Here is a 57,671-nt window from a genome sequence, read left to right on the forward strand (position 1 = left end):
GGGCGGGGGCGGCCGCCGCGGGGGGGGCGGGGGGGGGGGGCCCGGGGGGGGCGCCCCCAAACGCCGCAGGCGCTATCAATGCAGGGATGCACACGGGAGAGCAGGCAATGAGTACGCAGGTGCGCCACGGATGGTGGCGGGATCTATCGATGCCGGCGATCGTTGCCGGCTTCATCACCGTACTGGTGGGTTTCGCCAGTTCGGCGGTGATCGTGTTCCAGGCCGCGCAGGCGGTCGGTGCCGATCAGGCCCATATCGCATCCTGGATGTGGGCGCTGGGACTGGGCATGGGCGTGACCTGCATCGGGCTGTCACTTCGCTATCGGGTACCGGTGGTCACCGCGTGGTCGACGCCCGGTGCCGCGATGCTGGTGGTGGGCGCCGGCGGCGCTTCGCTCTCCGAGGCGACAGGCGCGTTCCTGCTTGCTGCGGCATTGGCAATGCTGGCCGGCTTCTCCGGCATCTTCGCCAGGCTCATGCAACGTGTGCCGATGGCGCTGGCGGCGGGCATGCTGGCCGGTGTGCTGTTGCGCTTCGGCCTGGATGTGTTCGTCGCAATGGACAGCCAGAGGGTACTTGCCCTGGCGATGTTCACGACCTGGCTGGCTGGCCGGCGCCTGTTCCCGCGTTACGCGGTGATCGCGACCCTGCTGGTTGGCATCTCGGTCGCAGCCAGCCGCGGTCTGCTGCACGTGCAGCAGCTGCAGTTGCAGCTGGCGGTCCCGCAGTGGGTGACCCCCTCCCTGTCCTGGACTGCCGTGGCAGGCATCGCCCTGCCCCTGTTCGTGGTGACCATGGCCTCGCAGAACATTCCCGGCGTCGCCGTGATGCGCGCCTCCGGCTACGACGCCCCGGTATCGCCGCTGATCGGCTGGATCGGCGTGGTCAACACGGTACTGGCCCCCTTCGGTGCCTATGCGCTGAACCTGGCCGCGATCACCGCAGCCATCTGCATGGGCCGCGATGCCCATGAGGATCCTTCCCGGCGCTATACCGCGGCGATGGCGGCAGGTGTGTTCTACATCGTCATCGGCCTGTTCGGCGCCACCGTGGCCGCACTGTTCGCCGCGTTCCCGCGGGAGCTGGTGGCCTGCGTGGCTGGCATCGCACTGTTCGGCACCATCGGCAACAGCCTGGCCAGCGCACTGGCGGTGGAGCGCGACCGCGAGGCGGCACTGGTCACCTTCCTGGTCACTGCGTCGGGGATGTCGCTGGCCGGTATCGGTTCCGCCTTCTGGGGGCTGGTCGCTGGCGCGCTGTGCCTGCTGGTCCTGCGGCCACGTGAGCCCCGCAGCTAGGCGCCGCCGAAGAGGTCCAACGCCTGCAGTGCGACGCTGAACGCGATGCCCAGGCCCAGGGCCAGCCGGCTGACGCCGCTGCGCCGGTCGATATAGGCCTCGACGCGTGCGCCGTCACCCGCGCCGGCGGCTTCGGCGCGGGCGATCACCGCCCTGCAGCGGCGCAGATACAGCGCATTGGCCGCCAGTGACACTGCGATCTTCAAGGCCAACGTCAACCCCCATATCGCCGCGTCGTCCATTCCGGCCAGCACGATGGCGGCACCCCCCACCATGCTGATCAGGACGTAGGCCACCGCCATGCCGTACATACGCCGGTACAGCAGCCACTTGAAATCGAACAGGAACGCGGCCCAGTTCCAGGGACGCGGCCAGCCCGGCGGATCCCGACGCAGCCGCCACAACTCGGCATAGACAGCGAAGTTGTCGGCCACCACGCGGGCGAGCCGTGGATGACGGTCATAGACCGCCATTGCGGCGTCCAGGCTCGACGGCGCATCGCCGGCAACCGGTGCAGCGTAGGGATTGCCATCCGTGGCGGGATGTCCACTCACAGTGGCGAGCTGGACAAGGTCTGTACCAGCACGTGGCGACCGGCCGGTGCGATGGTGATCACGTCGGGCCCGGCATTGGCCGCTTCCAGGCAGACGTAATCGCGCCAGCCGTCGCCCACGTCGGCCATCTTCGCTGCCGCTTCCGCGCCGGGATTCCAGGCCACCAGCGAGCGGCTGCCTTCGGTACGGATCGTGATGCGACGCTTCAGCACCGGATCGCGCAGGACGTAGTGGCCACCTGCCCCGGTATAGATGCGGTCACTGCGGCCCGGGTCGCGCGGATCGCGCAGGGACCACGGGCCCTGCTGGCGCCGCGCCTGTGCATAGTTCTCGAACTTGTCCAGATACTCCAGCCCGTCCACGCCATCGACTTCGACCTTGCTGGCATCGCCCACGCGGAAGTAGTTGTGCAGCGCCTGGGTGATCGTCACCGGCACGGTGCCGGGATTGTCGGTCACCAGCTGCTGCCGTAGTTCACGGCCGATGCGCACGGTCATGGCCAGGCGCAGAGCGAGGTTGTCCAATGCAGGGGGAGCCAATACGAGTTCGATGCTGCCGTCGTCCAGCCGGCGGGCCTCCTTCAGCTCCCACGGCAGGGTGCGCACGAAACCATGCGCGGGCACATCGTCGCCTTGCCCCTGTCGCCCGAAATACGGCCAGCACACCGGGCTGCCGCCGCGGATGGGGGTCGGCAATGCGGCACGGCGTGGCGAAAGCCACAGCAGATCGGGCTGCCCCTTGGGTACGAAGGAGAGCAGCTGGCCGCCGAACACACTGATGGCTGCGGTGGCCTGGGGGGTTTCCACCAGCCAGGCATCAAGCCCCTGGAACTGGCCACTGCGTACGCCCTGGATCTGTTGCACGTTGGATCGACTCCGTATGGCCGGCGACTGCACGGCACTGTAGTTGCTGGGAAGCGTGAAGCGGGTGGAGGCCACCGCAGGCGGCGGCGCGCTCTGCAGCGCGCGCAGGATGCGTTGGCCGGCTCGTCCATCGGCCGTGCTCCATCCCAGGCGGCGCTGTTCGGCCTGGATCGCCCGGCGGCTGGCTGTGCCGATCATGCCATCAGCGGTACCGATATCATGCCCCCGCGCCAGCAGCAGGGTCTGCAGCTGACGGCGCTCATCACGGCCCAGCCCGGGGTCATCGGTCGGCCAGGCGGTGGCCAGGCCGCTGCCGCCGCGCAGGCGATCAGCCAGCGTCGCGATCGCCAGCGCATAGCTTTCGGCGGCGTTGTAGCTGTAGATCGCATCGTAGTTGCGGAACACCAGCAGGGCCGGCCCCTTGATGCCGGCGGGCAGCAGCAGTGCCGCCCGCGCGCCGGCAGCCAGACCCGCCGGAGCCAGCGCGCTGCCGTCCAGCGCTGTCACGCCCTGCGTACGCCATTCAGCCAGTGACCGGCGTTGGGTACGGCCGGCCAGGCTGGTATTGAAGCCGTCGGCAACGCGCACCTCCATGCCCCACGGTTCTCCCGTGCGCCAGCCGGCGCGCTTGAGGTAGTTGGCGGTAGACGCCAGTGCGTCGGGAATGCTGCCGACCAGGTCACGGCGACCGTCGCCATCGCCGTCGACGGCGATGCGTGCGTAGGTGCTGGGCATGAACTGCGTATGGCCGAACGCGCCGGCCCAGGACCCGGTCAGACCTTGAGCCTGCAGATCACCGCGATCGATCAGCGTGAGCAGGGCCAGCAGTTCGCCACGGAAGAACGCCTGCCGCCGGCCGGCGCAGGACAGCGTCGCCAGCGACTGCAGCAGCGGACGCTTGCCGAATACACGGCCATAGTCGCTCTCCACGCCCCAGACGGCGACGATGGTGACCGGATCGACGCCATACTGCGCGGCGATGCGATCAAGCAGGTCGCGGTGCTGCTGCAGCATGGCCCGTCCATCGTCGACGCGCTGGCGGTCCACCAGTGCAGCCAGGTAGTCCCAGATCGGGGTGGAGAATTCGGGCTGCGCATCCAGCAAGCCGAGCACGCTGGGATCAGGACGCAGGTCGGCGGTGATCGCACCGAAGCGGTCTGCGGCAATGCCCTGGGTAGCTGCCGTTGCCTGCAGCTGTGCCAGACACCGGGTGAACGCGGGATCGGGCGGGGTCAGGTCGGGCGCCGTTGACGGCGCGGCCAGTGCCGCGGCCAGGCCGAGTGCGGTCAGGGTGGGCATGGCGTCCTCCGTGTTGCCGGTGCTGACACCATACTAGAGGCTGAGCGACCGGCGATGCTGAAGCAGTTGCCGGCCGTTGGCCTCTCTAGAGCGTACGCAGCAGCCGCAGGCCGTAAGCTGGACTGTCAGCGTCCCAGCGCTGCGCAACCTGCAGGCCGGCCTGCCGCACCAGCGCATCAAAGCCGTCATCGGTGTACTTGTGGCTGTACTCGACGCGGATCGCCTCACCGGCCTCGAAGTGGAAAGTGCGGCCATCGAGGTGGACGTCCTGTGCCCGCTGGCTGACCAGATCGGTCTCGATGCGCAGACGTTCGGTGCTGTAGCGGGCACGGTGGCGGAAGCCGTCCAGATCGAAGTCGCTGCCCACCTCACGGTTGAGGCGGACGAGCAGGTTGAGGGTGAATGCCGCGGTGATGCCTTCGGCGTCGTTGTAGGCGGCTTCGATCAGCGCGGGGTCCTTGTGCAGGTCGATGCCGATCAGGGCCAGGCCGTGGTCACCCATGGTCTGACGCATGGCCCGCAGCAGGGCGAGGGCGTCCTCGCCGGCAAAGTTGCCGAGCGTGGACCCCGGGAAGAACAGCAGGCGCCGCGCGGGCTCGCGCTCCGGTGCGGGCACGTCCACCGGACGGGTGAAGTCAGCGCAGACCGGCAGCATTTCCACGTCGGGAAGCGCGGGAGCGAGATGATCGATGCTCGACAGCAGCGCCGCCCGGGAGATCTCGATGGGGGTGTAGGCCACGGGATCCTGCAGCGCGGCCAGCAACAGCGCGGTCTTGCGACCACTGCCGCTGCCCAGCTCGACCACGTGCAGGCGCGGGCCCACCACGCGTGCGATATCCGGCAGTACCCGATTCAACAGGGCCAGCTCGGTGCGCGTGGGGTAGTACTCCGGCGTGTGGGTGATCTGTTCGAACAGGCGTGAACCGCGCGCATCATAGAAGTACTTCGACGGCAGCTGGCGCGCAGTGCGCGACAGTCCGGCCAGTGTGTCGGCGAGGATCTGCTCGCGGCTGGGCGTCAGATCGGTCAGCGCCTGCAGCGCATCCTGTACGGTGCTCACGGCAGATCCCTCGCCAGGCGCAGGCCGGAGAACTGCCAGCGCGCAGGTGGCATGAAGAAGTTGCGGTAGCTGGCGCGCACATGCCCGCGCGGGGTGGCACAGCTGCCGCCGCGCAGGACCCACTGCCCGCACATGAACTTGCCGTTGTACTCACCCAGGTTGCCGGCGAACGGACGGAAACCGGGGTACGCGCCATAGGCGCTGCCGGTCCATTCCCAGACGTCGCCGAACAGCTGCCGCAGTCCCCTGCCCTGTGCTGCAGCAGGATGCAGATGATCGTCCTCGGCGAAATGGCCGGCGACCGGCTGCGACGTCGCGGCGGCCTCCCACTCGAATTCGCTGGGCAGGCGCGCACCGGACCAGCGGGCATACGCATCGGCTTCGTAGTAGCTGAGATGGCACACCGGCGCATGCGCGTCGAGGTCACGCCAGCCGCCGAGCGTGTATTCGCGCTGGAGGGCGTCATCCCAATAGAGGGGATGCTGCCAGTCCTCGCTTTCGCGCAGAGCCCAGCCCTCACTGAGCCACCAGCGCGGATCGCGGTAACCGCCGGCTTCGACGAAGTCCCGGTACTCCGCGTTGCAGACCGGTCGATCAGCCAGCATGTGGGCCGGCAACAGCACGCGATGCGGTGGCGATTCGTTGTCGTAGGCGAAGGTAGCGTGCTGTGGCCATGCCGGTGCGCCGACGGTGACGATGCGCTCGAGAGATTCGATCCAGCCCAGCGGACTGGCTGCGCTGACGGCGGCGCGCAGGTCCTGGCGGTAGGGCGGATGCAGCGGATTGCACCAGAGCGCGTGCTTGATGTCGGTCAGCAGCAGCTCCTGGTGCTGCTGCTCGTGCTGCAGGCCCAGCTGGAGATGCTGCAGGGCTTCATCGTCAAGATCGCCATCGCGGAGACGCGTCAGGAGGTGTGCATCGACCTGCTGCCGGTAATCGAGTACCTGCTGAAGCGACGGGCGCGAGAGCAGGCCACGCTGCGGCCTGGCATGCGCCGGTCCAATACTCTTGTAGTAGCTGTTGAACAGGTAGTCCCACGCGGGGTCACGTGCCGGTGCGCCGGATAGGCCGGCCAGCACGAAGCGGTCGAAGAACCACGTGGTGTGCGCCAGATGCCATTTGCTCGGGCTGGCGTCCGCCATGCTCTGCAGCATGGCATCTTCGGCACTGAGCGGTTCGGCCAGCAGCACGCTGCGGGCGCGCGTCTGCGCATAGCGGTGGGCGAGTTCACGCTGCGGAGCAGCGACGGCGACGGTAGCGCTGTCCATACAGCCAGCATCCAGCGGTGCGGGTGAGCGCAACGTCATGGCGTGACATCGCGCCGTTCACATCGATGCCGTCGCGTAACCGGTTCAGATCGCGTCGAGGTAGTACCAGCGTCCGTCGATGCGCTCGAACCGGCTGCGCTCGTTCATTTTCACCGCACTGCCGCCGCCCACCCGGTAGCGGGCGGTGAATCGCACTTCGGCATGGTCGGGCCCATTCACCTGGTGCTCGTGGACGGTCAGGCCAAGCCAGTGCGTCCGCTGGCCGGGCGCCTCGTCCAGTGACAGTTCGGCGGGACGGGTGGCCGGATGCCAGGTGGCCCGCAGGTAGTCGGCCAGACCACGTACGTACGCGCTGTAACGCGAGCGCATCAGGCGCTCGGCGTCCGGTGCGGGCTCGCCGGCATGGAGGCGGCCGCAGCAGTCGGCGTAGTCCGTGGCGAGGCCACAGGGGCAGGAATCGGCAGGGTTTCGGCTCATGGGGGTATTGTCGCTCGAGTCACGTCGGGCATCCATCGGCGATAGGCGTATGCTGTCGCGCCCCCACATTGAATGATCCCCGTGCTGGAACTGGTTCCCCCCGAGTTGTGGTGGCTGGTGGTGATCGCCTTCATTGCCGGCCTGGTCGATGCTGCCGTGGGTGGAGGGGGACTGGTACAGCTGCCCGGCCTGTTCACCGTGCTGCCCCAGCAGACGCCGGCAATGCTGTTCGGTACCAACAAGTTCAGTTCGATGTTCGGTACGGCGGCGGCGGCGTGGCGCTATGCACGCAACGTGCGGTTCCCCTGGAAGCCGGTACTGTTCGCCGCGGGCACGGCATTCGTGTTCTCGTTCGCCGGGGCCACGGCGGTGAGCCTGCTGCCCAAAGATGCCGTGCGGCCACTGGTGCTGGTGCTGCTGGTGGCGATGCTGGCCTACACCCTGTGGAAGAAGGATTTCGGCGCGCTGCACCGGCCACAGGAGATCGGCCGGCGCGAGCTGACCATCGCGCTGGTGATCGGCGCTGCGATCGGCTTCTACGATGGATTCTTCGGGCCGGGCACCGGCAGCTTCCTGATCTTCCTGTTCGTGCGCTTCTTCGGCCTGGACTTCCTGCGTGCGTCGGCCGCATCGAAGGTCGTCAACCTGGCGACGAACATGGCGGCGATCTCGTTCTTCGTGCCGACCGGCAACATCCTGTGGTTGTTCGCGCTGCCGATGGCCACGGCCAACATCATCGGTTCGGTGGTCGGCACGCGGCTGGCACTGAAAGGTGGCACGCCGTTCATCCGCAAACTGTTCGTGGGCCTGGTGGTGGTGCTGATCGCGCGGATGGCGTGGGATACGTTCCGCGGTTCGTGAGGGACGTTATGAAATGGTAGGTGCCAACCTTGGTTGGCACGTTGTTTCAGGTCGCGAAGAGCAGCCGAGCATGGCTCGGCTCTACAGGTGGATTGCCCGAGGCGGTCAGGCTTCGGCTTCCTCCGGTTCATTGGCCTGCTGGCGGCTGCGCTCGGGCAGCTTCAGGCGCCTTCCTTCTTCGTCGTACTCGATCAGCAGCACGCCCGAATCGTGGCGGCCACTGATCTCGACGAAGCAGGCACCACCGATGAAGGGCTCCAGGGTCATCACCGACTTCAGCGGCGTGGCGACCACCATCTGGAAACCGAAGTTGTCGAAGATGTTCATCGCCAGCGCGGTGAACTCGTTGTCGGCCTTGTCGAAGGCCTCGTCGAGCACGACCGCCGCGTAACTGGGCAGCTGGCTGTCAGCGCCGCCGAGCTGGTAACGCAGCGCTGCGGCCAGGCAGGTGGTGGCGAGCTTCTGCCGCTGGCCACCGGACTTGCCGGCGCCGCTGCGGTAGATCTCGACCTGCTGGCGCGTTTCCGCATCGAGTTCGACGCCGATGAACTCCACGTGCATGCGCACGTCCAGGACCAGCTCGCGCCAGCGCTTGTCCTCACCTTCCTGCGAACCCAGGCGGTTGACCAGCTGGCGCAGCACGGTGAACTGTGACTCCGCCAGTTCACGCTGCTCGGTCTGCTGCTGCGACAGCACTTCGCGCAGCTGCAGCTGGAACTCCAGCACTTCCGGCAGCCGGCGGTCGCTCAATTCGATGGTCAGCAGGGTGCCCCGGTTGAACGGCACCTGCTCCAGGCTGGCGTTGACTTCGTCCAGGCGCTGGCCGATCGACTTGCGGGCCTCGGCGCTGTGGCGCTGCAGGGCCAGCAGGTTGTTCTTGCTCTGGTTCTGCAGCAGATCGAAGAAGCGTTCCTCATGCTGCGGCAGGCCATCGCGTTCGAGACGGTCGAGGCGGGCGAGGAAGTCCTCGGCAGACGCCACCGATGCGGTGAAGTCGCCGGATTCTTCCGGCCACTGCTGGATGAAGCGGCGGAAGCAGCCGACCAGCTGGTTTTCGATACGGTTGAGGTCCTGCTGCGAGGACGACAACTGTTCGTTCAGCGCGTTGCTGACCTGGCGCATGTGCGCTTCCAGCGTTTCCAGGCTGAGCGGGCCCTGTTGCTGCAACCGCTCTGCCAGGCCGCTCTCCTGCGCTTCGGCCAGCGTTGGCAGCACCAGCGCGCGGCTCTGCTGGCGCGCGCGGTCGAGGCGGTCACGTTCCCGGACCAGCTGGCCGCGCTCGACGCGGACATCCTCATAGGTGCGGCGGGCCTGCTCGATGTCGGCGCGCACGGCGTCGATCTGCTGTGCCAGCCTGGCCAGGTCGGCATTCCCTTCGCGCAGGTCGCGCAGGCTGGCTTCGATGTCGGTCAGGCGCTGCTGGGGCGCGGCGACGTCGATCTCGTTCCATTGGATACCCGCGAGCTCGTGGCAGGCCAGGCGGCGCTCGTTGTCACGATCGCGCTGGCCACGCAGGCTCGCGATATCGGTCTCGCAGCTGGCGATGCGCTTGGCCAGTTCCTGCGCCTCACGTTCGAACGCACCGACCTTGTCGTGATTGTTGAAACCGAGAATCCAGCGACGGCGGTCGCCCACGGCACTGCGGTCGTCCTTCTCGAAGCGGTCGCCCGGATGCTTCACCTGGCCTTCGCGGGTGATGCCGCGGTCGACGTTGCGCAGCTGTCTGGCATCCACGCATTCGTAGTCGAATCGCTTGCCCAGCTCACGCCGCAGCCAGCTCTCGAACACGTGGTCGCGCAGCTCCAGCTTGTGCAGCAGCGACTTCGCCGATGGTTCGCGGGCGAACGCCTCGTCGTTGCGGCGCACGCGGTAGTAGGTGAAGCGCATGCCGAGGTGGGTGCGGTTCACCCAGTCGGCAACCGCGTTGTAGTGCTTGTCGTCAACCAGCAGCGACAGCGCGAAGCCACCCAGCACGCGTTCGATCGCACCCTGCCAGCCCTGTTCCTCGGAGCGGACCTGGATCAGCTCGCCGACGAACGGCAACGCCACTTCGGAAATGCCGGTCTCTTCCGCCAACCGTGCACGCAGCTTCTGCATCGGCGCCGGGATGTTGGAGGGCGTGCGCTGCATCGCGTCAAGTTCGAGGCGAACTTCAGCGAAGCGACGCTCGTCATCGCGCTTGCCACCAAGGCGCTCGCTGATGGCATCGTCCAGCGAGGCCGAAGCGCGCTGGCGATCCTGCAGTTCGTTCTGCGCACGCTCGACCAGTTCGGCGAAGCCATGGGCGTCGTCGGGCAGTTCGGCCTGCAGTTTCCGTGCGGCTTCCTGCGCCTGGTCGCGCTTGGCCTTGCGGCGGTCGCGCTCGGCTTCGGCGCGGCCCTGCTCGCGCTCCAGCTCTTCGATGCGCTCGCCGCCCTGCTGACGCCGCTGCAGTTCCAGCTCGGCCAGGCGTTCGCTGTGGTTGTCCAGCGCAGCGCGGCGCTGCGCCTCTTCCCCGAGCAGGCCACGGTCACGCACGTCCATTTCGCGCAGGCGCGCTTCGATCAGCGCCTGACGGCGGCTCTCGCGGAAACTGTCGACGCCCAGCTTGAGCGCCTCGTCGTCACCGCGCTGCCGGTGCATTTCCTTCAGATCGGCGTAATAGGCGCGCGCCGGCAACAGCGTCTCCACCTGGCGACGGGCGGTGACCACCGCCTGATGGGCCCCGTCAAGCTCGGCGAAATCACTCACCAGGCGCTCGGCGGCGTCGAACGTCTTCGGCGTGTCGAGCATGAAGTCGCGCAGGAAGACGTTGAGATCACCCAGGTTCTTCGCTGATTGCGTCTTGTGCAGCAGGCGCAGCGCCATCTCGTTGTCGATGCCGAGCAGGTCGCGGAAGCGCTCGGCATAGCCGGAGAAGGTGTCGAAGTGGTGGACGTCGGCCAGCTTCTGCTTGAGCTTGCGCAGGTCCAGATCGAAGCCGCCCAGATCCTTGGCGATGTCGAACGGACGCTCGGCGATCATGTAGTGCTTGCGCACGTCGCCGGCCGAGGTGCCGTTGCCGGAGATCCACAACAGGCGCACCAGGCTGACCACGCGGCCGTCGCCGGCCCGGTACTCCAGCACCAGTGCGGTCCAGGTCGCACCCTTGCGCAGGTACTGGGTGGCAATCTCGCCGGTGCCACTGTCCTGCTGGTCGGCCCACGCGCCACGCACGTAGGACACCAGGTTGCGGTCGCGGCCACTGCGCTCGGCTTCGCGTGCAGCCGCGTTGAAGTCGACGATGGCCGGCGGCGTCAGCAGCGCGGACATGGCATCGAGCAGGGTCGACTTGCCCGAGCCGGAACGGCCGACGAACAGGAAGCCACGCTCGGCGATCGGTACTTCGGTCAGGCCGTTGAAGGTGCCCCAGTTGTGCACCTGCAGGCGGCGCATGCGGAACTGCTGCAGGCGCGGGTCCGGCAGGCCTTCATTGAACAGGGCGGGGGTGTGCTTGGAAATGGCCATGCGGTGTTCGGGTCTCTCAGGCTTCGGCGGCCGGGGTTTCGCGCAGCTGGCGGTACACCGCCGAAAGCTGGGACACGTCTTCGGCGGAGAACAGCAGCTTCAGCGCCGGCGAGACTTCGTGGCGGTCGTCCTGGCCGCTCAGGCGGGTCAGGATGTGGTTGTCCTTCATCTTCTGCACGGCCGATGCAACGCGGCGATTGAAGCCGGCGCGGTCGGTGGACAGGTTCTTCTCGTAGATGGCCAGTGCTTCGGCCATCTCGGCGTCGGCGACCACCGCGCGGTTGCCGCGCGCGTCGGCCTCAGCCAGCTGCTGGCGCAGGAACAACAACAGCACCGAGTCAATGAAGGTCAGCGGCGAGGTCCGCAGCAGTACCGGTGCATCGACGTCTTCGGTGTCAGCCTGCCGGGTGAATGCCACACCGCTTTCGCGGTCGAGCACCAGTTCCAGGAACAGGTCGGACAGCGCTGAACGGATGCCCGCCTCGCTGCGCACCAGCGCCGGCCACAGCTTGGCGTGGCGCAGCTGGTCGATGCTGGGGCCGATCAGCAGCTGGCACAGCGCGCGCCGGGCATCCAGCGGCAGGCGGCCGGTATCACCCAGGTAGTACACGCTGTTGCCACGCCGTGGCTGCGCCTCGAGCATCGCCGGCTCGGCCTCGTAGGCGTCCTCGGCCTGGTCGGCAGACGGTGCTTCGATGGGGTCTTCATGCCAGCTCATGGCGTCTCTCCTGGGTGAACCAAACCAGCGGGATGCGTGCGCGGCGCAGTTGGCCGTCGCCGCCACGCCATTCGGCGAGCTCCTGCTCGCCAGCGACCACGCTGCCGAAGCGCGTGCCCAGCGACAGGTAGCCGATGACGCTGCCCAGGCCCTGCGGCGCTTCGCGCTGCGACAGCGCCTGGGCGATGCTGAGCCGCGGCTGTGCATCGAGCAGGTCGTGCAGGTCGCGGCGCAGGGTGCGGAAGTCGATTTCGGACGAGGCGACCAGATCGCCGACGCTCTCCAGGCTGATGCTGGCCGCGTCGTTGTACTCGACATTGCCGTCGACCTGGGCGCTGCGGGGATCGTGCAGTTTCCACTGCGACCACGAACGCAGCCGGCTGGTCGTCAACTGCAGGTCACGGCCGATCGTGCGCTGGGCCGGGAACTCGTCGCGCAGGGCCAGCGCTTCGGACTGGGCCTGCTTCAGCAGCTGATTGAGGCGACGCTGTTCAAGATAGCCGCGGCTCTGCACGAAGCCGCGCAGGCTGCGCGCGAAATTCTGCAGGACATCGTGTACCTGGCCGCCGCGTTCAAGCATGGTGCTGGTGAAGCTGCGCAGGAAGTTGCGCTCGTTGCGATCCAGGCGGCGTGCAAAGCCCCGTGCCAGCACGGCTTCCAGCGCGGCATCAAGCTGCGCACTCTGCTCGGCATCATTGAGCAGGCGCCAGAATGCCTGGAAGCTGCGGCCGGCATCGCTTTCGCCGATCACGTCCACACCCTCGAACAGCTGCGACAGCACATCGCCACGTTCGCCTTCGTCGTCGATGATGCGCTCGCGGAACTCGCGGTTGAGCTGCTCGAAGCCGTCACGCACCCGGCGGAAGTCTTCGGTCAGCTCGTCGGCGAGACCGATGATCTGGCGGGCGCGCTCCAGTGCACGCTTGCCGTCCAGGGCAACCACACGACCGGCGCTGACCCGCGCGATCTCGGCGTCAATGCGGTCGCGCTCGTCGCGCAACGCAGACAGGCGTGCGTCGGGATCGGATTCGGTCTGTGCAGCCAGCTGCGAGAGCTGTTCGATGACCAGTGCCAGGCGGCTCTCGGTGGCAGCCACGCGCGCCTGTTCGAGGCTGTCGGCGAAGCGGATCGCCTGCAGGGCCTGGGTCGACAGTTCGTACTGCTCCTGGTCGGCGCCCTCGGGCAACCGCCGCTCCAGCCAGCCCTGGGACAGCCAGTGTGCGATGTAGGCCTGCGCCGTGCGCGGCAGGTCACGGGCCAGTTCGTCCCCATTGAGCTGGTCCAGCGCGCGCTGCAGGCGCTCGTTGAGCACCGAGGACGGCAAGGTGCGTTCGCCGTCCATCAGCAGGCTCTGCAGCAGACCGATGATTTCGGGCGCATGGTCGGCGGCAAGCAGCTTCCATTGGGGCTGTTCGCGCAGGTGACGGTAGCGGGAGATGCGTTCGCGATGCTTCATGCAGCGAGGGGATCGGGAAAGACAGGCGGCTGCGGGCAGCCACGCACGGCCGTCGCGGGGACAGCCGTGGGCAGGCCGGCCACCATGGGCCGGCGGTGCGGGGAGAAGCGGCTCAGCGCTTGCCGCCCACTTCGATGAAGCGCAGGAACTCGGCGCGGGTACGCGCATCGTCGCGGAAGCTGCCGAGCATCTTGGAGGTGACCATGCTGACGCCACGCTTGTGGATGCCGCGGGTGGTCATGCACTCGTGGGCCCCTTCGACGACCACGCCGACGCCGATCGGCTGCAGCACATCCTGGATGCACTGGGCGATCTGCGCGGTCATCTTTTCCTGCACCTGGAAACGGCGGGCATAGGCCTCGACGACGCGCGCCAGCTTGCTGATGCCCACCACCTTGCCGGCCGGCAGGTAGCCGACATGCACGCGGCCGATGATCGGCGCCATGTGGTGCTCGCAGTGGCTTTCGTACTCGATGTCACGCAGGACGATCAGTTCGTCGTAACCGGCGACTTCCTCGAAGGTCCGCTCCATGTAGGCGCGCGGGTCATCGCGGTAACCGCTGAACCAGTCGCCGTAGGCTTCGGCGACGCGGCGGGGGGTGTCCAGAAGGCCTTCGCGGGACGGGTCCTCTCCGGCCCAGCGCAGCAGGGTGCGTACGGCATCCTCGGCCTGGTCCTGGGTCACGTCGCCCTGCGGGGCGGCCTTTTCGTTGTTCTTGTTCATTGCGTACAGCGTCCCGAACGGGGGGCGAGCATCGTACCTGACCGGGGGGTGGGTCGTCCTGTGGGGATGGTTCATCGGGGGTTCTTCCGGCGCCTCGTGGCTGCTGAGCGAGAGGGGAAAGGGCAGGCCGGGCAGGACACGCCGCAGGTACGTCCCTGTAGGCTCGGCCACGGCATCCATGCCGTGGACGGTCCTGCCCGGCCTGCCCCTCCCCTCTCCGACAATGTCCTGCTGGCGCGGTCGGCCCCCCGAAAGCGGTGTCAAAAGCGGGGGTTCATGGCTTCGGAAGCGGCGCGCCGCTGCCCTGGTGGGTGCGGACCGTTGGTCCGCACTGCTTCTGCTCTTGCCTTTAAGGAGCCCACCCACCGCGTTCGCGGGATGTGGGGCGGGTGGCGGAGGACCGGGGGTGGGTCGTCCCGTGGGGATGGTTCATCGCGCGCCGGCAGTCGGGGTCGAGGGCCGACGTTCGTGGCTCGGGAACGTGCCGTGGTAGCGCCGGGCCATGCCCGGCGGGCTCTATGGACGGGCCCCATGCCGCTCGCCGGGCATGGCCCGGCGCTACCGCAATGGGGCGCCCATTCAGAAAACCTATTGATAGGAATGAAATTAGTAGTATCCTATCTATCTATGGACCGCCCCCTCGACGAGCGCACCGTGCTGCAGATGCAGCTCAGCTCCGGCCTGCTGTATGCAGGGCGGCAGTGGCAGCGCCTGGCCGACAGCCGGTTGGGCAGCTACGGGATCTCCACCGCGTGCACCATGCCCCTGCTGATGATCGGCCGCTCCGGCGGCGGCATCCGCCAGGTCGCCCTGGCCCAGCAGCTGGGCATGGAGGGCCCGTCGCTGGTACGCCTGCTGGACAAGCTCTGTGCCAGCGACCTGGTCCGCCGTGAAAGTGATGCAAGCGACCGTCGCGCCAACCTGCTGTGGCTGACCGAGGCCGGCCACGCGCTGGTGCAGGAACTTGAAGATCAGTTGATCGACCTGCGTCAGGACGTGTTCGGCGCGCTTTCCATGGATGAACTGCACGCCGTGCTGAAGGCATGGCGCCTGCTGGCCGAGGCCGCCGACCGCATCACGTGAGACCGATGTCCCCGGATGCCGCCGCTGCCGTTGCCACGCCAGCGGCAGTCACCCGTTGTTGTTGTGCCGTTGTTCCTCCCCTCCCCCATCTGCCCTGCCCTACCGATGCCTGGTGAATTCAGTCTCCACGGAGTGTTCGTCCCGACCCTGCTCGGGTTGATGCTGCTGGCCTATCTGCTCAACAGCGGTCTGCACGCGCTGCTGCAACGCGCCGGTGCCTACCGCCATGTCTGGCACCCGGCGCTGTTCAACCTGGCGCTGTACGGGATCGTGCTGGGCCTGCTTTTCCACCTTCTGCGCTGGATGCAATCGTGAACAAGATCGTGAAGAAGTCCCTGCCGGTGCTGCTCACCGGTGCCGCCGTGATCGTCGCGCTGCTGGTGCTGCGCCAGCTGTGGGTCTATTACATGGACGAGCCCTGGACCCGTGACGCCCATGTCGGCGCGGACGTGGTGCAGATGGCGCCGGATGTGTCCGGCCTGGTGGAGACGGTGAACGTCGCCGACAACCAGGCGGTGAAGAAGGGCGACCTGCTGTTCGTGGTCGACCGTGCGCGCTACCGCATCGCACTGGAGCAGGCACAGGCCAGCCTGGCCGAGCGCCAGGCGTCGGTGGCCCAGCTGAAGCGCGAGATCGGTCGTGATCGCAGCCTGCAGGACCTCGTCGCTGCCGAGGACGCCGAAGTGCGCCGGGCCAAGCTGCAGGCCGCACAGGCCGCGCTGGCCACGGCACAGGCCGCAGTCGATCTGGCCGAACTCAATCTGGGCCGCACCGAAGTGCGCGCACCGGCAGACGGCCGGGTCAACGACCGTACGCTGCGCGTCGGAGACTACGTGGTGGCCGGCAAACCGGTACTGGCGTTGCTGGATACCGGCTCATTCCGCATCGATGGCTATTTCGAGGAGACCCGCCTGCAGGGTGTGGTGCCCGGGCAGCGCGTGGACATCCGCCTGATGGGTGAATCCAGGCCATTGCAGGGACATGTGGAGAGCATCGCCGCCGGCATCGAGGACCGCTACCGCAGCAACGGCAGCAGCCTGTTGCCGAACGTCACACCCGCATTCGACTGGGTGCGGCTGGCGCAGCGCATTCCCGTGCGGATTGCCATCGATGATCTTCCCGCGGGTGTTGAGTTGATCGCCGGCCGCACTGCCACCGTGACGGTGGATACCGGCGGCCGCGCGGATGACAGCAAGGCCGGCCCCACGCCGACGCGGGGCCGCCTGTGAATACCGCACTGTCCCGCCTCGGCCTGATCGTCGCACTGGCCAGCCTGGCCGCGTGCAGGACCGTTGGTCCCGACTATGCACTACCGGAAGGCTCGGCATTCAAGCGCCCGGAGGCGAATGCGGCGTTCATCGATACGCAGAACCCGCAGATCGCCGCCAACCAGCCGCTGCCGGCGCGCTGGTGGTCGCTGTACGACGATCCGGTGCTGGACGGCCTGATCAGCCAGGCGCTGCGCGACAACGTTGAGTTGAAAGCCGCTGATGCCCACCTGCGCCGCGCGGCGGCCGTGTACGAACAGGCACTGGACGCCGGTGGCTTCGAGTACGAGGCCGAGGCCGGCGTCAGCCGCGCGCAGTTGTCGGCCGAATCGTTCCTGCAGGAACACGAACTGCCGGTGATCAACCTGGCCGATGGCAAGTTCGCGGTCAGCTATCAGTTCGATCTGTTCGGCAAGCTCAAGCGCGGTGCGGAAGCGGCGCGGGCCGACGAGCAGGCAGTCGCTGCGGCGCGCGACCTGGCCCAGGTCAGCGTGGTCGCACAGGTGGCCGACAGCTATCTGGAGATCTGCCACGCCAATCACGAACTGCATGTGGCCGAGCATTCGCTGCAGCTGCAGCAGCGCGGCCGCTCGGTGACCGAGCGGTTGATCGCGGCCGGCCGCGGCACGCCGCCGGAACTTGCCCGTGCCAATGCCCAGGTCGCCCTGCTGGAGGCCGCGTTGCCGCCGTTGCGCGCGCAGCGCTCGGCGGCGGCGTACTCCCTGGCCGCCCTGCTCGGCCAGACCCCCGGCCAGTTGCCGGGCGGAGTGATCGACTGCGCACAGGCACCGTCGCTGACGCAACCGCTGCCGGTCGGAGATGGCCGTGCGCTGCTGCAGCGTCGTCCGGATGTGCGCCAGGCCGAACGCAGGCTGGCCGCGGCCACCGCGCGCATTGGCGTGGCTACCGCCGAACTCTATCCGGACATCCGTCTGGGGGCTTCGATCGGCGCCGCCGGCCTGCTGGAAGATTTCGGCCAGCCCATGACCCAGCAGTGGTCGATCGGGCCGCTGATCTCGTGGACGCTGCCGTCATCGGGCAGCCATGCACGCATCCACGCTGCCGAAGCGGGCGCCGATGCGGCGCTGGCCGAGTTCGACCACACCGTGCTGCAGGCACTGCGTGAGACGCAGACCGCTCTGGACCGCTACGCACAGGACCTGCGCCGACTGCAGTCGCTGCGCATCGCCCAGGAACAGGCCGCGCTGGCAGCCGAGCAGAACCGCCGGCTTTACCAGGGTGGGCGGACACCGTACCTGGCCAGCCTGGACGCCGACCGCAGCCTGGCCACCAGCGATGCCACACTGGCCGCGGCCGAAGCACAGGTCTCGCGCGATCAGATCCACCTGTTCCTGGTGCTCGGCGGTGGCTGGCAGGCGACGGCCGCTCCACGGGCCACGGCGAACTAAGTGATGAACGCCGTGACCGATCGCCAGGCGTGGCTGTTCTCGATCAAGACCTACCTGGCCGCGATCGCCGCCCTGTACATCGCCATGGCCGGCAACCTGTCGCGCCCGTACTGGGCGATGGGTACGGTCTACATCGTCAGCCAGCCGCTGCTGGGACCAACCCGCGCCAAGGGCGTATACCGCATCGTCGGCACCCTGGTGGCCGGCATGGCCACACTGCTGGTGCTGCCCGCGCTGGTGGAAACCCCACTGCTGCTGAGCGCGGCGATGTCGTTCTGGCTGGCCGGCTGCCTGTTCCTGGCCCTGCTCAACCGCGGCCCGCGCGGCTATGCCTTCCTGCTCGCCGGCTATACGACCGCCTTCATCGGCTTCCCCGCCGTGACCTCGCCGGAGACGATCTTCGACACGGTCGTGGCACGCAGCGAGGAGATCATCCTCGGCACGGTGGTGGCGGTGCTGTTCGCCTCGCTGCTGTTCCCGGCTTCGGTGCGGCCGATGCTGCGCGCACGCATCGGCACCTGGATGGAGGATGCGGCGCAGTGGTGCCGGCAGATCCTGGAGCGAGGCCGCGCGCATGCACCGCGCAACCGCCTGGCCGCCGATCTGGTGCAGTTCGAGGCATTGATCGAGTTCCTGCGCCGCGATGATCCGCGCCACACCGGCGCGGCGGTCTCCATGGAGCGGCTGCGCGAGCGCATGCTGTTGCTGTTGCCGGTGCTTTCCTCCATTGCCGATCGCCTGAGTGCGCTGCGAAGCAATGGCCAGTCGCTGCCCGATGGGCTGCCGGCAGTGATCGACGACATTCACGAATGGCTGCAGCAACCGGCCAGTGCCAGTGATTACGCCCGCCTGCGTGCGCGCATCAGCGCAGTGAAGCCGCAGGTGGACCGCGACCTGCAGCACCTGCAGTTGGCCAGCCTGCTGCTGCGGCTGGAAGAGCTGGTGGACCTGTGGCAGGACTGCCGCACGCTGCAGCAGGCGATCGACCACGGCAACGCGCCGCTGGACCGCGCGCACTATCGCATCCGCACCGACCGGGTCGCGGCCGACAGGCACGTCGACTACGGCATGGCGCTGTTCTCGGCGCTCAGCGCCGGCGTGGCGCTGATGGGCTATTGCGTGCTGTGGATCGCGCTGGGCTGGGAAGGCGGTGGCAACGGCGCGATGATGGCCGCGGTAACGGCGGCCTTCTTCGCGGCACAGGATGATCCGGCACCGAGCATGGTCTCGTTCCTGGTGTGGGCGATGGTGGCTTCGCTGGTCGCAGGCGTGTACCTGTTCGGTGTATTCCCCGCCGTTCACGACTTCGGACTGCTGGCACTGGTGCTGGCGGTGGCGTTCCTGCCGCTGGGCCTGCTGCTGCACCACCCCAAGAGTGCGTTGTTTGCGCTGCCGCTGACGGTCAATCTGGCCGCGCTGCTCAGCCTGCAGAACACCTACAGCGCCAACATCCAGACGTTCGTGAACTCGTCAGTGGCGATGTTCATCGGCATCGGCTTTGCGGTGGTGATGACCCGCCTGTTCCGCTCGGTAGGTGCCGAATGGACCGCGCGGCGGCTGGTCCGGCAAGGCTGGACCACCCTGGCGGAAGCGGCCGAAGGCCGCGGACAGCAGGACCGGCAGCGCTTCGCCGCGCGCATGCTCGACCTGCTCGGGCTGCTGGCCCCCCGGCTGGCGGCGACGCCGGAAGGCAGCGACATCGCGTCGGTGGACATGCTCAATGAAGCCCGCATCGGCCTGAACATCCTGCAGCTGCGGCGTGCTCGGCTGGAACTGCCCGACCGCAGCCGCGAGGCCGTTGAGCAGATCCTGCAGGAGATTGCCGCGCACTATCGGCGCCAGGTCGCGGCACGCCGGCCGATCACCGCCGATCAGACGCTGCGCGAGCGGTTGGATGCCTCGCTGGGGCGGGTCGGCAGCGTGGCGGCCTGCAAGGCACGCGACGAGGCGTTGATGGGCCTGGTGGGCCTGCGCTTCGCCCTGTTCCCGGAGGCGAAAGCGTTGGCGCCGGGGCTGGCGGATGCTGAATCGCCGTCCATGTGAGGCGAGCCGCCGGGCAGCGCCCGGCGCTCCCAGCGCTACCCCGTCGCGCCGGGCGATGCCCGGCGGCCTTTCGCCCCGACAACAGGACGGTTCAATGAGTTACGACATGATGGTGTTCGAGGCCAGCGTCGCCCCGCGTGAGGCGGCAGCGTTCATCGCCTGGTTCGAGAAGCAGACCGCCTGGGGCGAGAACCACGAGTACGACGATCCGGTGGTCAGCAGTCCGGCGTTGCAGGGCTGGTTCGCCGCGATGGCACAGGAGTTCCCGCCCTTGAATGGTCCGCTGAGCAACGATGAGGACGATCGCGCCGAGGTCACCGACTACAGCATCGGCCGGCACGTCATCTACGGTGCGTTTGCCTACTCCGTGGCCGAGCGTGCGCATGGCCGGGTACAGGACCTTGCGGAGGAGCACGGGGTGGGCTTCTTTGATGTCAGTGCCGATGAAGCGGCCATCGTGTTCCCCGATGGCCTGGTGCTGATCGCGGAATGACGCCGGGTCGGATCCCGTTCCCGTTGGGAAGGGGATCCGACCCCGGTTCAGAACAACTGGCCCTGCACCGTGGGCTGTTCCATGCCCGCTGGTTGTTCGGCCACCTCTTCTGCACCCAGCCGCCAGGCCAAGCCGCCAATTCGACTGGCATGGCGCTTGAGCGCGGCCTGCAGCACGTCGGCACTGGCCGCCACATGCAGGACCTGGCGAGCACGGGTCAGCCCGGTGTAGATCAGCTCGCGCGACAGCACGCGACTGTCCTGCCGTGGCAGTTGCAGCCAGACCTCATCGAACTCCGAGCCCTGTGCCTTGTGCACGGTCATTGCGAACGCGCTCTCGTGCGCCGGCAATGCGGCCGGATGGAAGGCGCGCGGCTGATCGGCGGTGTCGCCGGGGAACCACGCCACCATCGCGCCCGTGCTGTCGCGCAGGCAGATGCCGACATCGCCGTTGAACAAGCGATGCCGATAGCTGTTCTCGGTTACCAGCAGCAGGCGCCCCTGGAAGTAGCCCGGGGTGGTGCCGGCCAGCAGCTGTTCGATCCGCTCGTTGAGGCCACGGGCTCCCTGCGGCCCTTCACGCAGCGCGGTCAGCACGCGCAGGCGGCCGGCCTGCTGCAGTGCCAGGACCGGGTCCCGGATATCGGCCAATGCACGCCAGCGGCCCAGCAGATGCTCACGCTGGTCACGCAGCGGATCCGGCTCCCCTTCGTGGAAGCGGACTCCCGACAGTTCGCCACTGCGCAACAGTCGCAGCGTGGTGACGCTGTCGCCATCGCGGACGGCACGCGCCAACGGTGCCAGATCCAATGCGTCGCTCTGCCGGTAACCGCGCTGCAGCTGCACCCGCCGACCGGTGAATGCATGGACCGGCGCCGGCGGCTGCAATGCCGGTGCCGCCAACATCCCCTGCAACGCCAGTGCATCATCGACGCGCGTGCCCATGCCATCACCGCTGGCTCGCAGGATCGCGCCCAGCACGTCGCCGGCTTCGACCGAGGGCAGCTGGTCAGGATCGCCGAGCAGGATCAGGCGGGTGCCGCTGGCGATGGCATCGACCAGCTTGGCCATCATCGGCAGATCGATCATCGACGCTTCGTCGATCACCACCACATCCAGCGGCAGCGGATTATCGGCGTGGTGGCGGAAGCGGGGCGAGTCGGGAATGACGCCCAGCAGGCGATGCAGGGTGGTACCGGTGGTAGGCAATGCGGCGCACAGCGCCGGGTCCAGGCCCTCCTCCTGCAACCGCTGCACGGCCAGACGCAGGCTTTCAGCCATCCGCTCGGCGGCGCGGCCGGTCGGTGCGGCCAAGGCCACCTTCGGCGGTGGCTGGCCGGAATGCGCTGCCTGCGCAGCCAGCAACAGCAGCAGGCGCGCGATGGTGGTGGTCTTGCCGGTGCCGGGTCCTCCGGTCACCAGCGCCAAGGGATGACGCAGGGTCACGCCTGCCGCGCGCGCCTGATGATCCTCGGCATCCCGGGCCTGCGGGAACAGCCGTGCGAACAGAGGCGCCAACGCGGGCAGATCCGGCGCCGGCAGCGGATGGCCGCCGATGCGCTGCAGGCCTGCCGCCAGCTGCCGCTCGTACTCGCGATAGCGGCGCAGGTACAGCAGGCCATTCTCCATCACCAGCGGGGCGTCATCTGCGACAGCATCGGCGCGCCCGGGGGTCGCGACCCAGGGCGAGGCGCGCAGCTGCTCGATCCAGGATTGCGGCGCCGGCCAGGCGGATACGCCTTCCAGCAGCCGGTGCGGCTGCGCCGGATCGAAACCGGCATGCCCCAGCGATACCGCCAGCGAGGCCAGGGCCGCCGCCAGGGCCACGTCCTCCGGGGTGTCCGTGCGCAGGCGCTGCAGGCCGGTCGCCAAGGCGTGGTCGATCGTCCGCAGCTGGCCATTGCGGTACAGATCCCTGAGCAGGCTCATGCGCTGGCTCCAAGCGCGCGTGCCGCCAGCTCGGCCTGGGCCTGCCTGCCTCCGGCGAACAACGCATCGAGCGCGTCCACCAGTTCGAGCGGGAAACGATCGGTGTAGACACCATTGCCAGTGCCATCCAGGCCGCGGCAGAACAGATAGCGGATGCCGCCCATGTCGCGTTCGTAGCGGTAGGCCGCCCCCAGCCGGAAGCGCAGCCAGCGATGCAGCGCGACGGTATAGATCAGGGCCTGCAGGTCGTACTCGCTGTGGCGCATGGCGATGGCCAGCAGGTCGGGGCTGTAGCCCGGCAGCCGGTTGGATTTGTAGTCGAGCACGTACCAGCGGCCATCGCGCACGTAGGTGAGGTCGATCATGCCGGTCATCAGTCCTTCCAGCCGGCGGCGCTGGCCGAAGCCCCGGCGCGCGCTGGCGATGCCATGGGCATGCAGTACATCCAGCAGCGCCGGCACAGCGGTCGGCTCGATGGCGAAGTGGAAGTCGATCTCGGCACGACGATCCTGCGCGGGCACGCTGTACAGCGCGCCGCCCTCCGGCAGCTCCGCGATGAGGGTCTGGCCGACCAGTGGCACCAGCACCGCGATGCCGTCATCCAGGTCCGCATCTGCATAGCCCTCTTCGCGCAATGCCTTGCGCAGCACGGCGGCCTGGCCTTCCGGCGCTTCCTGGCCAGGCTGCCAGGCGCCCCATGCGGCGAAGTCGACGTTCTCCATCGCTTCGTGCAGCACGTTGCCGAAGCGGCTGCCCATGAAACGCGGGTCGACCGGCGCGGCCTCTTCGGTTGCGGCAGGATCCGGCAGCGCGGGCTCCAGGGGCAGCTCCGCGCCAGCCGGTTCGTCGGCCGCCGGCGCCGGAAGTTCGGTGGCGGCCGCCTCGATGTCACTGCCACTGCCGGCATCGGCATGTGCCAGCTGGGTGAAGCTGTATACCCACCAGTCGTGGGGCACGCGACGCGCCTGCGTGCGCACTGCCGGAAGTTCGCCGTCCATTTCCACCGCCAGCTGCGGCAGCTGCGCCACCGGCTCGCTGTCGTCGACCTGCACATCGGCGCACCCGCGCAGGGCCTGCAGGTCGCCCAGCAATGGCGCCAGTGCGGTCCTGGCAAGACCGGCGAGGTCACCGATGGCGATCCACAGCGCGTGCTCGGCTCGGGTCATGCCGACGTACAGCAGGCGCGCGTCCTCTGCCTGCTGTTCGTGCCGCGCCTGGCGGCTGACGGCGTCCCACACCTCGTCCCTGTCGAGCTTCCAGTGCAGCTGGCGCTCGCCGTCCAGATGCACGGTGCAGTGTGCAGCGCTGTTGTTCGCGCCGCGCTCGATGCCCACGAACGGCAGGAACACCAAGGGGTATTCCAGGCCCTTGCTCTTGTGCAGGGTGATGATCTGCACACGGCGCGCGTCCGATTCCAGGCGCAGCAGCTGCTGCTCATCGTCCTGGTCGGCGCTGGCCATCCGGCCCTGCAGCCAGTCCAGCAGGCCATGCATGCCCAGCGCCTGTGCCGACGCCTCCTGCAGCAGCTCGCCGAGCTGGAGGTAATTGGTCAGCCGGCGCTCGCCATCGATCAGCGCCAGCAGGCGTTCGCCCTGTGCGGCGCAGACGTCGGCGATCACCGCGAACGGGCCGCCGCGCTGCCATCGTTCGCGCCAGTGCAGCAGCTGCGCCTGGAATCCCCGCTGCAGGTCGCCTTCGCGTTCCATCGCTGCGATCGCACTGGCAGGCTGGCCGAGCAGCACGGTGGCCAGCGCGGTACGCAGGCGGCCTTCGTCGGCCGGTTGCAGCAGGGCCAGCAGCAGCGCGCGCAGGTCGCGGGCTTCGCTGGTGGCGAACAGGCTCTGCCTGCCGGCTGCCACCGCGGGAATTCCAACAGCCGCCAGCGCACGCTGTACAAGCGTGGCCTCGCGATGCGAACGCACCAGCACGGCGATGTCAGCCGGCTGCACCGGGCGACCACGCAGCAGGGCCCTGCCGGCGCGCGCGTCCACCAGCACCTGGTGAATGGCGGCCACACAGGCCCGCGTCGCTGCCTCGCGGGAGGCATCGGCAGCCAGCGGCCTGTCACCGCCGCTGCGCAGCACGCGCAGGGTCAGGGCTGCGGCGGCATGGCCATCACGCTGGTAATCCGCATCGACACGTACGCCGCCCGGCCGCACCGGCTCGAAGCGGATGTCACGCTCGAGGAAGGCGTCCTCACCGCCGTTGTCGTACAGCATCTGCAGCACGCGCAGCAGCGCAGGCCGCGAGCGGAAATTCTGGTCCAGTGCCGGCGCAGGCTGCGCAACCTGCCTGGCCTTGAGGTAGGTATGGATGTCGCCGCCGCGGAAGCCATAGATCGCCTGCTTCGGATCGCCGATCAGGAACAGCGCTGGCGCCAGTCCCAGTTCGCGCACCTCCGGCGAATCGCCGAACAGGGTGTGGAAGATGCCCCATTGACGGTCATCGGTATCCTGGAATTCATCGACCAGGGCAATGCGGTACTGCGCGCGCAGCCGTTGCACCAGCGTCAGCCGTTGCGGCCCCTGCAGGGCAAGCGCCACGCCGTCGATCAGGTCATCGTAGGTCTGCACCCGTCGCGTCTGTTTCAACAGGGCCAGTCGCTGCGCGGCTTCGGCGCGCAGGGCGTGCAGGAAGCGGATCGCGCGCTGGCGAAGCCACGACATGACCACGTCGGCGGCATCCCACCAGGCCTGCAATGCGTCGAAGAGGGGTGCATCCGGGCATGCGCCCTGCTGATCGTCCCGGCAGAGCGCCTGCATCGAAGTGGGCAGCAGCTTCTCCAGATGGAGTTTTCCATCGCGTGACCAGTCCGCGCCGGCCTGCCCGGCGACCAGGGTGGAGAATGCCTTGTCGAAGCTCGGCCGCTTGGCACGACGTCCATCGAAGACCTTCTTCTCGAACGCCGTGGCGATCTGCCCACGGGCCGCATCAAGACCGGAGTCGATGGCGGACGCGAGGACCTGCGCGGCCTGCAGCATCCGCGGCCGCGGATCGTCCGGCAGCGTCGGCAATGGCAATGGATGCAGCGGCGGTGCGGCCAGCAGCGCGCGCAGGTCGCCTGCCAGTGCGTCCGGGCTCGACCACAACAAGGTCAGCGGCTCCAGTGTGGCCGGATCGTTGGCGTGCACGCGCCACAGGTCAGCCGCCAGTTCCTCCATCAGCTCGCGGTCGCTGGTCAGCAGCTCCGGAGGATCGAAGGTGTGGCCGCTCTCCAGTGCGTGCTCGCGCAGCACGCGGGTGCAGAAGCCGTGGATGGTGAAGATCGCGGCCAGATCGATTTCGTCGGCAGCGACCTGCAGGCGACGCTTCAGCGCCGCCGCGCTCTCATTGCCGGCATCGAGATGGCGCCTCAGGATCTGCCGGGTCAACCGCATGTCGGGTGCCTCGCCGTCGCCCGGAGGCAGGTCGACCATCCGCGCGGCCAGCGCCAGTCGCTCACGGATGCGCTTGCGCAGTTCCTGGGTAGCGGCATCGGTGAAGGTCACCGCCAGGATCTGGCCGATACGCAGGCCCTGCTCGACCACGAGCCGGGTGAACAGCGTGGCCAGGGTGAAGGTCTTGCCGGTGCCGGCACTGGCTTCGATCAGGCGGACGCCATCCAGGGGCAGTGCGAGATACGGGTCGATACCGGGATGTTCGATGGGGCTGCCTGCCACGGTAGCGTTCATCCGGTGACCTCTGTATGTGAACCGGCGCCGGGCACGCGGCCTTCGCGCAGCGCGCCGAACACCACCTGGCTGTTGTGCAGCAGCTCGGCATACCGGGCATCGTCTGCGAAGGGATCGGCACCGCGCATCAGCAACTGCCAGGCGTCACTGCGGGATTCGCCCCAGCTGCGGTCGCTGCCATGCCACTGCTTCCAGCCCTCGCTGCGCTGTTTCTCACCGCTGGTCGTATACAGCACCCAGCCGGTGTAGGGAGCGAACCACAATGGTTCACGCAGGCCACGCCGGCGCAGCTGCAGCAGCGCGCGCAGGGCGGCCCGTGCCGCGGGCACGGACAGTGCCGGCAGGACGTGCGGACCCTGACCGGCGTCACCACCGTCGTGGAACTGGACCAGCGGCAACGCGTCGCCTGCCGCATTGGCCAGCAGCCAGTCCAGCCCCTGGCGGATCACCGCGTTGCCGTTGAGCGTGCCCGCGCGCAGCCGCACCAGACCACCAGGATGGCGATCGGCAACCCGGCCGTGCAGGCGCACGCCGTCGATCTGGACCTCATAGCGGCGGCTTTCCGGCTGTACGCCCTGCATCCAACTCAGCATTGCGTCGGCATAGGGGCGGGTCTTCGATTGTTCCACCTCGAACTGCCGCTCGCCCAGCGCGCCGGATGGCACCAGCGCGCGTGCGCGCAGCCTCGGGTAGAGCGGGTCGTCATCGCCGGTGAGGGTGGCACGCACCACCGCGGCCTGCACACTGCGCGTGTCCGGCCCTCGCGCGGACAGCACCAGCGGCTCCAGATCGACGACGTCCTCGACCTCATCGGCCAGTCGAAGGCCCAGAGACTGCGACAGGAACTGCCCAGCCGGATCGCACAGAAAACGGCGCAGGCTTTCCAGAGACAGCTCCTCTTCCACCGCAGCTTCGACCGGCGACGGCAGCGCCGCCGCGTCGAACCACGGCGACAGCCCGCCACGCTGCCCGGCCAGGCGACCGGCTGCGGGATGCCATTGCCGGCGGTAGCTGAAGCGACGCGGGTCGCCATCGCCGAACGCGGCGGGGGAGAACGGCTGCAGCGCGTGGCGGACCGTGAATGCCGCGGCGGCGGCGGCTGGATCGAGGTGGTAGGCCGCCACGGCGTCGATCAGCTCGCTGACCAGCACCGACGGTTCCCGCACGCTGCCATCGCGCGGATCGGCGCCGAGGTAACTGAGGTAGAACACGTCCTGTGCGGCGGCGAACAGCTGCAGGAACAGGAAGCGGTCGTCCTCGCGGGTGGAACGGTCGCCCGGGCGGCGTCGGGGCGTGTCCAGTTCGACGGTGAGCTGGTTCAGCCCGGCCGCCGGATCGCGACGCGGGAAATCGCCATCATTGAGGCCGAGTACGCAGATCACCCGGAATGGCAGCAATCGCATCGGCACCATGCGGCCGAAGCTGATGCCGCCGGTCAGCAGCGGCGCACGCGTGTCGGCTTCGGCCAGTGCGGAGCCGAAATGCGCACGTATCACTTCGGGAGGCACCCCGTCGCTGAAGCCGGCCTTGTCTGCGTCTTCGGCGAACTGGTTGAGCAGTTTGCGCAGCCGCTCCAGCGCGCGCTGGCTGTTGGGTGAGCCGGGCGGGGTCGGCAGCAGCGCATCCAGCAGCGACAGCAAGCGCTGCCGCCACTGCGCCGGAGTCAACGTCTCGCCAAGACGGCGCTGGTAGGCGGCCAGTACCCGCAGCAGGCGCAGCAGGCGGTCCAGCGCATCCAGCGCGCCACCTTCCAGCCCGGTCCACGGCGCGACGCCGGCCAGGTCGGCATCGCTGCCGGTGGCATGGCCCAGCAGCAGGCGATCCAGCGCGAACTGCCAGGTGTAGGCATCGTCCGGTGGCGCGCCGTGCTGGGCGCGATGGTCCGCATCCAGCCCCCAGCGTGCGCCCGCCTGCTGCAGCCAGCCATGCAGGCGGTCGAAGTCGGTCGCGTCCAGTCCGGCTGCCTCGGCCAGGGGCGCGCTGGCCAGCAGGTCCAGCATTTCATTCAGGCCGAACCGCGAGACCGGCAGGCCAATCAGGTGCACGAACACATCGGCCAGCGGTTCGCCCGCCAGCGGACTGCTGTCGGCCAACGCGTAGGGAATGTGGTCGTCCTCGCCACCGCGGCCACCGAACACGGCCTCCAGGTAGGGCACGTAGGGATCGATGTCCGGCGCCAGCACGGCGATCTCGCGGGCCTGCAGCGGCGGGTCGAAGCGGTCATCCTCAAGCAGGCCACGCAGCTGGTCGTGCAGGACCTGCAGTTCGCGCAGGCGGGTGTGGCAGGCGTGCACCTGCAGGCTGGGATCATCGCCGGCCAGGCCATCACGCAGTTCGCCGGACGGCAGCGCCCGACGGTGGAACAGATCGCGCTGCAGGCGGTGCAGCAGGCTGTCGGACAGGCCGCCGTCGGCCATCGTCGGCCGCGCGTCGTCTTCCGGGTCGATGTAGGCGGCGATCTCACCGGCCGGGTGTACCACTTCATAGCTGCCCAGCACCGCCATGAAGTCGCGGCCGGCTGCGCCCCAGGCTTCCAGCAGGCGGTTTTCTCCCGCCGCTTCGCCGAAGGGATCGGGAGCGCCGCTGCGCAGCCGCTCGGCCAGGGTCTGCAGGTCGCCCCAGTACGACTGCACCGGGGTGGGGAGGTAGAAATGCAGTTCGCCCACCCGCGCCTGCGTCGCCATGACCCGCAGCACGTCCGGGGAGATGTTGAGCGTCGCGAATGCGGACATGCGCGGCGGCAACCCCTGCGGCAATGGCTGGCCGGCACCCTCGAAGCGGTCCAGGTAGGTCTGGATGCGGCGCGCGCGGTAGCCATGCCCACCGGCAACGGCGCGCCACAGGATCGCCTGGGGATCGGCCGGGTCGGCCCCGGCCTCCCAGCGCAGCAGCCAGTCGCGCCGCCAGGCCTGGTATTTCTCGAACACCGACGCCAGCTCGCCGGCCAGGGCCCAGGGTTTCAGCCCATCGCTGCCGGCCAGATAGGACTGCAGCGCGCGCATCGGTGGTTGCCCGAGCAGCGCCGGATCGCGCAGCGCCCGGTACAGCCGCCAGTGCAGGCCGGCAGCATCGAGATCGTCGGCTTCGCCATCGACGTTGGCGTTGAGCGCACGGGCGACGAACTCACCCGGGGTGAGGAATTCGAGGTTGGCGGCGACACCGTATTCGGCGGCCAATGTCGCCTGCAGCCAGCGCCGCATCGCTACCTGCGGGATCAGCACCACGTCCGGTGCGAGCAGCGGCTGCCCTGGCATCGGCGCACGGACGTTGCGTGCCAGCAGCGCGGCCAGCACATCCAGCGAGTTGGAATGGTAGAGGCGGAAGTCGCTGCCCGGGTCACTCATCATGCACAGTGTGCAGCACGGCTGGCAGTATTCAATGGTCAAACCTGTCACCGGCACGGATTGTTCCGGGTCGCCCGGCGATTGTCCCGACCTGCCCGGGGCCCTGCCGTGCCACAATACTGCACCGTCCAGTCTGCTTATGTTCAGCCGGCTGACCCGATCCTTCGATGTCGAAAAAATGTTAATGGTGCCCATGTCGGCTTCCACCTCCAGTCTGGTGCAGTTGTCCAACGTCCGCATCGACCGGAGCGGACGCACGATCCTGCGCGACGTTTCCCTGCAGGTGCCGAAGGGCAGCATCACCGCCGTGCTCGGTCCCTCCGGCAGCGGCAAGTCGACCCTGCTGGCCGCGCTGACCGGCGAACTGCGCCCGGCGGCCGGCGATATCACCCTGTTCGGCAAGCCGATCCCGCACCGCAGCGCCGAGCTGCTGGAGATGCGCAAGAGCGTCGGCGTCCTGCTGCAGGGCAATGGCCTGCTGACCGACCTCACCGTGGCCGAGAACGTCGCCCTGCCGCTGCGCACCCACACCCGCCTGCCGGCGGCAGTGCTGCGCCGGCTGGTGCAGATGAAGCTGCATGCGGTGGGATTGCTGGCCGCAGCCGACGCCTGGCCGCGCGAGCTGTCCGGCGGCATGGCGCGCCGCGTGGCGCTGGCCCGTGCGCTGGCGCTGGATCCGCCGCTGATGATCTATGACGAGCCGCTGACCGGGCTGGACCCGATCGCGTCCGGGGTGATCATGAGCCTGATCCAGCGTCTCAACCACAGCCTGGGACTGACCAGCATCATCGTCAGCCACCACGTGCACGAGACGCTGCCGATCTGCGACCAGGTGATCGCCATCGCCAACGGCGGCATCGTCTTCCAGGGCACGCCCGACGCGCTGCAGTCCAGCCAGGACCCGTTGCTGCGTCAGTTCCTGCACGGCCAGCCCGATGGCCCCATCCCGTTCGACGCCGAGCCGCGCGCGAGGGTCGCCTGATGCCCTTCATCCAAGCCACCCGCTCGCTGGGCCGCGCCGGCCTGTTCTCGCTGACCGTGCTGCGCGGTTCGCTGCCGACCCGTGATTTCCTGAGCGAACTGACCCGCGAGATCTACAAGATCGGCGCGCGCTCGCTGCCGATCATCGCTGTCGGCGGCGCCTTCGTCGGTCTGGTGTTGACCCTGCAGGGCTACCGCACGCTGACCACCTTCGGCGCGGCCGATGCCCTGTCGACCCTGCTCGGCTTGTCGCTCTACCGTGAACTGGCCCCGGTGCTGACCGCGCTGCTGTTCATCGGCCGTGCCGGCAGCTCGATCGCCGCCGAACTGGGCCTGATGCGCGCCACCGACCAGATCAAGGCACTGGAGCTGATGGCGATCGACCCGGTGGCCAAGGCCGTGGCGCCGCGCTTCTGGGCAGCCGTGCTGACCGTGCCGCTGCTGACCGGCATCTTCTGTTCGCTGGCGATCAGCGCCAGCTACTTCGAAGCGGTGCACGTGCTCGGCCTGGACAATGGCGTGTTCTGGTCGGCGCTGCGCAACAGTGTCGACTTCTGGGACGATTTCGGCGTGGCGATGCTGAAGTCGGCGATCTTCGGCGGCACTGCAGCCCTGGTCGCCGCCTATGTCGGTTTCCACGCCGAGCCGACCATCGAAGGCACTTCGGTGGCCACCACCCGTGCGGTGGTCAATGCCTCCCTGCTGGTGCTGATGTTCAACTTCGTGCTGTCGGCAATGCTGTTCACCTAACCCTTCCATCGGCGGTGCGCGGTGCGCGCGGCCACAACGACTCGATCAGGTACTCCCCATGGCCATCCGCGGTCCCAGACTCGAATTCTCCGTCGGCGCATTCCTGCTGCTGGCCCTGGCGTCGCTGCTGGTGCTGGCCGTGGCTTCCACCAACCAGCGCTGGAGCTGGGGCGGTGACGGCTACGAGCTGAAGGCGCGCTTCTCCCAGGTCGGCCAGCTGCGCAAGCAGGCGCCGGTCAAGATCGGCGGCGTTACCGTCGGCCAGGTTGCCGCAATCGACCTGGACCCGGTCAAGTTCGAATCCATCGTGACCCTGCGCATGGACAGCAAGGTCAAGGACCTGCCGGCGGATACCTCGGCCGGCATCTTCACCAGTGGTTTGCTGGGCGAGAGCTATATCGGTCTTCAGCCCGGTGGTGATCCGGAAGTGCTCAAGCCCGGTGAGGAGATCGTCTTCACCCAGCCGGCGGTGGACCTGATCCAGCTGGTCGGCAAGTACATGTTCAGTGGCGGCGCCGGCGGCGGCGCAGACCCGAAGCCCAACGATGGCGCACAGGCGCCTGCAAAGGAACCGCAACCATGAAGATGAAACTGATCCCGGCCCTGCTCGCGTCCTCGCTGCTGCTGGCGACCCCGTTGCTCGCCCAGGCGCAGGCCGCGGCCCCCGCTGCCACCGCTCCGCAGGCCCAGGCCGGCAAAGTGGTGATCGATGCCAGCAGCCGCATCCTGTCCACCCTGCAGCAGCGCAAGAGCGAGTTCAGCAGCAATCCGTCCAGCCTGCGCTCCTACATCGACAGCGAACTGAACCGCACCTTCGACCGCGACTACGCGGCGCGCCTGGTGCTGGGCACGCATGCACGCGGCGCGTCGGATGCGGACATCAAGCTGTTCGCCGATGCGATGGCCGACAACCTGATGCAGCGCTACGGTTCGGCCCTGCTGAACATCCAGGGCAGGCCGAGCTTCCGCCTGAAGGGTGAAAGCCCGCTGCCCGGCAACCGCGGCGTGCGCGTGAGCACCGAGCTGGTGCGTGCGGGCAACGAACCGACGCCCGTCGAGTACTGGATGCGCAACGTGAACGGCCAGTGGAAGATCTTCGACGTCAACATCGAGGGCATCTCCTACGTGCAGACCTTCCGCAACCAGTTCGACAGTCCCCTGCGCCAGAAGGGCATCCGACAGGTGGCCAACGAACTGCACAGCGGCAGCATCCAGGCCGGACCGGCCGGCAATGGCAAGTAACGCGCTGGCACTGCTGGAAGGCGGCACCCTGCGCCTGCGCGGGGCGCTGGATCGTGCCGCTGTCATTGCACTGTGGCCGCAGCTGCAGGCGTTGCCGGCGCAGCTGGCACGGCTGGAACTGGGCGAGGTCGAGCGCGTGGACAGCGCCGGCCTGGCCCTGCTGGCCGAGCTGGCCGCGCGCGCGCGCAAGGCCGGCCACCCCCTGGTGATCTCCGGCATGCCCGCCGGCTACAACGAACTGAGCGCAGCCTACCGGCTGTCGCCCGACCTGGATTTCAACGCTACTTCTGCTGCGAGCTGACATGAACGTCGTACGCGCTCTCCCCCTGATCGTCCTGGCCGCCGCGCTCAGCGCCTGTGCCGGCAAGCCCGCGCGCAGCGATGCGCCGGTTGCCGATACGTTGGTTCCGGCCAGCCCGACCGCCGCCACCGATACCGCCACCGATGCCCCCGCACCGGCAGCGGAGCCCACCCCCGTGGCCAGCGGCGAAACGGCCACGGCCAATACGCCTCCGGCCACGGACGCGTCTGCTGGAACCAGTGCCTCGGCTGCCGCTGCGCAGCCCGGCGGCGACGATGATTTCGACGCGCTGTACGGCGCCGACGGTGCGGCTGGCAACGCGGTGGCCTACGACCCGTGGGAACCGTTCAACCGCAAGGTGCACCGGTTCAACGTGGCGGTCGACAATGCCGTCGCGCGACCGCTGGCGACGGCTTACACCCACGTGGTGCCACGCTTTGCCCGCACCGGTGTGAGCAACTTCTTCAGCAACCTGCGCTCGCCGGTGACGATCGTCAACCAGCTGCTGCAGGGCCGTCCGGATGATGCCTGGGACACGCTGGGTCGCTTCCTGATGAACTCGACGCTGGGTATCGGTGGCCTGTTCGATCCGGCCAGCAAGGCGATGGTCGCCAACCGCAAGGAAGACTTCGGCCAGACGCTGGGTGCATGGGGCTGGCGTCGCTCGCGCTACGTCGAGCTGCCGTTCTTCGGTCCCCGCACCGTGCGTGATGTGTTCGGCCTGGCCGGCGACATGCCGCTCTCGCCGATCCGCAACATCGAAGAGGACAAGGTCCGCATCGGCCTGCAGGGCCTGCAGCTGGTCGACAGCCGCGCGCAGCTGCTGGCGGTGGACGATCTGCGCAGTTCGGCGGTGGACGAGTACGCGCTGGTCCGCGATGCGTGGCTGCAGCGTCGCAACTACCAGATCGAGAACGATCTGCGTGGCAAGCGCAACCGCGGCCAGGACGATCCCAACTCGCCGATCCCGATCGATGCGATGCCGATGCCGCAGTGGGGCAACTGAGTCCTGCCGGCACCCGATGAAAAACCCCGCCTCGGCGGGGTTTTTCATTGCGGGCGATCAGGCGCCCAGTGCGGCGTCGACGGCCTCGCGCAGACGCGCATCATCGGCGGCGACATCCGGCGCGAAGCGGGCGATGACCGCGCCGTCGCGGCCCACCAGGAACTTCTCGAAGTTCCACAACACCGCCGGCGCCGGGTGGATCGGAATCTCCTTGCTGGACAGTCGCTCGCGCAGCGGGCCTTCGCCGATGGCCTGCGGCTGCGCGGCGATCAGCTGCTGGTAGAGCGGGTGCGTGTCATCGCCGGCCACGCTGATCTTGGCGAACATCGGGAAGGTGACATCGTAGGTCAGCTGGCAGAACTGCTGGATCTCTGCCTCGCTGCCCGGCTCCTGGCCAAGGAAATTGTTGGCTGGGAAACCGAGCACTTCCAGCCCCTGTGCCTGCTTCTGCGCATACAGCGCCTGCAGGCCCTCGTACTGCGGGGTCAGGCCACACTTGGAGGCGACGTTGACCAGCAGCAGCACCTTGCCCTGGTAATCGGCAAGACTGGACGGCTGGCCGTCGATGGTGGTGAGGGGAATGTCCTGGATCGGGGTGCTCACGCGGGGGGCTCCGGCAACAGCGGGGAATGGCCCATCAGCATAGCGCCACGTGGCTGCGCCGGAACGCCTCAATCCACGCAGAGCGTGCCCTGTGCCTTGCCGTCGTCGATGCGCTGACGGCAGCCGAAGTTCTGGCTGACGTCGCGCTGGCAGGTGCCGGTGGCTGCCGTGCCGGCGGCGATGCCGTCGCTGGCCAGGCATTGGCCGGTGCAGTCACGCTTGCTGCTGCAGGTCTTTCCTGCGTCGGCGTATGGAATCACGCACTGCAGGCGCTGCAGCCGTCCCAGCGGCTGCAGGGTGCCGCCGGCGGCCTGGCAGTCCACATCGCGCGCGTCCTGGTAGGCCTGCGTGGCCTCCGGGCCTGGCTGGGCATCACCGGCCTGCGTGGCAGGCGGTGTACTGCTGCATGCAGCAAGCACTGCGGCCAGGGCCACACTGGCGGCAAGGTGGAAACGCATGGCGGTACCTGTTGGCGATGGACAGGCCGCCAGCATACGCATCGCCCCCGTCGGCAGGGTGTCTGCGTCGCTCAGCGGGCGTCGGTCCCGCCTTCACTTCCGTCATCCTCACCGCTGCCTTCCGCATCCCCTTCGCCCAGGTCGCCGAGCAGCGATTGCGCCTGCTCGGTGGCCAGCGATTCCACTCCGCGCAGCCTGCGCTCGATGGTGCGCGTCTTGCGGCTGGCGTCGCCGATGCTGCGGCCCACGGTGCTGATCTGCTTCTCGGCCTTCTCGAGGATGCCGGCGAACTTGCCGAATTCGCTCTTCACCGCCCCCAGCAGGCTCCACACCTCGCTGGACCGCTGCTCGATGGCCAGCGTGCGGAAACCCATCTGCAGGCTGTTGAGCAGAGCGGTGACCGTGGTCGGCCCGGCCACGACCACGCGGTGATCGCGCTGCAGGCCGTCGACCAGGCCCGGACGCCGGATCACTTCGGCGTACAGGCCCTCGGTAGGCAGGAACATCACTGCGAAATCCGTGGTGTGCGGCGGCACGATGTACTTCTCGCAGATCGACTTGGCCTGCACCCGGACCGCGCGCTCAAGCTGGATGCCCTGCAGGCGCACGCCCTCGGCATCGCCCTGCTCCTGCGCATCGAGCAGGCGCTCATAGTCCTCACGCGGGAACTTGGAGTCGATCGGCAGCCATACCGGCGTGTCGTCGTTCCTGCGGCCCGGCAGGCGCACGGCGATGTCGACCATCTCGCCACTGTCTGGACGGACCTTGACGCCCCGCGCGTACTGCTCCTGGGTCAGGGTCTGCTCGAGAATGTTCTCCAGCTGCACTTCGCCCCAGCTGCCGCGGTTCTTGACGTTGGTCAGCACGCGCTTGAGGTCGCCGACGCCGGTGGCCAGCTGCTGCATCTCGCCCAGCCCGCGCTGCACCTGTTCCAGGCGTTCGGAGACCAGGGTGAACGACTGGCCCAGTCGTGTTTCCAGCGTCGACTGCAGCTTCTCATCGACGGTGTGGCGCATCTGCTCCAGCTTCTGGGCGTTGTCGTTCTGCAGCGCGCGCAGCTGTTCTTCCAGAGTGGCGCGCATCTCGGCGATGCGCTGTTCATTGCGCTGGGTCAGCTCCTGCAGCCGCAGGCCCAGGCTCTCGGTCAGGCGCTGCTGGGACAGTGCACCCTCCTCGCGGCCCTTGCGTGCATCGTCCACCAGGGTCTGGCGCAGCGCGCCGAGCTGGGCATCGGTGCGGCCGGTGAGTTCCTGCAGCTGCTGGCCGAAGGCATGGATGCGCGCCTCCTGCTGCTGGCCGAAGCTCTCCAGCTGGCCTCGCAGTTCCTGCAGCCGCTGCGCCAGCAGGGCACCGCTGCGCTGCTGGCTGTCGGCGGCTTCGGCGCGTGCCTTGCGTGCATCCTCGCCCAGCGCCTCGCGCAGCAGGTCCAGGCGCTGGTCGGTGCGGGTCGACAGGTCGGTCAGCGCCCGGGCAAAGCCATCCAACTGTTCGCGCAGTTCACTGCGGCCCGTCCGCGCCTCCTCGCGTACGGCCTGCTCCAGCCGATCATGCGGTGGGCGGCGCAGCAGGGCGACCAGCTGCAGGATGAGTACGACCAACAGGAGGCCGGCGATGAGCAGGAATTCGGTTTGCATGGCACCAGTGTAGGCTGGGCCAGTCTCAACTGCTGCGTCCCGCCCCGGTCATGCTCGCGCTGTTCGGAAAGCCCACATCGATCAACGTACGCAAAGTGCTGTGGCTGTGCGCCGAGCTCAGGCTGGCCATCGAGCACGATCCGGCACCGTCGGCACGGCGGCTGGCCGGGCTGAATCCGAACCTGCAGGTGCCGGTGCTGCGCGACGGCGGCTTCGTGCTGTGGGAATCGAACAGCATCTGCCGTTACCTGGCCTCCCGCGCCGGACGCGCTGACCTGCTGCCGGCAGATGCGCAGGCGCGTGCGAAGGTCGAGCAATGGATGGACTGGCAGGCGACCGACCTCAACAGCGCTTGGCGCCACGTGTTCATGGCGCGCGTGCGGCAGCATCCTGACTATCCCGACGACGGCCGCGCCGAGACCGGCCTGGCCCGCTGGAATGAGCTCATGGGTCTGCTGGATGCCCAGCTGGCCGGCACGGGAGCGTATGTCACCGGCGACGACTTCACCCTGGCTGACATCGTGGTCGGCCTGTCCACCCAGCGCTGGCGCAGCACCCCCGGCGCCAAGCCCGCGCTGCCCTGCCTTGACGCCTGGTTTGACCGCCTGCGGCCGCGACCCGGGTTCGCCGAACACGTCGACAACGGTGACCCCTGAGGCAGCGGCACGTACCGCGAAGCCTCCTGCAGGGCCGGGTCATGCTTTGCTCTGCAGGAGGCAGACAGGCCTCTACCAGCCCTCGAGAACGATCTTGCCCTTGGCGCGGTGACTCTCCAGCACGGCATGCGCGCGGCGCAGGCTCGCCGCTTCAATGCGGCCGAAATGCTCGCCCAGCGTGGTCTGCAGCACGCCGGCATCGACCAGGTCCGCGACGCGGTTCAACAGCACGTGCTGCTGCTGCATGTCCGGCGTCCGGTACAGCGGGCGGGTGAACATCGATTCCCAATGCAGCGACAGCGCCTTGCGCTTGAGCGTCATCACATCCAGCTGGCCAGGATCGTCGATCAGCCCCAACTGGCCCTGTGGCGCCAGCACCTCCACGATCTGCGCGAAATGCTGGTCGGTGTGGGTCAGGCTGGCGACATGCTCCACCTGCGCGATGCCCAGCCGTGCCAGCCCTTCGGCCAGTGGCTGGCTGTGGTCGATCACATGGTGCGCGCCCATCGCGTACACCCAGTCCTGCGTCTCCGGGCGCGAGGCGGTGCCGATCACGGTCAAGCGGGTCAGGCGACGCGCAAGCTGCACCAGGATCGAGCCGACGCCACCGGCCGCGCCGATCACCAGCAGGGTCTGGCCCTCGCCTGCGCCCTCGGCGATGCGCAGGCGATCAAACAGCAGCTCCCAGGCCGTGATCGCCGTCAGCGGCAGGGCTGCGGCGGCCGCATCGTCGAGGCTGGCCGGCTTGCGGCCCACGCTGCGCTCGTCCACCAGCTGGTACTCGGCATTGCTGCCGGACCGGTCGATCACGCCTGCGTAGTAGACCGCATCGCCCGGCTGGAACAGGGTCACCTCACTGCCCACCGCATCGACGATGCCGACGGCATCCCAGCCGAGCACGCGCGGGCCATCGGTGGCCATGTTGCGGCGGACCTTGGTGTCGACCGGGTTCACCGCCACCGCGCGCACCGCCACCCGGAGGTCGCGCGGGCCCGGCTGCGGAAGCGGCAGGTCGATATCGATCAGGGCCTGTGCATCGTCGATCGGCAGGCCGGCATGGGAATAGGCAATGGCGCGCATGGCAGCGGTCCAGTGGGAAAGGAGGCCACAGCGTGCGCCGCGCACGGTCCGCCGGAAAGGCGCACAATCGGGCAGGACTTTCACTCCTGCGATGAAAATGATCCGCTTCGACGACCTGCAGCTGTTCGTCCGTACCGCCGCGCTGGGCAGCTTCTCGCAGGCCGCGCGCGAGGCCGACCTGCTGCCCGGACAGGTCGCCGCCGCCGTGGCCCGGCTCGAGCGCGAACTGGACCTGCGCCTGTTCGTGCGCACCACCCGCAGCCTGCGGCTGACCGCCGAAGGCGCGCTGTACCTGCCTTACGCGCAGGAGGTGCTGGCGACCCTGCGCGAAGGCCAGGCCCGGGTGCAGGGCGAGGATGCCGAGCTGCATGGCACGCTGCGGCTCTCTGCCCCGTCGGACTTCGGACGCAACCTGCTGCTGCCGTGGCTGACCCGGTTCCGTGCGATGCATCCGCGCCTGCGGCTGCATCTGCGCCTGTCCGACGAAGTGGCCGATGTATTCCGCGATCCGGTCGATGTGGCGATCCGCATCGGGCACTTCGATGATGCCAGCTATGTCGCCCTGCCCCTGCTGGAAGGCAACCGGCGCGTGCTGGCGGCGTCGCCCGGCTACCTGCAGCGGCGCGGCACGCCGCAGCGGCTGGAGGATCTGCGCGAGCACGACTGCCTGGCCTACCAGCTCGGTGGTCGCGCCTACGACCGCTGGGCCTTCGAGGTCGACGGCCGTCGCGTGGTGATCCCGGTACAGGGCCCGCTGGTGTGCGACGACGCCGATGTGGTGCGGCGCTGGGCGGTGGCCGGTGAGGGCATCACCTACAAGTCCTGGCTGGACCTGCGCGAGGACGTGCTCGCCGGGCGCCTGCAGCTGCTGCTTGGCGGTGTGGGCAGCCACATCCCACTGCAGCTGGTCTGCCCGCACCGCAAGCAGTTCTCGCCCGCGGTGCGGCAGCTGCATGCGCAACTGCGCCAGCGCCTGCAACCGCTGCTGTCGGGCATGCCCGAGGGCGGCGGCGGCCCCCTGTCGCAGCGCGCGGCACTGGCCGACAATACCGGCTCCCCGTAGCGAGAGAACACCGCCATGCCGTGGATGGGCATCCAGGACCTGTGGACGTTTCTGGTCGCCGTGCTGGTGTTCCTCGCCCTGCCCGGGCCTGGCACGTTCACCCTGTTGACCGCCACCGGCCGGGGCGGGGTGCGCGGTGGTTACACCGCACTGGCCGGCCTGCTGGTCGGCGACCAGATCCTGATGTGGCTGGCCCTGGCCGGCGTGGCGGCCCTGCTGAAGGCCAACCCGCTGGTTTTCCACGCCGTGCAGTACCTGGGCGCGGCCTATCTGGTGTGGGTGGGCATCAGCCTGCTGCGCGCGCCCAGGCAGGAGGGCGGCGATGCCGGCCCGATCCGCATGCAGCCGGGCCGCTACTTCCAGCAGGCGATCCTGGTCAGCCTGCTCAATCCGAAGGCGATCCTGTTCTACATGGCCTTCCTGCCGCTGTTCATCGACCCCAGGGCGCACCAGGGCATCGCCACCTTCGTCGCGCTGGCGGGGATCATCTTCGTGGTCAGCATCGCCTACTGCTCGCTGCTGATCTGGGTGGGCAACCTGGCGCGGCGCCGGTTGATCCAGCATCCGCGCGTCAGCGACGCGCTGCGGCGCGTGGCCGGAGTGTTCCTGGTCGGCTTCGGCATCCGCCTGGGACTGAACGGCTGACCGGCACGGCGACGGGTGTCGGGCCCGTTCCGCAACCTTTGTGCTGATTCCGGCAGTGTCGTCGCGGTCATGCGCGCGCTGCGCCAGGCATGACCCCCGTCAGTGGTAATGCTGCGCTGCGTTCGGTCACACTCGGAGACTTGTCGTTATCAGTCACCCCTTCCGAGGCCTGCATGTCCCTGCTCCGGCGCAAGTCCCTAGATTCCGTCACCGTCCACGAAGCCGGCAGGCGACTGGTCCCGACACTCAGCTGGCCGCACCTGATCGCGCTGGGCATCGGCGCCATCGTCGGTACCGGCATCTACACGCTGATCGGCGTCGGTGCCAATCTCGCCGGCCCGGCCGTCCTGATCTCCTTCGCCATCGCCGGTGCGGTCTGCGCCTGCGCGGCCCTGTCCTACGCCGAGCTGTCGACGATGATGCCGGCCGCCGGCAGTGCCTACACCTACAGCTACAGCGCGTTGGGCGAGGTGTTCGCCTGGGTGGTGGGCTGGAGCCTGATCCTGGAGTACTCGCTGGTGGTCAGCACGGTGGCCGTGGGCTGGTCGGGGTACTTCGTCGGCTTCCTGGAGTGGGTCCACACCCAGTTCGGCTGGGACGTGACCCTGCCGGCCGCGCTGACCGCGGGTCCGCACGTGGAAGGCGGCATGATCAATCTGCCGGCGATCGTCATCACCTGGCTGGTGGCCCTGATGCTGATGGCCGGCACCAAGGAGAGCGCGACCCTCAACGCGATCCTGGTGGTGTTCAAGCTGATCGCGCTGGCCATCTTCGTGGCAGTGGCACTGCCGGCCTTCGACAGCAGCAACCTGCAGCCGTTCATGCCGTATGGCTTCGCCAAATCACTGGGTCCGGATGGTGTCGAGCGAGGCGTGATGGCGGCCGCCGCGATCATCTTCTTCGCCTTCTACGGTTTCGACGCGATCTCCACCGCTGCCGAGGAGACCAAGAACCCGGGCCGCGACCTGTCGATCGGCATCATCGGTTCGATGATCGGCTGCACCATCGTCTACGTGCTGGTGGCGCTGGCCGCCGTGGGTGCGATGAGCTACGCGGTGTTCGGCCACAGCGCCGAGCCACTGGCGCTGATCATGCGCCAGCTCGGCCACCCCACCGCGGCGATGGTGATCGGTGTCATCGCGATCATCGCCCTGCCGACCGTGCTGCTGGCCTTCCTGTACGGGCAGAGCCGCATCTTCTTCGTCATGAGCCGCGATGGCCTGCTGCCGCGTGGCCTGTCCAAGGTCAGCGCGCGCACCGGCACGCCGGTGGCCACCACGCTGTTCACCGCGCTGGTGGTGTCGGCGCTGGCCGGCGTGGCACGCCTGGACGAGATCGCGGCATTGGCCAACGCCGGCACCCTGGCGGCGTTCACCGCGGTAGGCATCTGCCTGGTCGTGCTGCGCGTGCGTGAACCGAACCGCGAGCGAACCTTCCGCACGCCGCTGGCCTTCATCGTCGGGCCACTGGCCGCGCTGGGCTGCATCTACCTGTTCATCAGCCTGCCGCACACCACGCAGCTGTACTTCCTGCTGTGGAATGTCGCGGGCCTGGTGCTGTACTTCCTGTACAGCCGCCGCCATGCGCTGATCGCGCGCTGATCCAGACCGCGCCGGGCACGGCCCGGCGCAGATCCGGCCCGGGCGGGGCGGTTACCCGCCCTGCCTGGCGGCGTAGTCCTGCGCCTGCCGCATCACCCGCAGCAGATTGCCGCCCCAGATGCCGGCGATCTGCTGTTCCGTGTATCCCTTGCGCAGCAGCCACGCGGTGATCTTCGGCAGCTGGCTGACATCAGGCAGGTCACTCAGGCCGCCGCCACCGTCCCAGTCCAGGCCGATGCCCACGTGTTCGGGCCCGACCACCTGGAGGATGTGCTCGAAGTGGGCGAAGAAGTCCTCCAGGCTGGCGTGCCGGACGGGGTGTTCGTGGTCCAGTGCCTGTTCGGCCTTCAACAAGGCCACGCCCTGCTCGATGCCCATGCCTTCCCAGCCTCCCAGCTGCCGGCTGAGTGCTTCTTCGGCCTGTTTGCGCTCGGCCGTCTTGCCGGTGTCGATCAGATAGCCGCCATAGGCGTTGACCTGGATCACACCACCAGCCTTGGCCAGCTTCTTCAGCCGCGCGTCGTCGAGGTTGCGTGGATGGTCGTAGACCGCCTTGGCTGAACTGTGCGAGAGCACGAACGGCACCGGCATCATCGCCAGCAGATCGTCGAACACGGCATCGGAGGCATGCGACTGGTCGATGACGATGCCGAGCTTCACCGCCTCGCGCACCAGCGCCTTGCCGGCCGGGCTCAGGCCTTTCCACTCCGGTCCCTTCGGATCGGTCGCAGAATCAGCGAACTCGTTGTTGGCGAAATGCACCGTGCTCAGCAGGCGCAGGCCGGCACGGTGATAGAACAAAAGCAGGCTGGGGTCGGCCACCAGCGGGCTGGCGTTCTCCATGCTGATGTAGACCACGCGTTTGCCGGCGGCCTTGATCCGCGCCGCATCGTCAGCGGTCAGGGCCAGGGCGAACCGATCGCCGTTGGCCGCCACCATTTCGCGGATTTCCAGCAGGCGCTGCAGGCCGTGATCGCGCTCGGCCAGGTGGGCGGCGGCGCTGCGGTCGCCCTGGTCGGTGTAGATCGCCCAGAACCCGCCGTCCAGTGATCCCTCGACCATGCGCGGGTAGTCCACCTGTGACAGCGCATTGCGATCATGGCGCTGTTCGATATCGAAGCCGGTGCGGCCAAAGTTGGCCGGCGTATCCAGGTGGCTGTCGAGCGTCAGCAGGCGCTGCTGCAATGTCTTGGCACGCGCAAGCTCCTGCGCGCTGAACTCGATGGCATGGGCGGTCAGCGGCGCGCTCAGCGCCAGGGCAAGCAGCACGGACAGACGGCGCAACGACGGCATGGGGTTCCTACCGGCAATGGGAAGAACCCGACCATAGCGCTGCGGCCGGCCAATTTGTAGAGCCGAGCGCATGCTCGGCTGCCAGACAGATCAGCCGAGCGTGGGCTCGGCTCTACAGCGCCACGCGGTCAATCAACCACGCGGCAGAACACCGCCTTCAGGTAACGCGATTCCTGCACGTGGGCCATGAACGGATGATCCGCGCCGGCACCGGCAACCTTCAGGATCTGCAGGGTGCGACCGGAGAAATAGGCCGCACGGCGCAGCATGTCCAGGAACTGGTCCTCGGCCACCAGGCCGGTGCAGGAGAAGGTGGCGAACAGGCCACCGGGCTTGACCACGCCCAGCGCCAGCTTGTTCATGTCCAGGTACTTCTTCAGCGCATTGATCACCTGGTCGCGGTCGCGGGTCATCTTGGCCGGATCCAGGATCACCACGTCGTACTGCTCACCGCGGTTGGCGGCATCGCGCAGCCACGGGAAGATGTCGGACTGGATGAACTTCGGGCGCACGTTGTTCAGGCGCGAATTGCCCTTGGCGATCTGGATGACGTCTTCATCGATGTCGATGCCGACCACGTCCGAGGCCCCGCGTGCGGCTGCATAGACCGCGAAGCCGCCGGTGTTGCAGCACAGGTCGAGCACGCTCTTGCCTTCCACCTGCTGGCTCAGCCATTGCCGGTTCTCGCGCTGGTCGGCGAAGAAGCCGGTCTTGTGCGCGCCGGCCGGATCGGCGCGGAACTTGATCCCGTACTCGGTGATCACCGACGCTTCGGTGGTGGTGTTGCCGTGGAAATCGAAGCTTTCCTGCTTCTGCACGTGTTCGTCGGCGAAGCTGTGGAAGCGGCAGCCGGGGAACTGCTCACGCAGCGCATCGTAGATCCACTCGCGGTGGCGGAACATGCCGGCGGCAAAGAACTCGACCACCACCAGGTCGCCGTAGCGATCGACCACCAGGCCGGACAGGCCATCGCCCTCGCTGTGCACCACGCGCCAGGCGTCGGACACGGCGTCCAGCTTCAACACGTCACGGCGCAGCGACACCGCCTGGGCGATCTTGCGCGAGAACCAGCCGGCATCGACCGCAACGGCCTGATGGGTTTCAAGAATGCGCACGGCGATGCGCGAGTGCCCGTTGTAGAACCCGCGCCCGATGAATTCCCCGTCCACCCCGACCACGTCGACGAGGGAACCGGGCTTGGGCCGGACGGTCGGCTTCTCGACCAGTTTCTGGAAGATCCACGGGTGGCTGGAGCGCCACGCGTTCTTGAGGCGGACAACGGGAAGGGGGGTATTCATCCACCTATTGTAAACCGGCCGCCGGGAGTCAGATCCCCGCAGGGGCTCTGACCCCTCTCTGGCGGGAACATGGGCTTGGGGCCCCCTGGGGGATCCGACCCCGGTGCCCGGGCATTTGACGGCGGACGCGGCAGACCGCAGAATCGGCGCCAGAAGGGGAGTAGCTCCCAGACGTTGTCGCCGTCATTTCGAGCCCGCAGGCTCCGGTGCAACGGCAGTTCCAGCCGACTGGAACTGCGAGCGAGACCTTCGCCGTACTGGCGAAGCTCTGTCCCTGGATCCCCTCCCGATCCTCCGTTGCAGATCCTCGCCGTCCGGCCTGGCATTCATCTTTCCAACGGACATTCCCAATGCAGACGATCGGTAACATGTGGTTGTGGGGCGGCTTCGCAGCGGTGGTGGTCATCGCCCTGCTGGTCGACCTCGTGTTGATGCGCCATGGTGGCCCGCACAAGGTCACCTTCAAGGAGGCCCTGTGGTGGTCCATCGGCTGGGTCGCGCTGGCCCTGCTGTTCAACGCCGGCCTCTGGTACTACCTGAATGAGACGGCCGGCCAGGTCGTGGCCAACAAGGTCGGTCTCGAGTTCCTGACCGGCTACCTGGTCGAGAAGGCGCTGGCGGTGGACAACATCTTTGTCTTCCTGATGATCATGAGCTACTTCGCGGTGCCGGAGGAACAGCGCCAGAAGGTGCTGATCATCGGCATCCTGGGCGCGATCGTGCTGCGTACGATCATGATCTTCGCCGGCAGCGTGCTGATCAGCCAGTTCCATTGGCTGCTCTACGTGTTCGGCGCCTTCCTGCTGTTCACCGGCTGGAAGATGTGGTTTGCCGCCGGACAGGAGCCGGACCTGGAGAGCAACCCGGCCCTGCGCTGGATGCGCAAGCACCTTCGCCTGCTGCCGGAGTACGCAGGCAACGCCCTGAGCGTGAAGCGCGACGGCGTGCGCTGGTTCACCCCGTTGTTCGCGGTGCTGATCCTGATCGCCGTCACCGACGTGATCTTCGCGGTGGACAGCATCCCGGCGATCTTCGCGATCACCACCGATCCGTTCATCGTGCTGACCTCCAACGTGTTCGCGGTACTGGGCCTGCGTGCGATGTTCTTCCTGCTGGCCGGCATGGCCGACCGCTTCCACCTGCTGCCGTACGGCCTGGCACTGGTGCTGGGTTTCATCGGCATCAAGATGATGATCATCGACCTGTTCAAGATCCCGACCCCGGTCTCGCTGGGCGTGGTCGCGCTGATCATTGCCGCCACCGTCGTGCTGAGCCTGAAGTACCCGCCCAAGGAAGGCGAAGGCCAGGCCTGATCGCGGCTGGCAGACATGGCCAGCGGGATTGTCCCGCTGGCCGCTTCCACTCTCCCGCAGCGGTGGCCTTGGTTTCGCGCCAGCCACCGCCATTGCTTGAGGTATGAACAGCAACGCGCCCCTGCCCGCCGGCGACGTGCCGGCCCCCCGCAACGACCGCCTCCGCATCCTGCGGGCGTTCAATGTCAGCCTGGCCGCCGTGCTGGTGCTGGTGGTCGTGTTCGCCCTGCAGGGCACGTTCGACTGGCGCCCCTGGGCGGTAGCGCCGCTGGAAGCCAAGGGCCTGCTCGGCCTGCTCGGCGGCCCGCTGCTGCATGCCTCGGTCGAGCACATCGCCGCCAACAGCATCGCGATCCTGATCCTCGGCACCCTGGCCGGAAGCGTCTATCCCAGGGCCACCGTCCGCGCCCTGCCCCTGCTCTGGCTGGGATCGGGTGTGGGCGCATGGATGCTGGGCAATCCCGGCAGCGTCCATCTGGGTGCCAGTGGCGTGACCCACGGCCTGATGTTCCTGCTCGCCGGCCTCGGCCTGCTGCGCCGCGACCGCGCCGCCATCGCCACCGGCCTGATCGGCATGCTGTTCTACGGTGGCATGCTGATGACCATCCTCCCGCATGCCGACGGCGTGTCCTGGCAATCGCACATGGGCGGCGCCTTCGCCGGCATCATCGCAGCGCTGCTGTTCCGCACCGCTGACCCGCTGCCACCGCGTCCGCGCTACAGCTGGGAGGACGAGGAAGACAACGCAGAACCGCTGGCCGACGATGAACTGGAGCCGCCGTCGCCACACCGTGTGCCGGTCCTGTGGCAGCCGCGCGAAGGGCAGGATTACGTGGTCATCCCGTTCCGGCGGCCGGACGAACCGCGCGGCTGAGGTGGGATGGGTCCCGGGCATGGCCCGGCACCCGGGTAGCGCCGGGCCATGCCCGGCGGCGTTGACGTGTCAGTTCGCCGCGTTGCTCGCCGCGCCAGTGCCATCCACCGCCTGCCGGCCCAGCGCCGGGTCATCGGTGAAGAACGCATCGATGCCGGTGGCCAGATAGGCGCGCATCTCGGCGATCGACCCTTCGGCGTTGCGCGCGTTGTCCGCTCCCCTGCGCAGGTTGCTGGGCTGGAACTGATTCTCCGGGCGGAAGGTATACGGGATCACCATCAGGCCGGCCGCGTGCGCATCGCGCACCAGCGCGGTCGGCGTTCCCAGCGCACCGTTGGCGTCCAGCGGAATGATCGAGCGCAGTTCAGGACCGATGCCATCGGCATAGGCCGCGATGTCCTTCAGGCCCGCAGGAGTCATCATCTGTGCGTAGGTCAGCGTGCCCCCAGCCTTGGCGACGTCGGCCGGCTGGGTATCGCCCTTCCACAACAGCTGCAGCAGGCGGATGTTGCTGTCCTGCGGGATCTTGCTGCGCAGGTAACGCAGGTTGGCGGTCTCGAAGGACTGGATGGTGACCGGGCCGACGTTGGTGTAGGCATTGCCACGCAGCGCGGCCAACAGTTTGTCTTCCATCGGCAGACCGATGGACTGGAAGTAGGTCGGATGCTTGATCTCCGGCACCAGACCGATGCCTCGATTGGCGCGGCCGGCCTGCTGGACCAGGAAGGCGAGGATTTCATCGAGACTGGCGATGCGGAACTGGCCGTCGTAGGCGGTGCTGCGCAGGTCGGGCAGGCGTTCGCGCGCGTACAGCGTCTTCAGCTCGGCCAGGGTGAAGTCTTCGGTGAACCATCCGTCCACCGTCTGCCCGTCGATGACCTTGCGGGTGCGGCGGCTGGCGAATTCGGGATGCGAGGCGACATCGGTGGTGCCCCCGATCTCGTTCTCATGGCGGGCCACCATCACCCCGTCCCTGGTCATCACCAGGTCCGGTTCGATGTAGTCGGCTCCGTCGGCGATGGCCTGTGCATACGCAGCCAGGGTGTGTTCCGGCAGCAGCGCGCTGGCGCCGCGATGACCATAGACCGACGCCCTGGCCGCAGCCGGGAGAGAGGATTCAGCACTCATGGCCACCGATGGTGCCACGGCCAGCGACAACAGCAACGCACAACCCCACGACTTCACTGCAACGTCCCCCAACGGTAGGTGATGGGCGGCAGTATGCGGCGGCAATGTGACAGGTGGGGGACCTGGGGTCGGATCCCCGCAGCGGCTGTCACCCCATGTGGCAAACGGGGTCAGAGCCCCTGCGGGAATCTGACCCCGGCTTACTTGCCGATGCAGAAGCTGGAGAAGATCCGTCCCAACAGGTCATCGGCGCTCATCTGCCCGGTGATCTCGCCCAGCGCGTCATGCGCCAGGCGCAGCTCTTCGGCTGCCAGTTCCAGGTGTTCGTGGGCCAGCTCACCATCAGCGCGACGGGCATGTTCCTGCGCACGCTCGATTGCATCCACGTGGCGGGTGCGCGCGGAGAACTCGCCGTCCACCTGTTCGCCCGCGCCTGCCGACGCGATCGCGCGCAGGCGCGCGTGGAGGTCGTCGAGTCCTGCACCGGTGGCGGCCGAAACGAACACACGGTCCGGATCGTCCACGGTTGGGCCGGCCTGCAGCAGATCTGACTTGTTGTGGATGTAGACCTTGTGCGGCACAGCCCGCACCGCTTCGCCGATGGCCGCCTCGCCCGCCGCCGGATCGCGTGCATCCAGCACGATCAACGCCAGGTCGGTGCGTTCGATCTCCACGCGCGCGCGGCGCATGCCTTCGCGTTCGATGGCGTCGCCACCGTCGCGCAGGCCGGCGGTATCGACCAGGGTCAGCTCCAGTCCATCCAGGCGGATGGTCTCGCGCAGCGTGTCGCGCGTGGTGCCGGCGATGTCGGTGACGATGGCGCGTTCGCTGCCGGCAAGCGCATTGAGCAACGAACTCTTGCCGGCGTTGGGCGGGCCGATCAGCACCGCGTGCAGGCCATCGCGCAGGCGACGGCCACGCTCGGCATCGCGGCGCAGCAGGGCCAGGTCGCTGCGTGCCAGTTCCAGCCCGCGGCGCACCTGCGCGCCGCCCAGCGTATCCAGCGGCTCATCTACAAAATCGATGGCCGCTTCCACATGCACGCGCAGCAGCACCAGCTGCTCGACCACGGCGTCGATGCGCCGCGAGAACACCCCGTCCAGCGAGCGACGGGCAGCACGCGCGGCGCGGTTGTCGCCCGCAGCGATCAGATCGGCGATGGCCTCGGCCTGAGCCAGATCGAGCTTGCCGTTGAGGAAGGCGCGCTCGCTGAACTCACCGGGCCGCGCCTGCCGCGCGCCGAGCGCGATGCAGCGTGCAACCAGTTGCTGCAGCAACACCGGGCTGCCATGGCCCTGCAATTCCACCACTTCTTCGCCGGTGAAGCTGTTCGGTGCCGGGAACCACAGCACGATGCCATCGTCGATCACCTCGCCGTCGGCGTCGCGTAGACGTGCGTAATGCGCGTGACGTGGGCGCAGGCCGGTTGCGCCCAGTGCGTTGGCGATGGCGGCGGCGCGCGGGCCGGACAGGCGCAGGATGCCGACGCCACCTGCACCTGGCGCGCTGGCGATGGCGACAATGGTGTCGGTGCGGGTCGCGTCGTTCGTCACTCAGAGTTTCTCCAGCTGTGCGCGCGCCTGTGCAGCACCACTGCCCTGCGGCTGCAGCGCCAGGTAGGTGGTGTAGGCCTGCTTCGCCTTGGCCTTGTCGCCCGCGTTGAAGTAGGCATCGCCCAGATTCAGATAGGCCACGGCGCGCGATGGGTCGATCTTCAGCGTGTTCTCCAGCCAGCGCGCAGCTTCAGCGTAGCGCTGCTGGCGGTAGTAGACGAAGCCGAGGTTGTTCGCGGCCTGGGCGAAGTCCGGGCGAAGCTTCAGTGCCTCGGTGAACTGCGCGACCGCCTCGTCGTACTGCTTCTCCCGGTACAGCTGCAGACCTCGGTCATTGGCTTGCTGCGCGCGTTGGCGATCCGACGCAGGGCCGGCGCTGGGCACCACCAGCTTGGCCCTGCCGCCCTGCAGGTCGGCCACGGTCACTGGCGCCTGGCTGCCCTTGGCTTCGCTGGCGGCCTCGACCTTGTTGTTCAGTGCGATCGCATCGGCAGTCAGCTGGCGCGTATCGGCGTTGAGGAATTCCTGGCTGTCCGGAACCTGGAACACGAACTCGCCGCCCTGCGAACCGGGCAGGCTGCCGAAGGCCGGCGTCTGGTGCGAAACGGCCGATACTGCCGGCGCCACGTAGGCGGCCAGTTCGGTACCGGTGATCAGGCCGTCGCCGTTGAGATCGCCCTTGCCGGCCAATGCCTGCAGCAGCACCCACGTGAACACCGAGTGCCCGTTCGGGCCGGCGTCGGCCACCTGCTGGTCGGCACCACCGGCGGTCAACATCTGCCGCGCGCTGCGACGCGCGTTCTCGCGCAGGAACGACGACGACGAGGGGCCACTACGGGTCAGGCCCAGGCCGCTGTAGCAGGCATCCATCACGAACAGCACGTGCTTGGCCTGCATGCTCTCGGCGATGTTCTGGATGTCGGTCATCGCGATGGCGTCGGTGGCGAACTCCTTCGGGTCCGAATCGACCGGGATGATGTAGCCAAGGTCGCGTCCGGAGGCGAGCTGGCGGGTGGCGCCGTGGCCAGCGAAGAACACGAACACGCGGTCGTTCTTTCCGGTGCGGTCATCGGCCAGGCGGTCGTGGAAGGCGGCGAGGATGTTGTTGCGCGTGGCCTGCTCGTTCTTCAGCACGATCACCTGCGAGGACGGGAAGCCGAACTGCCCGGTCAGAGTGTCGGCGACCGCCTGCGCATCATGGCTGGCGTATTCCAGTTTCGGCCACTTGGCGTAGCTGTCGATACCGACCACGATCGCCCATGATTTCTCGTAGCCGGTGGTGACGGTGGCGGCACCGGCATCCCCCTTGCGCGCACGCGCCACGGTGAAATCGCGGCCGTTCCAGCCGGCAAACTGGTAACCGTCGGCGATCAGCCGGTCGAGGATCTGCGGCAGCGCCTTCACTGCGCGATCGTGGATGTCGTGGAACAGGATGATGCCGCGCTGTTCCTTGTTCACCTGGTCGAGCACGCGCTGCACGATCGATTCCGGCACCGGATCGGCCCAGTCCATCGAGTCGATGTTCCACATGATCGACTTCAGTCCGGCCTCGTTCAGCAGCTGCATGCCTTCGGCGTTGCGCGCACCGTACGGGAAGCGGAACAGCGGCGCGCGCTTGCTGTCCACATCCTTCAACAGCGTATCGGTGTCCAGCACCTGCTGGCGCAGCGCATCACCGGTGGTGCGCGAGAGCTGCGCATGGGTCAGGCTGTGGTTGCCCACCGCATAGCCGTCTTCCATCAGCTGGCGGCTGATCTTCGCCATCGGGCCGAGACTGACCTTGCCATCGGCTTCCACCTTGCCGAGGTTGCGACCGACCTCGAAGAACACGCCCGGCACGTCGTAGCGTTTGAGGATGGCCACCACTTCATCGGTATAGGCCTTATGCGGGCCATCGTCGAAGGTCAGCACCACGGTCTTGGCCGGCAGGTCGCGGCCGAAGATCTCGCGGTCGCTGTCCTTCATCGACATCGGATACGGCTCGATCACCCCGTAGTCGCGCAGGATCGCTTCGCGGCTGTAGTCCTTGTGCAGGTGGGCGATGTAGTCCTCCCACTTCTCGCGTTTGAGCCCGATGGCACGGGTGCGCTCGAAACGGCTGAAGATGCGGGTCAGTTCCTGGTTGTAGTTGCGCTCGATCTCATCGAGCGCTTCCAGATCCTCGCCGATGCGCTGGTGCAGCTTCACCGCCGGCAGCGAAGAGTCGGTGCCGATGCGCTCATGCAGATCGCGCAGCACTTCGCGGAAGGCCAGGCGGTCGGCGTCGAACAGTTCCGGCGCCGACTCGATGTAGTCCAGCACGGTGCCGAGAGTGGCGAAGCGCTGGGAGCTGGAACCACGCAGCAGCGTATCGAACTGCGCGGCGATCGCCGTGCGCTGTTCCAGCCCATCGTGGAACAGCTGCTGGCCCACGCGTGTGGACCTACCACGATCGGAGGCCGACTGCTGTTCCTCGTCGGCCAGCAGCACGATGATCCGGCGGTAGCCGTCGAGCTGCTTCTGCAACGCAGCCAGCAACGGCGCAGCAGCCGGATCGGCGGCCGCCGCCACCTGCGCGCTGGGCTGGGTGACGGTGGTCGCCGGTGCCTTCGCATCCTTGTCACCACAGCCGGCAACGGCCAGGGTAAGCAGCAGCGAAGGAAGGAACAGGCAGAACGACGACGCACGTGGCATGGCCAACTCGGAAGTGGGAGGAACGGTGTGCGGGGAATTCTAACGCCGCATGCGAAAAGCCCGCCTTACGGCGGGCTTCTGCTGCGGTCAGCCGGCCAGCGGCCGACTCTACCGATTACTTCTTCTTGACCGGAGCCGACGCGGCGGTGGCCGGGACCGGGTCGCCGCCATGGCGCTTGGTCATCCACCACTGCTGCAGCAGGCCCAGGCCGCCGTTGACCACCCAGTACAGGACCAGGCCGGACGGCATGAAGGCCATCATGACGCCGAACACCAGCGGCATGAACTGCATCATCTTCTGCTGCATCGGGTCCATGCCCGGCGCAGGCGTGAGCTTCTGGGTGAACCACATCACCGCCACGTTGATCACCGGCAGGATGAAGTACGGGTCACGCGCGGTCAGGTCCTGGATCCAGCCCAGCCACGGCGCCTGGCGCAGTTCGACCGACTCCACCAGCACCCAGTACAGGGCGAAGAAGATCGGCATCTGGATGAGGATCGGCAGGCAGCCGCCCATCGGATTGATCTTCTCCTTCTTGTACAGCTCCATCATCGCGGTCTGGAACTTCTGGCGGTCATCGCCATAGCGTTCCTTCAGCTGCTGGATGCGCGGCTGGAAGCGGCGCATCTTGGCGCCACTCTTGTATTGCACGGCCGACAGCGGGTACAGCACCAGCTTCAGCAGCACCACCAGGCCGACGATCGCCCAGCCCCAGTTGCCGACCAGCTTGTGCACCTGGTTGAGCACCCAGAACAGGCCCTGGCCGATCACCGCCATCATCGAGAAACGGCTGTAGTCGACCACGCGATCCAGGCCCGGCACGTCTTCCTTGGCGATCAGGTTGACCAGCTTGGGGCCGACCCACAGGCGCGCTTCGGTGCTGGTGGACTGGCCCGGGGCCAGGGTAAAGGCCGGTCCGCGCGCTTCGATCAGGTCACGACCGTCCACCTGCGACAGCACGTAGTGGGCGACCTGGTCCTTCTGCGGGATCCACGCGGTGAAGAAGTGGTGCTGCAGCATCGCCAGCCAGCCGCCGGTGATGTTCTGGTTCAGCGCACCGTCCTCCAGGTAATCCTTGAACGCACGACGCTGGTACTTTTTGTCGTTGTCGTACCAGGTGGCACCGTTGAAGCTGAAGGAATCCGGGTTGGTCATGCTCCGCGACAGGATGGTCGGGGTGCGGTCCAGGGTGCGGTAGACGTAGCCGTTCCACGTGGTGGCGCCGGCATTGCTGACTTCATCCTTGAAGCGCACGGCGTACTCGTTGCGCGAGACGGTGAGGGTGCGCTTGATGGTCACGCCGTTGTCGGCGGTCCACACGAACGGGATCTGCAGTTCGTTCTGGCCCTTGGCCAGCACGAAGTCGCGGGTGTCACCGACCAGCTTGAAGCCGTCGGCGCCGGGCACCGGGGCGTTCTTGTCCTGGCTGGCCCAGCCGCTGATCGCGCTGTACGGATGCGCGGGATCTTCGGTCAGCAGGCGGACCGGCGGGCTGCCTTCATCCTTGGTCTGCGGGAACTGCAGCAGCTCGGCGTCGAGCACGCGGCCCCCGTCCAGTACCAGGCGCAGGACGTCGGTGGTGACGGTCACGCGCTGGGCGGCCGGGGTCGCGCTGGCCTGGGCCTGCGTGGGCGCCTGGCCCGGGGCTGCGGGCACCTGGGCGCTGGGAACGCTGCCTGCGGCGGCGCCCGGCACGGTCTGCGCCGCGGCCGGGGCAGAACGGGTCGTCGGAGCAGGGGTCGGAGCGGCCTGCTCGCGGCTCCACTCCATCCACAGCAGCACGGCCACCATCAGCCAGGCAAAAATGAGAAATACGCGGGTCTGGTTCATCAGCGGACAGGCTCGGCGGGGCCGGAACGCGGTGCCGGCTCGGTCAAAGAGGGAGTTGCGATGCCATCAGGCGGCGGCATTGTGCCGTCCACGCCCGGCGCGGGCAATGCACGCAGGCGGCGCAGCAGGCGCAGGAAGGCCTGGCGGATGTCGTCATTGCTGGCGTGACGCGCAGCACTACGGGCCACGACGACAAAGTCGCCTGGCTGGATATCGGTTCGTGTCTGACGCAGGATGTCGCGCAGGACGCGCTTGATCCGGTTGCGCCCGACGGCGTTCGGATCGACCTTGCGGGAAACCGCCAGACCCAGCCTGGCCGGCCGGTCAGCCGGCAGCCAGTGCAGGGTCATCAGCGGATCGGACACACGGCGGGCGCCGTTGAAGACCGTTGAGTATTCGGCACGCGTGCGAACCCGCGCAGAGCGAGGGAATCGCTTGCGCGGGTCTGCAGTATTCACTGTCGAAGGGATTGCGTCTGCCGCGATGTGCGGCATGGCAATCAGGCGCTCAGGACTTTGCGGCCCTTGGCGCGGCGACGCGACAGGATCTTGCGGCCGTCAGCGGTCTTCATACGGGCACGGAAGCCGTGGTCGCGCTTACGCTTGAGGTTGCTGGGCTGGTAGGTGCGCTTGGTGGCCATTGGGGCCTCTCGTATGAATGGGACGGAAAGAACCGGAAATTCTAGAGAGGTACCCCACCCCGCGTCAAGCCCTGGGGACTACGCGAATTCACCGGCCTGTGCAATAGCTGTGGATGTTTTTGTGAATAAGTAGGGGACAAGCATTCCGAAGGCGGGCGCTCGGTGGTAGTCTGAGCCATCCATTTCCCCCCTTTCCGGCCTGTGTTTGGGCGCCTTGTCGCGCCCCCACCCCGGCCATCGGACGATTATTGCTGATGGATGCCTGGTCCCGTAGTCTCGAACGCCTCGAAGCGGAGTTCCCGCCTGAAGACGTTCACACCTGGTTGAAGCCGCTGCAGGCCGATCTGCGCGTGGACAGCCTGGTGCTGTATGCACCGAATGCCTTCATCGTCGACCAGGTGCGCGAGCTGTACCTGCCGCGCATCCGCGAGCTGCTGGCGCATTTCGCTGGTTTCAGCGACGTTTTTCTTGAAATCGGCTCCCGTCCGCGCCCGGTAGAGGCGCAGACCGCGCCGGTTTCCACGCATTCGGCGCACGCAGCCAGCGAACCCCAGGTGCCGTTCGCCGGCAATCTGGACAGCCATTACACCTTCGCCAACTTCGTCGAAGGCCGCAGCAACCAGCTCGGCCTCGCCGCTGCGTTCCAGGCAGCGCAGAAACCGGGCGATCGCGCACACAATCCGCTGCTGCTGTACGGAGGCACCGGACTGGGCAAGACCCACCTGATGTTCGCCGCCGGCAACGCCATGCGCCAGGCCAATCCGGGTGCGAAGGTGCTGTACCTGCGCTCGGAACAGTTCTTCAGCGCGATGATCCGGGCCTTGCAGGAAAAGACCATGGATCAGTTCAAGCGCCAGTTCCAGCAGGTCGACGCGCTGCTGATCGACGACATCCAGTTCTTCGCCGGCAAGGATCGCACCCAGGAAGAGTTCTTCCACACCTTCAACGCCCTGTTCGACGGCAAGCAGCAGATCATCCTGACCTGTGACCGGTACCCGCGTGAGGTCGAAGGGCTGGAAGCACGCCTCAAGTCGCGGCTTGCCTGGGGACTGTCGGTCGCAATCGAACCGCCTGACTTCGAGACCCGTGCGGCGATCGTGCTGGCCAAGGCGCGCGAACGCGGTGCGGAGATTCCCGATGATGTTGCGTTCCTGATCGCCAAGAAGATGCGCTCCAATGTGCGCGACCTCGAGGGCGCGCTGAATACCCTGACCGCCCGCGCCAACTTCACCGGCCGTGCGATCACCACCGAGTTCGCGCAGGAAACCCTGCGTGACCTGCTGCGCGCCCAGCAGCAGGCGATCAGCATTCCCAACATCCAGAAAACCGTTGCCGACTACTACGGACTGCAGATCAAGGATCTGCTGTCCAAGCGCCGCACCCGCTCGCTGGCCCGTCCGCGCCAGGTCGCCATGGCCCTGACCAAGGAGTTGACCGAGCACAGCCTGCCCGAGATCGGCGACGCATTCGCCGGTCGCGATCACACCACGGTGCTGCATGCCTGCCGTCAGATCCGGACGTTGATGGAAACCGACGGCAAGCTCCGCGAGGACTGGGACAAGCTGATCCGGAAGCTGAGCGAATGATGCACGGACGCCGATGAGGCGTCATCGCACAAAACGGTGCAGAATCCGGTAGCAAGCGCGGGATGAGCTGTGGATAAAAAAGGCGCCTGACAACGCGTGGAATTTATCCACAGCTTTCCCCACCCTCTGGGGGGCGGTAATACAGAGGGTTTCGAGGCCAGAAATCCTTTTTATTACAAAGACTTAACGTTGTTTTCCAGCGATTCTGTCTCTACCAGCACCACCAAGCTTTTGATTTATTCCACATTTTTTAAAGCATAGGGGCACGGAACCACATGCGTTTCACACTGCAGCGCGAAGCCTTTCTCAAGCCGTTGGCACAGGTCGTCAACGTGGTCGAACGCCGCCAGACCCTTCCGGTTCTGGCCAATTTCCTGGTCCAGGTGCAGAACGGCCAGCTTTCGCTGACCGGTACCGACCTGGAAGTGGAGATGGTGTCGCGGATCGCGGTTGAAGATGCCCAGGACGGCGAAACCACCATTCCGGCGCGCAAGCTGTTCGAGATCATCCGCGCCCTGCCCGATGGCAGCCGGATCACCGTCTCGCAGACCGGTGACAAGATCACCGTGCAGGCGGGTCGCAGCCGCTTCACCCTGGCAACGCTGCCGTCCAACGACTTCCCGTCGGTAGACGAGGTGGAAGCCACCGAGCGCGTGGCGATCGGCGAAGCGACCCTGAAGGAGCTGATTGAACGCACTGCGTTCGCGATGGCCCAGCAGGACGTGCGCTACTACCTCAACGGCCTGCTGTTCGACCTGCGTGGCGATGCGCTGCGTACGGTGGCCACCGACGGACACCGCCTCGCCCTGTGTGAAACGGATCTGGCCAAGCCCAGCGGCTCCAAGCGACAGATCATCGTGCCGCGCAAGGGCGTGACCGAGCTGCAGCGCCTGCTGGAGAGCGGCGACCGGGAGATCGAGCTGGAGGTAGGCCGCAGCCACGTGCGCGTGAAGCGGGACGATGTCACGTTCACCTCGAAGCTGATTGACGGTCGTTTCCCGGACTATGAAGCGGTGATTCCGATTGGTGCCGACCGCGAAGTGAAGGTCGACCGTGAGGCACTGCGCGCCTCGCTGCAGCGTGCGGCCATCCTGTCCAACGAGAAGTACCGCGGCATCCGCGTGGAAGTTTCGCCGGGCAACCTGAAGATCAGCGCGCATAACCCGGAACAGGAAGAAGCGCAGGAAGAGATCGAAGCCGATACCACCGTCAGCGATCTGGCCATCGGCTTCAATGTGAATTACCTGCTGGACGCCCTGTCCGCATTGCGCGACGAAGAGGTCATCATCCAGCTGCGCGACTCCAATTCGTCGGCGCTGGTGCGCGAGTCCAGCAGCGAGAAGTCCCGCCATGTGGTGATGCCGCTGCGTCTCTGACGGTTGCGCTGTTCCACGTGGAACCAGAAGACGCCCGGAACGTTCCGGGCGTTTTTTTTGGGGGGGGGCCACGTGGAGCATCCCGTTTCTCCATCGTGCTGCAAGGGGCCAGTCCCCGGTGTGGCAGATCCCTATAGCTGTTCTGCCTGCCCGGATCCGCGTAGTTGCTCCTGTTGCTGACGCGACTATCCACAGACGTCGTTGCAGGCGCTGTGTGCCCTTCCTAGCTTCTAAATCTGGGTATAAATCTAAAGCCTGGTGGTGATGGTAGAGCCAGATTTCGTGGAAAACAGGGTCATCTCATTGATTTCATTGGTTTTTAGTGCAATGAAACCCCCTGCATATCGGCGCCTGGGGCTGGGGGGGAACCTGTGGATAGATTTCAGGCAGGGCCAAAGCGGCTTTTTTATCCACAGATTGCCCATATCTTGTGTATAAGTAATACCGGGTCGCTGTGCATAGCGTGAAACCGCTGGCTTGAAATTCTTGAAATCTGTGGAACCGTCGCGGGTGTTGGTGCGCAGATTTCAAGGAAATGCGGCAGGTTTTTTGCGGGCCGTCGTCCGTAAGCCGGTCAGGACACGTTCGCAACAGCGCCATGGTCTGTAGAGCGATAGCCTGACGCCAACGGCGGACTTGACCGATGCAGTAAGCTGATGGATTCCCTGCCCCTCTACCGCTTCGTGCGGATGGTCCTTCGCACCCCATGCAGATCCGTCGCCTCGTCCTGCACCATCTGCGCCGCTTCGGCGTGGTGGAGCTGTCGCCACAACCGGGATTGAA

The 57,671-nt window shown here is 67.5% G+C and carries 47 protein-coding genes (1 of these 47 running past the window's edge); 23 read left to right on the forward strand and 24 right to left on the reverse strand.

What is annotated here, in order from left to right:
* Window positions 1–107 precede the first annotated feature (107 nt).
* Entirely contained in the window at window positions 108–1,298 is a 1,191-nt protein-coding gene (locus tag IMX13_RS02085; protein WP_193395654.1) for a benzoate/H(+) symporter BenE family transporter, read from the forward strand.
* Here the strand turns inward: IMX13_RS02085 and IMX13_RS02090 are convergent.
* The 5 genes from IMX13_RS02090 to IMX13_RS02110 all read right to left on the reverse strand — a co-directional run bounded on the left by IMX13_RS02090 (window position 1,295) and on the right by IMX13_RS02110 (window position 6,819).
* The gene (locus IMX13_RS02090) at window positions 1,295–1,852 is read right to left on the reverse strand and encodes a DUF2628 domain-containing protein (RefSeq protein WP_065176257.1); all 558 of its coding nucleotides are present in this window, start codon (window positions 1,850–1,852) and stop codon (window positions 1,295–1,297) included. The genes IMX13_RS02085 and IMX13_RS02090 overlap by 4 nt on opposite strands.
* Complete coding sequence (locus IMX13_RS02095; protein ID WP_193395655.1) at window positions 1,849–4,014, reverse strand: lytic murein transglycosylase; 2,166 nt, start codon at window positions 4,012–4,014, stop codon at window positions 1,849–1,851. The genes IMX13_RS02090 and IMX13_RS02095 overlap by 4 nt, the downstream gene beginning before the upstream one ends.
* 85 nt (window positions 4,015–4,099) lie before the next feature.
* A complete protein-coding gene (gene egtD, locus IMX13_RS02100) occupies window positions 4,100–5,074 on the reverse strand; it encodes an L-histidine N(alpha)-methyltransferase (protein ID WP_053520052.1) in 975 nt (324 codons plus the stop codon).
* A complete protein-coding gene (egtB, locus tag IMX13_RS02105; protein WP_193395656.1) occupies window positions 5,071–6,342 on the reverse strand; it encodes an ergothioneine biosynthesis protein EgtB in 1,272 nt (423 codons plus the stop codon). The genes egtD and egtB overlap by 4 nt, the downstream gene beginning before the upstream one ends.
* A gap of 84 nt (window positions 6,343–6,426) precedes the next feature.
* Entirely contained in the window at window positions 6,427–6,819 is a 393-nt protein-coding gene (locus tag IMX13_RS02110) for a YchJ family metal-binding protein (protein WP_193395657.1), read from the reverse strand.
* An 81-nt stretch (window positions 6,820–6,900) separates the two neighbouring features.
* On the opposite strand from IMX13_RS02110, the gene IMX13_RS02115 reads away from it, so the two are divergent.
* On the forward strand, window positions 6,901–7,680 hold the full coding sequence (locus IMX13_RS02115; RefSeq protein WP_053520049.1) for a TSUP family transporter: 780 nt from the start codon (window positions 6,901–6,903) through the stop codon (window positions 7,678–7,680).
* Between the two features lie 105 nt (window positions 7,681–7,785).
* On the opposite strand, the gene IMX13_RS02120 is transcribed toward IMX13_RS02115, so the two are convergent.
* From IMX13_RS02120 to folE, 4 genes are all read right to left on the reverse strand, one after another.
* The gene (locus tag IMX13_RS02120) at window positions 7,786–11,166 is read right to left on the reverse strand and encodes an SbcC/MukB-like Walker B domain-containing protein (protein WP_065176260.1); all 3,381 of its coding nucleotides are present in this window, start codon (window positions 11,164–11,166) and stop codon (window positions 7,786–7,788) included.
* A 16-nt stretch (window positions 11,167–11,182) separates the two neighbouring features.
* Entirely contained in the window at window positions 11,183–11,884 is a 702-nt protein-coding gene (locus IMX13_RS02125) for a DUF4194 domain-containing protein (protein WP_053520047.1), read from the reverse strand.
* Complete coding sequence (locus tag IMX13_RS02130) at window positions 11,871–13,340, reverse strand: DUF3375 domain-containing protein (protein WP_053520046.1); 1,470 nt, start codon at window positions 13,338–13,340, stop codon at window positions 11,871–11,873. The genes IMX13_RS02125 and IMX13_RS02130 overlap by 14 nt, the downstream gene beginning before the upstream one ends.
* 112 nt (window positions 13,341–13,452) lie before the next feature.
* Complete coding sequence (gene folE / locus IMX13_RS02135; RefSeq protein ID WP_193395658.1) at window positions 13,453–14,064, reverse strand: GTP cyclohydrolase I FolE; 612 nt, start codon at window positions 14,062–14,064, stop codon at window positions 13,453–13,455.
* A 627-nt stretch (window positions 14,065–14,691) separates the two neighbouring features.
* On the opposite strand from folE, the gene IMX13_RS02140 reads away from it, so the two are divergent.
* The 6 genes from IMX13_RS02140 (at window position 14,692) to IMX13_RS02165 (ending at window position 20,360) form a co-directional block, all read left to right on the forward strand.
* Entirely contained in the window at window positions 14,692–15,147 is a 456-nt protein-coding gene (locus IMX13_RS02140) for a MarR family transcriptional regulator (RefSeq protein WP_053517258.1), read from the forward strand.
* A gap of 105 nt (window positions 15,148–15,252) precedes the next feature.
* The gene (locus IMX13_RS02145) at window positions 15,253–15,462 is read left to right on the forward strand and encodes a DUF1656 domain-containing protein (protein WP_053517257.1); all 210 of its coding nucleotides are present in this window, start codon (window positions 15,253–15,255) and stop codon (window positions 15,460–15,462) included.
* Window positions 15,459–16,376, forward strand: coding sequence for an HlyD family secretion protein (locus tag IMX13_RS02150; RefSeq protein WP_193395659.1), 918 nt, complete (start codon window positions 15,459–15,461; stop codon window positions 16,374–16,376). The genes IMX13_RS02145 and IMX13_RS02150 overlap by 4 nt, the downstream gene beginning before the upstream one ends.
* On the forward strand, window positions 16,373–17,824 hold the full coding sequence (locus IMX13_RS02155; protein ID WP_065174051.1) for an efflux transporter outer membrane subunit: 1,452 nt from the start codon (window positions 16,373–16,375) through the stop codon (window positions 17,822–17,824). Before IMX13_RS02150 ends, IMX13_RS02155 begins: the two co-directional genes overlap by 4 nt.
* 3 nt (window positions 17,825–17,827) lie before the next feature.
* Window positions 17,828–19,867, forward strand: a complete 2,040-nt coding sequence (locus tag IMX13_RS02160; protein ID WP_193395660.1) for an FUSC family protein — start codon at window positions 17,828–17,830, stop codon at window positions 19,865–19,867.
* Between the two features lie 94 nt (window positions 19,868–19,961).
* Window positions 19,962–20,360 (forward strand): hypothetical protein, encoded by a 399-nt coding sequence (locus IMX13_RS02165; RefSeq protein WP_053517252.1) that lies wholly within the window; start codon window positions 19,962–19,964, stop codon window positions 20,358–20,360.
* 47 nt (window positions 20,361–20,407) lie between these two features.
* Here IMX13_RS02165 and recD read toward each other — a convergent pair whose 3' ends face one another.
* From recD to recC, 3 genes are read right to left on the reverse strand one after another with little or no spacing between them, the layout of a single operon-like run.
* On the reverse strand, window positions 20,408–22,288 hold the full coding sequence (gene recD, locus IMX13_RS02170) for an exodeoxyribonuclease V subunit alpha (protein WP_193395661.1): 1,881 nt from the start codon (window positions 22,286–22,288) through the stop codon (window positions 20,408–20,410).
* Window positions 22,285–25,947: an exodeoxyribonuclease V subunit beta gene (gene recB / locus IMX13_RS02175; protein ID WP_319637157.1), complete on the reverse strand. Its 3,663-nt coding sequence runs from the start codon at window positions 25,945–25,947 to the stop codon at window positions 22,285–22,287. Before recB ends, recD begins: the two co-directional genes overlap by 4 nt.
* An 8-nt stretch (window positions 25,948–25,955) precedes the next feature.
* Window positions 25,956–29,306: an exodeoxyribonuclease V subunit gamma gene (recC, locus tag IMX13_RS02180; RefSeq protein ID WP_193395663.1), complete on the reverse strand. Its 3,351-nt coding sequence runs from the start codon at window positions 29,304–29,306 to the stop codon at window positions 25,956–25,958.
* A 190-nt stretch (window positions 29,307–29,496) separates the two neighbouring features.
* On the opposite strand from recC, the gene IMX13_RS02185 reads away from it, so the two are divergent.
* From IMX13_RS02185 to IMX13_RS02210, 6 genes are read left to right on the forward strand one after another with little or no spacing between them, the layout of a single operon-like run.
* Entirely contained in the window at window positions 29,497–30,285 is a 789-nt protein-coding gene (locus IMX13_RS02185) for an ATP-binding cassette domain-containing protein (RefSeq protein ID WP_065174056.1), read from the forward strand.
* Window positions 30,285–31,034: an MlaE family lipid ABC transporter permease subunit gene (locus IMX13_RS02190; RefSeq protein ID WP_053517248.1), complete on the forward strand. Its 750-nt coding sequence runs from the start codon at window positions 30,285–30,287 to the stop codon at window positions 31,032–31,034. Before IMX13_RS02185 ends, IMX13_RS02190 begins: the two co-directional genes overlap by 1 nt.
* A 58-nt stretch (window positions 31,035–31,092) precedes the next feature.
* On the forward strand, window positions 31,093–31,617 hold the full coding sequence (mlaD, locus tag IMX13_RS02195; protein ID WP_053517247.1) for an outer membrane lipid asymmetry maintenance protein MlaD: 525 nt from the start codon (window positions 31,093–31,095) through the stop codon (window positions 31,615–31,617).
* The gene (locus tag IMX13_RS02200) at window positions 31,614–32,276 is read left to right on the forward strand and encodes an ABC transporter substrate-binding protein (protein ID WP_193395664.1); all 663 of its coding nucleotides are present in this window, start codon (window positions 31,614–31,616) and stop codon (window positions 32,274–32,276) included. The genes mlaD and IMX13_RS02200 overlap by 4 nt, the downstream gene beginning before the upstream one ends.
* Window positions 32,266–32,577 carry an STAS domain-containing protein gene (locus IMX13_RS02205; protein WP_053517244.1) on the forward strand — a complete coding sequence of 104 codons (312 nt, stop codon included), beginning with the start codon at window positions 32,266–32,268 and terminating at the stop codon, window positions 32,575–32,577. The genes IMX13_RS02200 and IMX13_RS02205 overlap by 11 nt, the downstream gene beginning before the upstream one ends.
* Before the next feature lies 1 nt (window position 32,578).
* Window positions 32,579–33,583: a VacJ family lipoprotein gene (locus IMX13_RS02210; protein WP_065174059.1), complete on the forward strand. Its 1,005-nt coding sequence runs from the start codon at window positions 32,579–32,581 to the stop codon at window positions 33,581–33,583.
* Between the two features lie 57 nt (window positions 33,584–33,640).
* Here IMX13_RS02210 and IMX13_RS02215 read toward each other — a convergent pair whose 3' ends face one another.
* The 3 genes from IMX13_RS02215 to rmuC form a co-directional block, all read right to left on the reverse strand.
* Window positions 33,641–34,186: a glutathione peroxidase gene (locus tag IMX13_RS02215; protein ID WP_065174060.1), complete on the reverse strand. Its 546-nt coding sequence runs from the start codon at window positions 34,184–34,186 to the stop codon at window positions 33,641–33,643.
* Between the two features lie 68 nt (window positions 34,187–34,254).
* Window positions 34,255–34,644: a hypothetical protein gene (locus IMX13_RS02220; protein WP_193395665.1), complete on the reverse strand. Its 390-nt coding sequence runs from the start codon at window positions 34,642–34,644 to the stop codon at window positions 34,255–34,257.
* 71 nt (window positions 34,645–34,715) lie between these two features.
* Window positions 34,716–36,278, reverse strand: coding sequence for a DNA recombination protein RmuC (gene rmuC / locus IMX13_RS02225; protein ID WP_193395666.1), 1,563 nt, complete (start codon window positions 36,276–36,278; stop codon window positions 34,716–34,718).
* Window positions 36,279–36,328: 50 nt separating this feature from the next.
* Here rmuC and IMX13_RS02230 point away from each other — a divergent pair, with 50 nt between their 5' ends.
* Window positions 36,329–36,934, forward strand: coding sequence for a glutathione S-transferase N-terminal domain-containing protein (locus IMX13_RS02230; RefSeq protein ID WP_193395667.1), 606 nt, complete (start codon window positions 36,329–36,331; stop codon window positions 36,932–36,934).
* Between the two features lie 72 nt (window positions 36,935–37,006).
* On the opposite strand, the gene IMX13_RS02235 is transcribed toward IMX13_RS02230, so the two are convergent.
* Window positions 37,007–38,014, reverse strand: coding sequence for a zinc-binding alcohol dehydrogenase family protein (locus tag IMX13_RS02235; RefSeq protein ID WP_193395668.1), 1,008 nt, complete (start codon window positions 38,012–38,014; stop codon window positions 37,007–37,009).
* Window positions 38,015–38,105: 91 nt separating this feature from the next.
* On the opposite strand from IMX13_RS02235, the gene IMX13_RS02240 reads away from it, so the two are divergent.
* The 3 genes from IMX13_RS02240 to IMX13_RS02250 all read left to right on the forward strand — a co-directional run bounded on the left by IMX13_RS02240 (window position 38,106) and on the right by IMX13_RS02250 (window position 41,323).
* Entirely contained in the window at window positions 38,106–39,077 is a 972-nt protein-coding gene (locus IMX13_RS02240) for a LysR family transcriptional regulator (RefSeq protein WP_193395669.1), read from the forward strand.
* A 15-nt stretch (window positions 39,078–39,092) separates the two neighbouring features.
* Entirely contained in the window at window positions 39,093–39,722 is a 630-nt protein-coding gene (leuE, locus tag IMX13_RS02245; protein WP_193395670.1) for a leucine efflux protein LeuE, read from the forward strand.
* Window positions 39,723–39,895: 173 nt separating this feature from the next.
* Window positions 39,896–41,323: an amino acid permease gene (locus IMX13_RS02250; RefSeq protein ID WP_193395671.1), complete on the forward strand. Its 1,428-nt coding sequence runs from the start codon at window positions 39,896–39,898 to the stop codon at window positions 41,321–41,323.
* 51 nt (window positions 41,324–41,374) lie between these two features.
* On the opposite strand, the gene IMX13_RS02255 is transcribed toward IMX13_RS02250, so the two are convergent.
* A complete protein-coding gene (locus IMX13_RS02255; protein ID WP_193395672.1) occupies window positions 41,375–42,616 on the reverse strand; it encodes a dipeptidase in 1,242 nt (413 codons plus the stop codon).
* 128 nt (window positions 42,617–42,744) lie between these two features.
* On the reverse strand, window positions 42,745–43,914 hold the full coding sequence (locus IMX13_RS02260; RefSeq protein WP_053517230.1) for a class I SAM-dependent rRNA methyltransferase: 1,170 nt from the start codon (window positions 43,912–43,914) through the stop codon (window positions 42,745–42,747).
* A 350-nt stretch (window positions 43,915–44,264) separates the two neighbouring features.
* Between IMX13_RS02260 and IMX13_RS02265 the strand changes: the two genes are divergently transcribed.
* Together IMX13_RS02265 and IMX13_RS02270 are read left to right on the forward strand one after the other, a co-directional pair.
* The gene (locus tag IMX13_RS02265; RefSeq protein ID WP_053517229.1) at window positions 44,265–45,227 is read left to right on the forward strand and encodes a TerC family protein; all 963 of its coding nucleotides are present in this window, start codon (window positions 44,265–44,267) and stop codon (window positions 45,225–45,227) included.
* A 103-nt stretch (window positions 45,228–45,330) separates the two neighbouring features.
* On the forward strand, window positions 45,331–46,101 hold the full coding sequence (locus IMX13_RS02270) for a rhomboid family intramembrane serine protease (RefSeq protein WP_053517228.1): 771 nt from the start codon (window positions 45,331–45,333) through the stop codon (window positions 46,099–46,101).
* Window positions 46,102–46,170: 69 nt separating this feature from the next.
* On the opposite strand, the gene IMX13_RS02275 is transcribed toward IMX13_RS02270, so the two are convergent.
* The 6 genes from IMX13_RS02275 to rpmH form a co-directional block, all read right to left on the reverse strand.
* Complete coding sequence (locus IMX13_RS02275) at window positions 46,171–47,286, reverse strand: glycerophosphodiester phosphodiesterase (protein ID WP_193395673.1); 1,116 nt, start codon at window positions 47,284–47,286, stop codon at window positions 46,171–46,173.
* A gap of 143 nt (window positions 47,287–47,429) precedes the next feature.
* On the reverse strand, window positions 47,430–48,782 hold the full coding sequence (gene mnmE, locus IMX13_RS02280; protein WP_193395674.1) for a tRNA uridine-5-carboxymethylaminomethyl(34) synthesis GTPase MnmE: 1,353 nt from the start codon (window positions 48,780–48,782) through the stop codon (window positions 47,430–47,432).
* Complete coding sequence (locus tag IMX13_RS02285; RefSeq protein WP_193395675.1) at window positions 48,783–51,455, reverse strand: polysaccharide deacetylase family protein; 2,673 nt, start codon at window positions 51,453–51,455, stop codon at window positions 48,783–48,785. It lies immediately after the preceding gene.
* Window positions 51,456–51,570: 115 nt separating this feature from the next.
* Window positions 51,571–53,286, reverse strand: coding sequence for a membrane protein insertase YidC (yidC, locus tag IMX13_RS02290; protein WP_065174067.1), 1,716 nt, complete (start codon window positions 53,284–53,286; stop codon window positions 51,571–51,573).
* The gene (gene rnpA, locus IMX13_RS02295) at window positions 53,286–53,780 is read right to left on the reverse strand and encodes a ribonuclease P protein component (protein ID WP_080375251.1); all 495 of its coding nucleotides are present in this window, start codon (window positions 53,778–53,780) and stop codon (window positions 53,286–53,288) included. Before rnpA ends, yidC begins: the two co-directional genes overlap by 1 nt.
* Window positions 53,781–53,785: 5 nt before the next feature.
* A complete protein-coding gene (gene rpmH / locus IMX13_RS02300) occupies window positions 53,786–53,926 on the reverse strand; it encodes a 50S ribosomal protein L34 (protein WP_005411729.1) in 141 nt (46 codons plus the stop codon).
* Window positions 53,927–54,180: 254 nt separating this feature from the next.
* Between rpmH and dnaA the strand changes: the two genes are divergently transcribed.
* The 3 genes from dnaA to recF form a co-directional block, all read left to right on the forward strand.
* Window positions 54,181–55,512, forward strand: a complete 1,332-nt coding sequence (dnaA, locus tag IMX13_RS02305) for a chromosomal replication initiator protein DnaA (RefSeq protein ID WP_065174068.1) — start codon at window positions 54,181–54,183, stop codon at window positions 55,510–55,512.
* A 275-nt stretch (window positions 55,513–55,787) separates the two neighbouring features.
* The gene (dnaN, locus tag IMX13_RS02310) at window positions 55,788–56,888 is read left to right on the forward strand and encodes a DNA polymerase III subunit beta (RefSeq protein ID WP_005411731.1); all 1,101 of its coding nucleotides are present in this window, start codon (window positions 55,788–55,790) and stop codon (window positions 56,886–56,888) included.
* Window positions 56,889–57,594: 706 nt separating this feature from the next.
* A protein-coding gene (gene recF, locus IMX13_RS02315) for a DNA replication/repair protein RecF (RefSeq protein ID WP_193395676.1) crosses the window boundary here: on the forward strand, window positions 57,595–57,671 show its start. The gene runs 1,018 nt beyond the window's last position; only the first 77 of its 1,095 coding nucleotides appear in the window; it begins with the start codon at window positions 57,595–57,597; its stop codon lies off the right edge, out of view.

It is taken from the genome of Stenotrophomonas sp. B2 (assembly GCF_014947095.1).
In the GTDB taxonomy this organism is placed as follows: Bacteria; Pseudomonadota; Gammaproteobacteria; order Xanthomonadales; family Xanthomonadaceae; genus Stenotrophomonas; species Stenotrophomonas maltophilia_P.

Excerpts from the sequence above, each read along its gene's own strand:
- IMX13_RS02085 (WP_193395654.1), top strand. The coding sequence starts at position 108 with ATGAGTACGCAGGTGCGCCACGGATGGTGGCGGGATCTATCGATGCCG.
- IMX13_RS02095 (WP_193395655.1), bottom strand. The coding sequence starts at position 4,014 with ATGCCCACCCTGACCGCACTCGGCCTGGCCGCGGCACTGGCCGCGCCG.
- egtB (WP_193395656.1), bottom strand. The coding sequence starts at position 6,342 with ATGGACAGCGCTACCGTCGCCGTCGCTGCTCCGCAGCGTGAACTCGCC.
- IMX13_RS02110 (WP_193395657.1), bottom strand. The coding sequence starts at position 6,819 with ATGAGCCGAAACCCTGCCGATTCCTGCCCCTGTGGCCTCGCCACGGAC.
- IMX13_RS02120 (WP_065176260.1), bottom strand. The coding sequence starts at position 11,166 with ATGGCCATTTCCAAGCACACCCCCGCCCTGTTCAATGAAGGCCTGCCG.
- IMX13_RS02125 (WP_053520047.1), bottom strand. The coding sequence starts at position 11,884 with ATGAGCTGGCATGAAGACCCCATCGAAGCACCGTCTGCCGACCAGGCC.
- IMX13_RS02130 (WP_053520046.1), bottom strand. The coding sequence starts at position 13,340 with ATGAAGCATCGCGAACGCATCTCCCGCTACCGTCACCTGCGCGAACAG.
- folE (WP_193395658.1), bottom strand. The coding sequence starts at position 14,064 with ATGAACAAGAACAACGAAAAGGCCGCCCCGCAGGGCGACGTGACCCAG.
- IMX13_RS02140 (WP_053517258.1), top strand. The coding sequence starts at position 14,692 with ATGGACCGCCCCCTCGACGAGCGCACCGTGCTGCAGATGCAGCTCAGC.
- IMX13_RS02145 (WP_053517257.1), top strand. The coding sequence starts at position 15,253 with ATGCCTGGTGAATTCAGTCTCCACGGAGTGTTCGTCCCGACCCTGCTC.
- IMX13_RS02160 (WP_193395660.1), top strand. The coding sequence starts at position 17,828 with ATGAACGCCGTGACCGATCGCCAGGCGTGGCTGTTCTCGATCAAGACC.
- IMX13_RS02165 (WP_053517252.1), top strand. The coding sequence starts at position 19,962 with ATGAGTTACGACATGATGGTGTTCGAGGCCAGCGTCGCCCCGCGTGAG.
- recD (WP_193395661.1), bottom strand. The coding sequence starts at position 22,288 with ATGAGCCTGCTCAGGGATCTGTACCGCAATGGCCAGCTGCGGACGATC.
- recC (WP_193395663.1), bottom strand. The coding sequence starts at position 29,306 with ATGATGAGTGACCCGGGCAGCGACTTCCGCCTCTACCATTCCAACTCG.
- IMX13_RS02185 (WP_065174056.1), top strand. The coding sequence starts at position 29,497 with ATGTCGGCTTCCACCTCCAGTCTGGTGCAGTTGTCCAACGTCCGCATC.
- IMX13_RS02190 (WP_053517248.1), top strand. The coding sequence starts at position 30,285 with ATGCCCTTCATCCAAGCCACCCGCTCGCTGGGCCGCGCCGGCCTGTTC.
- mlaD (WP_053517247.1), top strand. The coding sequence starts at position 31,093 with ATGGCCATCCGCGGTCCCAGACTCGAATTCTCCGTCGGCGCATTCCTG.
- IMX13_RS02200 (WP_193395664.1), top strand. The coding sequence starts at position 31,614 with ATGAAGATGAAACTGATCCCGGCCCTGCTCGCGTCCTCGCTGCTGCTG.
- IMX13_RS02205 (WP_053517244.1), top strand. The coding sequence starts at position 32,266 with ATGGCAAGTAACGCGCTGGCACTGCTGGAAGGCGGCACCCTGCGCCTG.
- IMX13_RS02210 (WP_065174059.1), top strand. The coding sequence starts at position 32,579 with ATGAACGTCGTACGCGCTCTCCCCCTGATCGTCCTGGCCGCCGCGCTC.
- IMX13_RS02220 (WP_193395665.1), bottom strand. The coding sequence starts at position 34,644 with ATGCGTTTCCACCTTGCCGCCAGTGTGGCCCTGGCCGCAGTGCTTGCT.
- rmuC (WP_193395666.1), bottom strand. The coding sequence starts at position 36,278 with ATGCAAACCGAATTCCTGCTCATCGCCGGCCTCCTGTTGGTCGTACTC.
- IMX13_RS02230 (WP_193395667.1), top strand. The coding sequence starts at position 36,329 with ATGCTCGCGCTGTTCGGAAAGCCCACATCGATCAACGTACGCAAAGTG.
- IMX13_RS02235 (WP_193395668.1), bottom strand. The coding sequence starts at position 38,014 with ATGCGCGCCATTGCCTATTCCCATGCCGGCCTGCCGATCGACGATGCA.
- IMX13_RS02240 (WP_193395669.1), top strand. The coding sequence starts at position 38,106 with ATGAAAATGATCCGCTTCGACGACCTGCAGCTGTTCGTCCGTACCGCC.
- leuE (WP_193395670.1), top strand. The coding sequence starts at position 39,093 with ATGCCGTGGATGGGCATCCAGGACCTGTGGACGTTTCTGGTCGCCGTG.
- IMX13_RS02250 (WP_193395671.1), top strand. The coding sequence starts at position 39,896 with ATGTCCCTGCTCCGGCGCAAGTCCCTAGATTCCGTCACCGTCCACGAA.
- IMX13_RS02255 (WP_193395672.1), bottom strand. The coding sequence starts at position 42,616 with ATGCCGTCGTTGCGCCGTCTGTCCGTGCTGCTTGCCCTGGCGCTGAGC.
- IMX13_RS02260 (WP_053517230.1), bottom strand. The coding sequence starts at position 43,914 with ATGAATACCCCCCTTCCCGTTGTCCGCCTCAAGAACGCGTGGCGCTCC.
- IMX13_RS02265 (WP_053517229.1), top strand. The coding sequence starts at position 44,265 with ATGCAGACGATCGGTAACATGTGGTTGTGGGGCGGCTTCGCAGCGGTG.
- IMX13_RS02270 (WP_053517228.1), top strand. The coding sequence starts at position 45,331 with ATGAACAGCAACGCGCCCCTGCCCGCCGGCGACGTGCCGGCCCCCCGC.
- IMX13_RS02285 (WP_193395675.1), bottom strand. The coding sequence starts at position 51,455 with ATGCCACGTGCGTCGTCGTTCTGCCTGTTCCTTCCTTCGCTGCTGCTT.
- yidC (WP_065174067.1), bottom strand. The coding sequence starts at position 53,286 with ATGAACCAGACCCGCGTATTTCTCATTTTTGCCTGGCTGATGGTGGCC.
- rnpA (WP_080375251.1), bottom strand. The coding sequence starts at position 53,780 with ATGCCGCACATCGCGGCAGACGCAATCCCTTCGACAGTGAATACTGCA.
- rpmH (WP_005411729.1), bottom strand. The coding sequence starts at position 53,926 with ATGGCCACCAAGCGCACCTACCAGCCCAGCAACCTCAAGCGTAAGCGC.
- dnaA (WP_065174068.1), top strand. The coding sequence starts at position 54,181 with ATGGATGCCTGGTCCCGTAGTCTCGAACGCCTCGAAGCGGAGTTCCCG.
- dnaN (WP_005411731.1), top strand. The coding sequence starts at position 55,788 with ATGCGTTTCACACTGCAGCGCGAAGCCTTTCTCAAGCCGTTGGCACAG.